Origin of the sequence: Micromonospora sp. KC213 (assembly GCF_004348325.1) — a bacterium.
Lineage (GTDB): Bacteria > Actinomycetota > Actinomycetes > Mycobacteriales > Micromonosporaceae > Micromonospora.
Window position 1 is genome coordinate 1 of record NZ_SMKF01000022.1, and the last position, 49,211, is coordinate 49,211.

The following is a 49,211-nucleotide window of genomic DNA, read 5'->3' on the forward strand; positions in this document are numbered from 1 at the left end:
GTGTGGGGGCGGCGGCGGCTGGCCCGGCGAGGAATGCGACCAAGCTTACGATGGTGGCGGTGCTGGTGATCAGGACGTGCAGGGCATGCGGACGCCCGTGTGCTGTCTTCAATGCGATCCCCGTTTGTCGATGAACAGAAAGGTGCCGTCTCGCGTGGTGGGCGGATGAATTAGCGACGTTGTGATGGCATGCCACGGATTGCCGAGTCCCGAATGGTGGCTAGGTTAGGCTAGCCCGCGAGTTGCATCGACGGCAAGCTACACCCACAGCCTGTCATATGCGCATTTCACCATGATTTAAGGTTTTGCGACACACGGTTGTGTCCGGTATGGATTCGTGGTACGAATCTCTCGCGTTCGGCGTTCATCGAACTACGGTGTCGCTTCTGCTGCCACGGGGGTTGGCCAAATGAATAGGCGTGTGCGGACGCGGTCCGCGGCGATGCTTGCTCTTTTGCTAGTGGCACCGGGCCTGCTCGGCGGCGTCGCTGTGCCAGCATGGGCGACTGCGCGGGACTCCACCGTGATGGCGAGTGCGGCTTTTGACCAAGCCGAGGAAGATCGCCTTTTCGTACGCTTCCTGGCTCTCTACGATCCGCGTGCGCTGGTGCGGACGGCCGCCTGGAACGCTTTGACCAGCAGTAATGTTCCCGCTGCCATCGACCGCTTCTTTACCTCGGGGTTCCCGTACGCGGTCAGCCGTTCACAGGAACTCGCCGCGCGCAACCTCGACTTCGCCAAGCGGATCATGGCCACCCACCCCGCGGAGTTCTCTCCGGAGGTGCACGCGGCCGCCCAATACGCGATCAACAGCGGCACTACCGCGCTGGACACCTTCGCCCGGACCGGCTACGCGGCCGCAAAGGATCGCGACCGGATCGCCCGAGAAGCCTCTGGCGATCATGCTGCCGGCCTACTGCAGGCCGATCGTGACTTCGTCGCTCAACTGCGCGAGCACGATCCCGGCGCGCAGGTTCGAGCCGCGGCCGGGCTCGCGCTACGCGCCGAGGCCACCGACGCCGATGTGGTGGAGTTCTACGCCTACGACTGGGCCGCCGCGGCCTCCGTGGACATGCAGACCCATCAGACGCAATGCGCCAACACCGACATGATCTGGCGCTCCAAGATCAAGATCTTGCTGGCCGACGCACATGCCGCGCACGCGGCGGCGCTCGCCGCCGAGGGCGAAGCACGCGAGCTGGCTCGAGAGGCCGCCGCCCGCGCCTGGCGCGCGCTCGGCGCGCAGGCCGAGCCGGCCAAGTCCACCTGGGACACCGCCGTCGAGGTTGCCGAGCGGCAGGCGGCGAACTGGCAACAGGTGGCGCTGGCCGCCGCGGCGGCTGCGGACAACCCGAACTGGAAGTCCATCACGGTCAGCGCGCAAGCTAACGGTCAGCAGTGGACCAACGAGCAGGCTAACGCCACGAGGCAGGCCACGTACTGGACTTCTCTCTACGAAATGGCACTGGCCGGCGAGCGAGACATGACTTCCTGACAATCTGACGTCAATTACCGGCACTGGCCGCACGGCTCGATTCGTCCCTTTCTCGCTTTCCGGCGCCGGCAAACGCGCCGACGCTGACGCATGGGCAGGTATCGCGTGAAGAAGAACTTGTCTGAAGTGCGCGCATTTTTGGCATTGATCGTCACCGCAGTGACGATCGCCACTAATTTGCACGCACCACCGGCTGCGGCCACCCCGGCTACCCCACGGCCGAGTGCGCAGGCCGAGAACCTGCCCCCAGTTCCGGTTCCGCCGTTGGTCACCGAGGAGTGGAACGGCACTGCGGGTGTGGTGACCAGCAATGAGCGCTGGGTGCAGGCGGTGACTGATCTTGCGGAGCTGACCGAGGAACCGGAGATCCGTGACGCCGCGTTGCAGGTGCTGGCGACCGGAAACGCGGCAGCGATCCGCCAGTTCGCGTTGATGGATATGCCGGTGATCGACCAGCGGGTGCGTGAGCGTAAGCGTCTGGAAGCTGCAGACCGGCTGACGAGGGTCAGGGCGATGGTGGGCACCGGTGTGCCTGGTGGCTATTTCAACGCCGAGGTGCAGCGGGTGCTGGCCGGCACCGATGAGGACCGGAAGGCGTTTCTGGCTTACGGTGCCGACATCGCCCGTGCCCGTGACGACAAGACGGCCGGTGACTCGCGTGAGCGGGCTGCGGCGTTGCGGGAGCGGTTGCGGGTGTTCGCGGCGGCAGCGCCGACGGGTACGCAGGTGAAGGCTGCCGCCCAGCAGGCGCTGGCCGGCGATGACGCGGCGGTGGCCGCGTTCTTCGCCACCGGTTATGCGGCGGCGGCGAGGGCCGACTCCGCCGCACGGGAGCAGTACCTGGCGGATCTCGAGGCGCGGAACAAGGCGGCGGAGGAGCTTTCTGATCTGGCGCAGCGCGCCAGGCGGGCGTCCGAGGCGCGGGCGCAGATGATGGTCGCGCACGGTAACGGGATCCGGGCGTTGCAGCGGGCCGCGAACGCGATGGCGAGTGCTGCCAATGCTTCCCGGCATAGTCAGCGGGTTCTCGCCGGGCCCGGCACGGTTGCGAGCAAGGCCGGCGATCTGGCTATCGACAAGGCGCTGATCGCCACCGAGTTGGACGGTGTCCGGCTGGCTGCCCAGCAGGCCCAGGCCGCGGCGGCCGCGTCACGCTCGGCGGCGCAGGTCCTGCAGGAAACGGGGCTCACGTACGGCGTGGAGTGGGCTGATATCGCGGAGGGGATGAGCCAAGCTTCCCAGGCGGCTGTCGGCGCTACGACGACCGCCGCTCATGCGGTCGACGCCACGATCGCCACCAACAACGCGCAAGGGGCACAGGCGCAGGCTGAGGCCCGCGAGCGGCAGGCGGCGCAGTGGCGCCAGCACGCGCAGGAGCACGCTGCGGCGGCCGCGAAGTTGGCTGCGGCAACAGCCGTCGAGGCTGCTGCGGCAAACACCGCCGCCGCACGCGCCAAGACCGCCAAGGAGCAGGCGCAAGCCGCCGAGGCCAAGGCTTGGGCGGAGGCGGCGAAGACTCGTCAGCAGCGGCAGACGGCCGAGGCGCAGGCGGGCGAGGCGAAGCGGCAGCGTCAGATCGCCGAGGCGGAGCGGGCCAACGCCGACCGGTACCGGATCGAGGCCGAGCAGCAGGCTGCCATCGCGCGTAATGCCCGCTCGGCCGCGGATGCGCAGGCGGCCATCGCGGACCAGGCCCGGTCGAAGGCTGAATCGGCGGAGGCGACCGCTCGCGCAGCCGAACAACGGGCGTGGAACCAGGAAGGCGTCGCGCGGCAGGCGCGCGACGACGCCATGGCCGCGGAGCGCGCGGAGCAGACCGCCAAGGCGAGGGCCCAGGCGATGCGGGCCGCCGCGGCGTCGGCCGAGACCGAAGCCGAACGCCAGGAAGCCCAGGCTCAGGCCGACGAGGCCGACCGGCAGGCCGGCATAGCGAGCTCGGCAGCGCGGGCAGCCCGCACTCAGGCGAACACCGCCACCGGTGCCGCTGCCAACGCCCGTGCTGCCAGCACGCAGGCGCAGAGTGCGGCCAACCTCGCCCGGGCCGCTAGCCAACAGTCGCGTGCGGCGGCGGTCGCCGCGGACTCGGCAGCGGACCAGGCTGAGTCGAGCGCGCAGGTCACGCATGCGGCGCGGGCACGGGCTGACGCGAAGGCGGCGCAGGCGACCGCCGAGGAGACCAAGGCCGCTGAAGCCGCGAACACTGCCCAGGCTTTGGCCGGGCAGGCCGCCGACGAGTCCGTGAAGTCGCTGTGGGCGGCGGACCGCACGCGTGATGAGGCGCAGGCTGCCTTGACGGAGGCTGTTGCCGCCGCTGCGCAAGCCGAGATCGCGATCAATGCGGCGGCGGCGGCCCGGCAGTCGGCGGCGGGCATCGCCGAGCCAGCCAACACCGCCATCGGCATGGTCATCCCGTTCACCGGCGCCGACATCGACGCCGACTTCACCCAACTGGTCGCCCAGCAGGCCCTGAGCATCGGTCAGGAGCAGGCCGACGCGGCGGCCGCTCGCGCCAGAGAGGCGATCACCGCTGCCGAAAACGCCGAAGCAGCGGCGGCTCGTGCCGCCGAAGAGGTCAGACCGGCCTACACCGCGGCGGCGCAGGCCGCTCGTTCGGCCGCTGCGGCCGCCACCTCCGCGGCCGAAGCCAAGCGGGCAGCAGCGCAGGCCGCCGCCGACGCCGCAGCGGCGCGTACCGCCGCAGCCAGCGCGGCCCGGGCCGACGCCCAGGCAAGCGTCGACGCTGCCGCCGCTCGCAAGGCGGCCAACGAGGCCGCCGAGGACGCCGCGATCGCCGGGCGCAACGCACAGCAGGCCGAGCAGGCCGCCAGCCAGGCCAATCAGGCCGCCAACAGCGCCGAGGCCGCCGCTGCCGCCGCTCAGGCCGCCGCCGACCGGGCCGAGGCCGACGCGGCCGCCGCCCAGCAGGCGGCCGTCAAGGCGCAACAGGCGGCGGACAGCGCCGCCACCGCGGCCGCCAACGCGCTCCAGCACGCCATCGACGCGCAGAAGGCCGCCGACCGGGCGGAGGAAACCGCACGGCAGCGCGCCGCGCAGGAGCTGGCCGACGCCGCGGCCAACATCCCCCCGGACGCGACCGAGGCCGACCTGCTGCAATACCTGACGCCGGACGAACTGGAGCAACTGCGCCAGGCCGAGCAGGAGGCCGGGATGAGCATCCTGGACTTCATCAAGGCCGAGGCGTGGGACCTGTTCCTGGACCTGTCCGGCATCGGGGACATCGTGTCCTGCATCCGCGACGGCAACGTCGTGGCCTGCCTGTGGAGCCTGGTCGGCCTGCTCGGCGGGATCAAGGCGATCCGCGCCGGCTACAAACTCGTCCAGCTCGTACCCAAGCTGATCGCGTTCCTCGACAAGGTCAAGGACGCGAAGAAGCGGCGGGACACGCTGCGCGACACCGCCCGGCGCAACAAGAAGAAGAAGGACCGCGACGACGAGTGCGATGTCCGCGCCCGAAGCAACAGCTTCCTGAGCGGCACCCCGGTGCTGCTCGCGGACGGTACCAGCCGGCCCATCGAGAAGGTGGCGGTCGGGGACCTGGTGCGGGCCACCGACCCGATCACCGGTGTCACCGTCGCCAAACCGGTAACCGCCACCATCGTCGGCGACGGCGACAAGAAGCTCGTCGACATCACCGTCGGCGCCTCCACGATCACCGCCACTCACAACCACCCGTTCTGGGTCCCGGAGCTGTCGCAGTGGGTCGACGCCGAACGGCTGACGCCTGCGCAGTGGCTACGCACCGGCGCCGGCACCCATGTCCAGATCACCGCGGTGCGGCACCACGACCTGCGGACCCGCGTCCACAATCTCACCGTCGCCGACCTGCACACGTTCTACGTGGTCGCCGGGACCGCCTCGATCCTGGTCCACAACAGCGACTGCGAAGAGATCATCTGGAAGAACGCCTACGACGCTCGATTCCCGCTCCGCGTTCCGGATACCGACGAGCAGGATGAGCTGCCTGATCCTTCAGTCGTCCGGCGGAGCAAAGACGGGCGAGGGCCACTCGCCGACGGCTGCCACCACTTTGTGATCATGCCGAATGACGAGGTCAGGGCAGTGGCTGACAACATTCTCGAGGACCTGTGGGAACAGGAAATCTACCCTGGGCACACGAGCATCGCGGGATGGGAGAGGCCGGAGGTCCCCAACGGTGTGCTCATGGCAGGGGGTCTCAAGGTCAAGGACGGGAAGGTCGTGGAGTTCAACCGGTGGTCCGGCCACTATCGGCCGCAGGACTACGGAGAGAACGACGAGATGCTTGAAGAGATCTCCAAGCGTGCGTTCGCGGCGGCCGGTTACGGCGGGTCCCCGACGTACAAGGGCGCGACGCTCTGCGAGGACGACGAGGACTGAGGTAATGGCGAGCCGATGGCGGACGGTTTGGACGATCGATGAAAGCAACTATCTGAACGCTTGTCTCGGCATGGCTGGCCCCGCCATGGTGGTTCCGGCCAACCACAGCGGCACCATCGATGCACGGCGAGCCGATGACGGTTCCCTGGTCGCAGTGCCGACGTCCTACGGCTTCCCGGCGTTGGCCACGTGGATCGACGGAACGGGCGTGCGCGCGGCTGGGGATGGGCTTCAGTCCGCCCGTTCCGGCCACCCAGATGACGGAGGTGAGTGTGGAACGTCTGAGTGCCGCCGTAATTAAGGCGCTTACCGATAGGTCGCGCGATGCTCCTGCCGACAAGCTGGCTGTCGACCGGTCGGTCCTGGCGACGTTCCTTGACACGCTGCTGGGCGAGCTGCCGTGGTGGAATCGCGCCTGGCGGGTCGCCGAGGTGACAGAAGTGCGTAAGAGTTCTTCAGCTCGGGCCCTTCCGCCCGGCGAGGTGCAGGTTGTCGAGGTGACCGTGCGGGGTTCCCTCGGCGGCGCCGCCGGCGAGGTTCAGTTGTTCTCTGCGCGGGTGAGGCTCCTGGAAGACCGGCTCATCCGTTGGCAGATGAAGGTCGGGGAAACGGTCATCGGACCGGCGGTCGCACCGGCGGGGGAACCGGAGCCGCACCCGTTCGGCGCCGTGTTTCAGATGCTGGTGGAGATGCGTGGCCTGTCGTTGCGAGAGGTGGCCTGGCGGGCCGGGCGAGCCGACTCGACGATCATGAAGCTCCGTCGCGGAGCCCTGGTTCCCGAACGGGCGCTGATCGACCAGCTGGCGCGGGCGTTGAACGTGCCGGCAGCGAATCTCGCCCTCATCGCCGGAGTGGACCCGGCCGACCCGGGCCGGGCATAGCATTTGAGGCCTCGATCAACGCTCGGCGAGCAGCGAATTGCGGCCGTTCCAGGATGTCATCTATGTGGGGGTGGGGCATCGCGGACGTCTCGGCTTAATACTCCAGCCGCACCTGGTGAAGTCGGTGTCTTCGCTGGTAGTGGGCTGTTCTGGCGCGGTGTTGGTGTCGGTGCCGCCATCGTGACCATCGATGGATGTGGGCGAAGGGGTGGTTGGTGGTGATCAGGTGTGCCAGCAGACGTCGGACCTCGCCGAGGGTGAGAGGAATGACGCCGTCGTCATCGGATTCGGTGCCCTGTACCGTGCCATAACTCGTCTCACATGCGGTGAGCTGGGAGTTCTCGGCTCGGTCTGATGATCTCTGGTATGATTGTGCGGTTGCTGTACCTGGGGATGATCCGCCTGTTCAGCGGACTGGGGTTGTTGATCCGCAGCGACAGAGCGTTGCTGGTCGAGCTTCTCGCGCTGCGGCATGAGGTGGCGGTGCTGCGCCGGCAGGTCCCCGGCCGGCCGCGCCTGTCCTGGCCGGACCGGGTGTCCGCCCTCACCCGCCGGCTGCCCCGCCGAATGCGGGACCATCGAACGCCACCCCGGCGACGTTGCTGGCATGGCACCGACGGCTGGCACCACACCTTGGACCTACCCGAACAAGCCCGGGCGCCCGCCGGTCAGCGGTGAGATCCGGGAGCTGGTGCTACAACTGGCCCGCGACAATCCGCGGTGGGGACATCGCAGATCCAAGGCGAACTACAGCAGCTGGGCCACCGGATCGGGGCGGACACGACCCGACGAATCCTGGCCCACCAACGTGCCGGCCCGCCGCCCCGCCAGCAGGACACCAACCGGCGAACGTTCCTACGCAACCAGGCCACTGGCCTGTTGGCCATCGACTTCTTCCACCTCGACACGATCCTGCTGCGACGCCTGTACGCGCTGGTGATCATGGAAGTGGCCACCCGACGGGTCCACCTCCTCGGCGTCACCGCCCACCCCACCGGCCAGTGGGTCCCGCAACCTCACCAGAATGGACCTCGGTTCTGATCCGCGACCGCGACCGCAAGTCACCGCCGCCTTCGACCACGTCTTCACCGCCGAAGGCATCACGGTGGTCAAGATCCCACCCCGCACGCCGCAGGCGAACTGCGTCATCGAACGCTGAGGACGCAGCCTCCGCCACGAATGCACCGACCACGTTTTGATCTACAACAAGCGGCACGCACTGACCGTGGTTGGTCAGCACGGCGACCACTTCAACAACCACCGGCCACACCAAGGACGACAGCAGCAGCCACCCAACCACGACCCCGCCGTCATCATCCCCATGGACAAGCCCGTACGGCACCGACGACGACTCAACGGAGTGATCAACGAGTACCACCGGGCAGCCTGACGCGGATGCGGAATCTGAATTCCCGGCACGCCGGCACCGGGACGCGGCTACGGACCCAACCTGTTCATCCGGCTAACCACAAGCCGGCCCAGCACTTGTCGACGAGCCCGGAGATCTCCGCCTGCGTCCGAACCGTGGCGGTGGCACTGAACCTATTCGGCCTTCAGCACCGGGGATGGGGCGTCGCGGGTTGAGGCGAGGCTGGTATCGAGCTGCCTAAATCTGGGGTGGGTCAGAAGGAAGAGGGTGACGGCCGCCATGATTGTGGTACCCGTGATGATCGGCAGGGGTGTCCAGAGTTCGTAGAGGGCGGTGCCGGCGGTGGGTGCCACGACGAAGGTAAGCCCGGTGGTGGCGCCGGTGAGCGAACAGATAGACCAGGCCGATCACCGGCACTGCGGGCCGACACTGTGCGCCCACACCGCGGTGGCGTCGGGAACGTATAGATCGAACAGGTCCTCAACGGCCTCCGCGTTCTCGGCGGTTTCTGCGAGCTCCTTCGCTCCCGCCCACGCCGGGTTCCCGAAGCTGTCTCGGCGGTCTCGATACTCCTCGTACTGTTTCTTCGCGCTTTTCGTCGCTTACGTTGCCGGTGGTTCCCGGTAGGACCGTCACCTTCGGCCGGAGAGCCGCAGCACTGCACCCTCGTCGAGGTGGCCACGGCTGCGCTCGCCGACGCTGATGGATTGCGGTAACAGCGCCGCGTACGCCTTCTCCAACTGGTCCTGGCAGGTGGCGTGGTCCTCGGCCACCACGATGGCATGCCCGAGTCGGCCGCCGAATCGGTCGGCCGAAGCGTCCGGTGCCGTCCACAGTGACTCGACGCCGTCGGGCAGCTGAGCGGGTGGGCTCGCGGGCAGGGTAGCCCCGACGGCGTCACCGTAGCGGAAGACGATTCCGGCGGTACGTTGCCGGGTGTGCCGCAGCCGCGGTTGTCTCCCGAGCGCGGTGTCGACCGCCGCCGCGACCAGGTCGACGCCGGTGGCCAAGAGCACCAGCCGGGAGATCAGGTCGCCACCGAGCCGGGCGTTGAGCCCGACCAGCCGGGGGCCGTCGGCGGTCAACCGCACCTCGGTGTGGGTGACGCCCTCGCACAGCCCGAGCGCGGCGTGGGCGGCATCGATGGCGCGGCGTACCGGTGCCAGGTGCTCGGCCTGCTGGGGAACCGAGACCAGCCGGCTGGCCGTGGCGAGCCCGGGCTCGGGGCCGGGGTACCGGTTCCCGGCCGCGACCACATGCAACCGGCCGCTGCGTACCAACACTGACTCGACGCTGATCTGCGGCCCGTCCAGGTACTGCTCCACCAGAGCGCCGTCGACGCCGGCCGCCCCGGCGTAGGCGCGGGCCAGATCCGCCGGGCTGCGGACCAGCCGCACCCCGGTGCCGCCGGTCTTCGAACGCGGCTTGACCACGACCGGGTACCCCAGCTCGACGGCGGCGCGGTGGGCTTGCGCCTCGTCGGTGACCAGGAGTGACTGAGCCGATGGCACACCAGCCGCGGCCCACACCTGGTGCAGCCGGTGCTTGTCCCGGCAGGCGCGGGCCGACGGTACGGGATGGCCGGGCAGCCGCAGCGCACTGGTGGTGGCCGCGGCGGTTTCGATCCAGGCCTCCGTCCAGGTCAGCACCGCCTCGACGGACTCTTTCCGGGCCATCTGCAGCACGGAAGTCAGGTCGTCGGCGGCGATCCGGTGTACGGCGCCGGCGTAGCGGCTTTCCCAGGTCACCGGAGACTCCTGGGCGAGCACTACGTCGTGCTCGGCGGCCACCGACGCAAGCATGTGCTCGCGGTCCAGGTCACGTCCGCTACCGAGGATCAGGATTTTGGGCATGATGGGTCCTTACATCGCGAGAGCGGTCGGGCGGTGCTGACGACCGACCGGACGGCGGTGTCGATCGGTGCCGGTATCCGAGGTGGTGCGGAGGCTCCTGCCGTCGCGAATCGGGCCGGAGGCTCCTGGTTCATCGACCCGCGGCGGGCCGGTGGGCCTCGCCGCGGGCGAGAAGGTTCATCCGTCGAGTTGCGAGGCGAGCAGGTCGACGTACGCTCCGCCGGCTGCCACCAGTTCCTCATGGGTTCCGGTCTCGATCACGCGTCCGCCGGACAACATGACGATCCGGTCGGCGGTCCTGATGGTGGAGAGCCGATGGGCGATGATCAGTGTGGTGCGGCCGTGCCGGGCTTCGTTCATCGCCTGATTGACCGCCTGTTCGCTCGCGGCGTCGAGGTTCGACACCGCCTCGTCCATGACCAGGATGGGTGCGTTCTTGAGCAGCGCCCGGGCGATGGCGATCCGTTGCCGCTGACCGCCGGACATGAGCGCGCCGAGCTCACCGGCGACGGTGTCGTAGCCGTCCGGCAGTGTCGTGATGAACTCGTGGGCTTGGGCGGCCCGGGCCGCGGCCTCGACCTCTTCGTCGGTGGCGTCGGCACGGCCGAGGCGGATGTTGTCGCGCAGGCTGGTGTTGAACAGAAAGGTGTTCTGCGGCACCAGCGTCATGAGGCGGCGAAGGTCTTCCTGTAGAAAGTCGCGAACGTCGTGTCCGCCCACGGAGACCGATCCGGCGGTGACGTCCCAGAACCTCAGCAGCAGGTTGGCGCAGGTGGACTTCCCCGCGCCGGAGTGCCCCACCAATGCGACGGTCTCGCCAGGACGGATCTCGAAACTGACATCTCGCGCCGCGGGGGCGAGGTCGCTACGGTAGGCGAAGGTGACGGCGTCGAAGCGGACATGCGGCACGATCGGGCCCTCGGGCGACTGGTGGACCAGATCCGAGACAGGTGCGGGCGCGTCGAGCAGCGTGTTGATGCGGTCCGCTGATGAGGCCACCACGGACAGCTCGCGCGCGACCTCGGTCACCTTCAGCACCGGCAGCATCGCCATCGCGGCGAGGACGACGGCGACCGGAAAGAGAGCGCGGTCGAGTTCGCCCGCGACGACGAGCCACGCGCCGAGGACCAGCACCACGAGAATTCCCAGGAGGGCGATGGTGTCTGTGGCGGCGTACTCGATGCCACTACGGCGTCCGTGCGCGGCCTTCGCTGCAGCCAGCCGGACGCTCTGTTTGCGGAGCAGCCCGAGCCGCTGCGAGTGTGCGCCGAAGTTCACCAGCTCGCGGAGTCCCTGGAAGGTATCGGTGTTGTCGGCGCTCATCTGGCTGAGAGAGTCGCGTAACTCGTGTCCGTGTCGTTCGGCCTGGCGCCGCAACCATGCCGGGACTGAGGCGAGCAGCACCAGTACCGGAACCAGGACGCAGGCCAGCGACCAATGGAACCAGCCGAGTGCGACAGTGGTGGCGACGGGAACTGTCGACGCGACAGCCAGTGGGCTGAGCGTGTGGGCGAAGAACACCTCGATCTGTTCGACGTCGGCGACAGCGGCGGAGCCGAGGTCGCCGGAACGTCGTTCGAGCATGTAGCCGGGCGAGAGCCGTTCGAAGGCGGTGTACACCTTCGCCCGCGTGTCGGCCAGTGCGCGAAAGGCGGCGATGTGGGCGTAGGTGCTGTCGGCGATGCTCAGGACGACCAGCGGCACGATGAGGACACCGAGCGCGATCAGCCAGCCGGTGAGCTGGTTCAGCGGGGCTCCCGTAGCGGCCCGTGCCACCACGTACGCGCCGATTCCGGCAGAGGCGAGCAGGAGCAGTTGGTGCAGCGCACCGGCTAGATAGGCGACCAGGATGAGCCGGCGGTGCTCACCCAGGAGGGGCACCAGGCTCCTCAGCCTGACGATCAGCGACCGGTCGTCCTCGTCTCCGACGCCGTGGTCGTGCTCGTGGTTGTGGTTGTGGAGGTGGGTGTGGACAATCGAGGTCATGCGAGCGCACCAGCCTGGGTAGCGACGAGTTCGGCGTAGACGCCCTTACGTGCCACCAGGTCGGGGTGGCTGCCGAGTTCAACCACCCGGCCGGATTCCATCACCACGATCCGGTCGGCGTCGCGCACCGTGGAGAGCCGGTGCGCGATGACGATCGTCGTCCGGCCGCGGGTCAGGTCACCGAGAGCATGGGTGATTTCCGCCTCGTTGGCGGCATCGATGCTCGATGTCGGCTCGTCGAGCACGAGCACGGGAGCGTCTTTGAGGAGCGCACGCGCGATCGCAATGCGCTGACGCTCGCCGCCGGACAGTTTCAGACCGCGTTCGCCGACGACCGTGTCGAACCCCTGGGGCAGGCTAGCGATGAAATCGGCCGCCTGCGCCGCGGTCACCGCACGACGGATCTCCTCGTTGGTGGCGTCCGGTTTGGCCAGTAGTAGGTTGTCGCGAACCGTGCCGTGGAACAGGTAGGTGTCCTGTGCCACCACGCCGATCAGTGATCGGAGGTTGCGCAAGGGGATTTCCCGAATGTCGCGGTCATCGATGTGGATGGACCCCGTCTCGGCATCGAAGTAGCGCATGAGCAGCGCGATGATGGTGCTCTTACCCGCACCCGAGCGGCCCACGACGGCCACCCGTTCGCCCGGCGCTATCACCAGGTTGAACCCGTCCAGCGCCGGCGCCCGCCGGGTCGGGTAGCAGAATCGCAGGTCGCGGAACTCCAGCCCGGGAGGGTCACTTCGCAATGCCGGTGCCGTTGTCACGGTGTCTTTCACCACCGGTTCCAGATTCAGCACGTCGGCAACCGCGCGTCCGGCTGGGATGGCGTAGTACGCCGAATGGTAGGCCGCTTCCAGTTCGTTCATGGGCCGGAATGTCTCGCGGGTGAGCATCAGGATCGTGAACAATCCCGCGACGCTCACCGCACCGGTGGCTGCGTGCCAGGCTCCCAGACCCACCGCGGCCGTGGTGCCGATCGGCACCATCAGCGCGCTGACACTCGAGGTACCGCACCAGGCCACCATCAGCCCGATGGAGTCACGGCAGAACGCCTCACCGCGCTCGATCAACTCCCGGCCGCGCCGGCCACTGGCGTTGAACGCCTTGAGCGTCGCCATCCCTTGTACGGCGTCCAGACTCTCGGAGTACATGCTCCGGTAGGACACCATCCAACGGCTGCCACGTTCCCTGATCGACTTCTCCCCGGCGAGCTTGGACAACGGCGCAAGCAGCGCACACGCAAGCACGACCGTACCGATCACCGGGTCGACCGCTATCACGTACATCGAAGCGAGGCAGGACCCCAGGACCGACGCCAGCACCGTGGGCACGAACCGGCCCAGCAGCGGATCAAGCAACTCCACCGAGTCCACGAGCGTCGACTGCAGATCACCGGTGCGCATCCGCTGTGCCTGCCCGGGCCCGATCTCCATCAGCTTCAGCGTCAGTCCTTCACGCACCGCCTCCTTCACCCGCGCCGACACTCGCGGGGCCCACGAGTCCCGTACCACGAGCAACGCGATCCGAAGCAATTGCAGTACGCCGATCACGGCCAGTGGCGCCAGCAGGCCGCCGATATCAGCCGACGAGAAGACCGTGGACAGTAGGTCCGCGATCATCAGGCCCTGACCGACATAGGTCGCCGTCACCAGCAACATCAGCCCGGCCAGGCCGGTGACCTCCACCCATGACCGCGGACGCAGGCCCAGGAACAACTTTACCGTCGACCACACGCCGACCCCTCCACACTGATGAACTCGCCGACAGCAGGAGACCGGACCGAGAGGCGTTGCCCGAGCGATGCCACTGCGCGCCGGCTCCTGCTGTCACTGACCATAACGGAAACGGTTATCTTTTCAGACGGAACGGTGGCGGAGGGTCGGCCACCCCCACGGTGAACGCCGGCGGTTCAGCGCACCCGCGCGGATGTCTTCCTGATTTGGCCGGCCGGGGCGCAGCGCAGCATCGAAGCGAGCCGGTCGACGACCTGCGCGTCGAACAAGCCGTTGGCCGCCATCCACTCGTCGTTGAACACGGTGTCGAGGTACTTCTCACCGCCGTCGCACACCAGCGCGACGATGGTGGTCTCCGGCCCTACGCTCTGCGCTCGCTCCAGCGCCTTGTAAACCACGCCGCCCGCCGAGCCGCCGACGAGGATGCCGAAATTCCGGGCAAGGTAACGGCAGGTTTCGAAGGCTTCCGAGTCGCTGACCTTGATCCCCTCGTCGATCAGGCGGTAATCAAGGGTGTCGCAGATCTCCGAGACCACCGGCGTCCCGGTGCCGGACTGGTGGTACGGCGCCTCCTCCCCGCCGAAGTTGACGGAGCCCACCGGCTCGACACCGATGATCTTCAGATCCGGGATGTGCTCCCGCAGGACACGGCCGGTGCCGCAGAGCGATCCGCCGGTACCGACTGCCCCGTACAGGTAGTGGATGTCTTCGCCCACATCGTCGTACAACTCGCGGGCAAGTGGCCGGTAACCGTTCGGGTTTCCCGGGTTGCTGTCCTGTGAGGTGCAGTACGCGCCATGTTCGGCCGCGAGTCGACGAGCCGTGGCGTAGCGCTTCGCGGTGGCCAGTCCGTCGTCGTCTCCACCGACATTGAGCAGCTCGGCACCGTAGGCGAGCATCGCGCGCAGCTTGTCGACACTGGAGTGGTTGTCCACCACGGCGGTGAACTTGTAGCCGCGTTCGGCGGCGATGAGCGCCAGGCCGATCCCGGTGTTGCCGGAGGTGGCCTCGACCAGCCACCCGCCAGGGGTGAGCAGTCCCTGTTCCTCGGCCTCGTCCACCATGTTCCTGGCCATCCGGATCTTGGCGGTACCGGTGGGGTTGTACTGCTCCATCTTGAGCAGGACGGTGCCCGCCCCGTCCGGTACCGACAATCTGAGCAGCGGCGTCCGCCCGATCAGATCGGATACCTTGTCGCTGATCATTGCTCACCCTTCGCACAGATTTGCATCAGACAGCGCAGGAAGACGTCGTTGTCCTCGGGAAGTGACAAGGAGGCTCGGATGAAGTTCTCGTATCCCGGCTCACGCCAGGCCTTGACGACGATTCCGACGCGGTGCAACTCCTGGGCCACCCAGTCGGAGCGGCGCCCCGTGTCGATGAACACGAAGTTGGCCGACGACGGTGCTACGCGGAAGTCCGCTTCGCGCAACTGGTCCGTGACCCGGGCGATCTCGAGGCTGGTCCGGCGGACGGTCTCCGCCAGGTGCGCATGGTCACCGAGCGCGGCGATGGCCGCGTCTTGGGCCAGCTGGTTGACGTTGTAGGGCGCGCGAACCCGGTCCAGTGCCTGGACCAGAGCGGCGTCGGAAGCGACGCCGTATCCCACCCGGATTCCCGCCAGGCCGTACGCCTTGGAGAAGGTGCGCAAGACGATCCACGGCCGGTCCTGTTCGCGCAGCACCGCCAGCCCGTCGGGGTAGCTTGGGTGGGGCCGGGCGAACTCGCAGTACGCCTCGTCGAGCACCAGCAGGGCCGACTCCGGGGTGTCGGCCACGATGTGCTCCAGCTCGCCGACGCTGAGCATCGCGCCGGTCGGATTGCAGGGATTGGCGAGGAAGACCATTTTCGGGCCCGCGGCCAGCGCGTCACGCCAGGCGGACGCGTCGAACCCGAACTCCGCGGTGACCGGGACCTTCTCGACCCGGCCGCCCACCATGCGGGGAAAGATCTCGTGCAGGCTGAACCCGGGTGCCTGGGTGGTCACCAGGTCGCCCGGATCGAGTACCGCCTGGCACAGCAGCTCCAGGATGTTCTCCGAACCGTTGCCGAGAATGACACGCTCGGCAGGCACCGCCAGGCTCTCCCCGATGGCCTCCGCCAGTCGTTTGCCAGTGGGGTCGGGATAGCGGGAGATTCCCGTGGCCAGGCGCAGGCGCACCGCCTCGGTCACCGCCGGAGAGACGCCGAACGGGCTCTCGTTGTTGGACAGCTTGATGACGTGGGCGGCGCCGCTGAGGGCGGCAACCGCATCCGGGTCGGCGCCGGGATCGTAGGCGGGCAGGCCCGCCACCACCCGGCGCACCACGGATGCCGAGGTTGCCGGCGCCATGGCACCGGCCTCGACCGCGCTCACCAGAAGTCGACCCGCTGTCCGCGCCCGGCCGCCAGGGCGAGGTCGGCGATGTACCGGCCCAGCGCGGCGTCGGTGACCGCCATGCCGCTGTTGTAGGCAAAGACCACATCGCCGGGATCGCGCCGGGCCGGTGTCCGGCCGAGCAGGATGTCGGGTAGTTCGCCGTCGATCGGGGGCAGGCTGCCGTCCGGGCCTCGCAGTTTGCCGCAGGTGACCTGCATCTGCGTGATGTCGGTGGCGATTCGGTAGTCGGCGCCGTGGAACACGTCGTGCACGCCGTAGCCGAGCAGGACGGAGATCGATCCTGGTTTCACCCAGTCCCGCTGGACCACCTTCGTCACGGACAGACCGGAGGCGCCGATCAGGATGTCCGCTTCGCCCGCGGCTTTCTGGAGGTCGTCCACGATCTCGACCTCGCGGCCCTCGACACTGTCCTGAACGGCCCGCAGACCGTCGGGATAGGTGCCGCACACCTGCAACCGCTCCAGCTCCGGAAGCGCCGCGACCAGCATCGGCAGGGCCATCTGCCCCTGGACGCCGGTGCCGATGACCAGTGCGCTGCGAGCGTCCGGGCAGGCCGCACGGGCGAACAACGCGCTGCTGGCCGACGACCGCAACGGCCCCAGTTTCACCACGTCCATCAGTGCGATGGGAGCCCCGGTGGTGTCGTCGGCGATGAAGATGAACGAGTGGAACCGGTAGTCATCGCGTCGGCGGCTCGGGTCGAACTCGTAGACGGCCTTGAAACACACGGTGTTGGTGCCGCCGTCCCGGGCCACCATCGAGTAGCTGAGCGAGTGATCGTCCGGGTCCTCGATGACCGTCTTCACCGGGTTGTTCGACCCGTTCTCCCGCAGAGCGCGGTAGGCGCCCTCGACGACATCGAGCACCTGCCGGTAGTCGAAGTTCAGCCCTTCCTGCTCCGACTGCGGCAACAACCACAGCTGTCCGGGGGCGGCGTAGCTCTGTGACATGCGAGGTTCTCCTTCGTTTCGAGGCGGCTCAGATTCCGTCCAGTCGCCAGCGCGGTGATCCGTCACCGAGCCGGAGGACCGCTTTCAATGGCAGCGCGGTGTCGTGGAACCGGGATTCGAGGAAGTCCGAGTGGTAGCCGGCGGTGTTGAGGTAGACCAGGTGGTCACCGGGGCGTACCGGCCGGGGGAACCCGATCTTCCGCCAGGTCACCATGTCGTTCTCCAGACAGGTCGAGCCGGCGACGCAGGCCGGGAACTCCTCGTCGGCAACGGACTGAGCGGAGAGCAGAACGGGGTCCGGGAGGTAGTCGGTGTTGAACCACTGTTCGCAGAGGCTCAGGCTGTTGCCCGCGACGGTGGCGATCGCGTACCCGTCGGTGTCCCGCCGGTCTTCGACCTGTTGCACGCGGAACACGGTGAAGCCGGCCTGGTCCAACAGCGAGCGGCCCGGCTCGACGACGAAGCGGATGCCGGTGCGTACTGCCTTCGCCGACAGGCTCTCGTTGCCGTCGACGGGATGGGTCATGATCGTGCGCGCGGCCTGGGTGGTGGGCAGTCCTCCGTACGGATAGAAGTACAGGCCCCTGGAGGTCTTGGTCCCGTGGTAGTGGGCCGGCTCGTTCTGCTGAAGGAACTCGTCCCAGAGCCGCGGATCGACGTAGCGCATGGGTAGACCGCCGCCGATGTTGACCAGATCGGCCGACTGCATACCGCGCCGTCTGGCGTCGAGGCAGTACTCGATCATCTCGTTCGCCGCCATCGCCCGTTCCTCGGGCGAGTAACCGTTCAGGTGGAACGAGAATCCGCGGAGGCTCACGTGTTCGATGAGCTCCAAACACTGATCGACTGCCGCGTCACGCTCGGCTGCGGCCATGCCGAAGCGACTTCCCGGCTGGCTCCCGGTCCGAGCACGCAGTAGCACCCTGACCTGTCGATGCGCGAGCCGCGCGGTGGCGGCCAGCCGGCGCAGTTCGCTGATCGAGTCGACGGCGACCAGGCAGTCGTGCTGGACGGCGAGAGTGTGCAGAGTGTCGTCCTTCTCCGGGCCGGAGATGCCGATCCGTTGTCCGGGCACGCCGCCGGCCAGGGCTTTGACCAGTTCGGCGGTACTGGCGGCATCGACCCCGACCCCGGCCGCGGCGGCCGACCGGACGAAGCAGTCGGCCTTGTTCGCCTTCTTGGCGAACAGGATGTCGACATCGGCGCCCGTCTCAGCGAACGCCTGCCGAAGGGCTGCGATGTTCTCCTCGAAGACCTCCGGCAGCACGACGTGCAGCGGTGATCCCAGGCCGTCCAGGAGCTCGGCAAGCAGGGCTCGGTAGCCGTCCAGAAGCGTGGAGACCGTGGGATGCCGAAGGGCGGTGAGTGTGAAGGGTTGCACTCCGGTCAGCAGCGTTTCAGTTACTGATTGCGACGTGGTCACGCCAACGTGTCTACTAGAGGTGATAACCATTTGCAATAGCTGATCGATGTTGATCACTGATCTGCCGCAACCCCCATGGAGGGAAACCTTGATCATCATGGATGGGATCACCCCGTCGTGGCTCTTCGCTGTGCCCGCGCGGGCTGCTAGCCTGCCACTGATGAAAACGAGAACGGGTATCAAAGTTGTGGTTACCGCGGCGATGCTGGTCCTCGCGGGGTGCTCGAACGGCGAGCCTCCCGGCGCGTCCGCTCCGGCGGCGTCAACGGGGCCTGGTGGGACGACCTACCCGCTCACCATGAAGAACTGCGGCACCGACGTGACCATCAAGGCGGCACCGCAGCGGGCCGTCACGCTGAACCAGACGGCAGCCGAGATCCTCATCAAAATCGGGGTGGGCGACCGGGTCGTCGGATCGGGTTACGAGATCTACAAGCCACCCGCCGAGATGGCCGAGCAGTATAGGAAGATCCCGCAACTGTCCCCGCACGGACAGCCGGTCAAGCACGAGAAGCTGCTGGAGGCACAGCCGGAGTTCGTCTACACCAACTTCGGAAGCTTCCTCACCCCGGCGCAGGCCGGCGACCGGAAGCAGCTGCACGACCTGGGCGTGCCGACCTACATCACCGAACTCGACTGCACCCTGCACGCCACCGTGGCGGGCGCGAACTTCGACATGCTGTTTGATGAGTACCGCGACCTGGCCAAGATCTTCAACGTTCCGAATGCGGGCGAGAAGCTGGCGACCGAACAGAAGGCCCTGGTGGAGAAGGCGCTGGGTGCCGTCGAAAATCGGGACACCCCGTTGAAGGTGTTGTGGTTCTACTCCACCTACGACGGCACTCCCTGGGCAGCGGGTCCCGGCGGTCTGCCGCAGCACATCTCCGAGCTCGTCGGGGTCAAAAACATCTTCGACGACGCGAAGACCAAATGGGCCGAGGTGAGCTGGGACGAGGTCGCCGCCCGCAATCCCGACGTCATCATCCTGGCCGATCTGACCAGGGGTGAGCCCAACGACACTGCGGCAGAAAAGATCGACCTCCTCAAGAAGGACCCGCTCACCAGCAAGCTCGGCGCGGTCACAGGCGACCGGTTCATCACCATCCCCGGCGCTCAGATGGATCCCTCCTACGGCAGCGCGTACATCGTTCCCGCCCTGGTCGAAGGCCTGAACAAGTTCCGATGAGCAGCCGACAGACATGAAAACGAATCTGCGCATGCCCGCCGGGCGCGCCGCGAACTCGAGCGCGGGCCACGAGACGGCTCCGCCGCGTCTGCGGCGCGCCCCGGCAGCTGTCACCTTCCTCATGGCCGCAGCCGGGCTGCTGGTGTCGATCGTCGCAGCGTCCCTGTTCGGGAGCGCGAACATCGATCACCTCGATGTCGTCTCCACGATCCTGCGGCATGTCGGCCTGGGCGAGCTCGCCCCGACCCCGCCGCTGCCAAGACTGCTGGACGCCCTGATCTGGGAGTCACGCTTCCCGCGCGTGCTGCTGTCCGCCGCCGTCGGCGCGGCACTGGCGGTGTCGGGTGCGGTGCTGCAAGCCATCACCAGGAACCCCCTGGCCGACCCCTACCTGCTGGGGGTCTCCTCCGGGGCCTCGACCGGCGCGGTAGCCGTTCTCCTGCTGGGTATCGGCGGAGGCATATCGCTGTCGACCGGAGCTTTCGTCGGTGGTCTGGTCGCTTTCGGCCTGCTGCTGCTACTGCTCGGCGGGGGGCGCGTCGCCAGCCCCACCCGGGTGGTGCTCACCGGCGTGCTCGTGTCCCAGTTCTTCGCCGCGGTCACCTCGCTCATCCTCATGATCAGCGGAGATGCGAACTCCACCCGGGGCTTCACCTACTGGCTGCTCGGCACATTCTCGGGCGCCAGATGGCAGGGGGTGACCTACACCATCGTCATCATTCTCATCGGTGTGCTCGCCATCCAGTTCTTCGCACCGGCCCTGGACGCCTTCACGTTCGGCTGGGACTCCGCCGCCGCCCTGGGAGTCAATGTCACAGCGGTCCGCATCTGGCTGATGGTACTGACCTCTCTCATCACGGCGGCCGCCGTGGCAGCCTCCGGCGCAATCGGATTTGTCGGGCTACTGGTCCCGCACGCCGTTCGCATCCTGGCCAGCCCGATGCACCGCTCGCTGCTTCCCCTGTCCGCGCTCGGCGGCGCCATCCTGCTCATCTGGGTCGACACGTTCGCCCGGACCGCGTTCACGCCCCACGAACTACCCGCCGGCGTCATCACCGCGCTTCTCGGTGCGCCGGCCTTCGCGCTGGTCCTCAAGCGTCTGGAGTCCTGATGGGCCGCATCAACGCCACCGAGCTCTCCTGGTCGGTCAAGGGCCACCGGCTGCTGGACACCATCGAGATGGCGGCCCACGACGGGAAAATCGTCGGTCTGCTCGGCCCCAACGGCTCGGGCAAGTCGACCCTGCTGCGCCTGCTCGCCGGATTGCGCCGCCCCGACACCGGCACCGTCCGATACGACGACACCAGCCTGCGCGACCTGAGCCGCCGTGTACTCGCCCGGCGGCTCGCCGTCGTCGAGCAGGACGTGACCGCCCACAACCATGTCAGCGTCCGGCAGGTCGTCGAGCTCGGCCGCACACCGTTCCGTGGTCGCTTTGACGCGCTGACCGAGCACGATCAGCGGATCATCGATGCGGCACTGGAACGGGTCGGGATCACCGACAGGCAGCGCCAGAGCTGGCACACCCTGTCGGGAGGGGAGAAACAACGCACTCAACTCGCCCGTGCCCTCGCTCAGGAGCCTCGGGAGATCCTGCTCGACGAACCCACCAATCATCTCGACATCCGCTACCAGCTCGAACTGCTCGACCTGCTGGGATCACTGAAGGTCACCTGCGTCGTCGCCCTGCACGACCTCAACCTCGCTGCGCGCTATTGCCACCACGTCGTCGTCCTGGACCACGGGCAGGTGGTCGCCGCCGGCACACCCGAGGCGGTGCTTACCACCGAACTGATCAAGTCGGTCTACGGCGTGGAGGTACTCGTCGACCGTGAGCCCACCGCGGGCACTCTCCGCATCACCTACCTGGCTGCTACCGCCCCGCGAACGGCTGACGCGACAGCCATCGCGGGTTGACGTCATCCGTGACTGGAGAACGATACACATGCTTGACAACGCCGTGGCGGTCCCTCCCGCGCCGACCCCTCTGCTGCGAAGCCCGTCCTTCGTCCGACTCTGGACCGGCACGATGGCCTCCGGCGTGGCGACGTGGGCACTTCCGTTCATCCTCGGTCTGGCAGTCCTCGACCGGTCGCTGAGCGGGGTCGGGCTCGGAGTCCTCCTGGCCACGCGCACAGTGGGTTTTCTCGCCGCCGTTCCGGTCGCCGGTGTGCTGGCCGACCGGTACTCCCGAAGGCAGACGGTGCTCTGGTCCGGGCTGATGGCCGCCCTCGCCGCACCCGTCATGGCGATGAGTCTGGATCGGTCACTGTTGGTGGCCGCAGCTGCGGCGTTCCTGACGGGCGCTGGGCAGGGCGCGTGCCGCCCGGCTTTCCAGGCACTGACCGCCGAGGTGGTCGCCGAGCCACAGAGGCAGAAGGCCAACGCCGCGATCACCCTCGCGGTCCGGGTCACCACCCTGGTGGCGCCGACGCTCACCGCGCTGCTCGCCGTGGTTGTCTCCACTCCGGTGCTGCTGTGGGGCGTCGGCGCCCTGTGGTTGGCGGCCGCGCTGATCCCACCCGCCGGAAACGGCTCGCCCGAACCCTCCACCACCAGGCCGAGCATCCTGGCCGACTTTGCCGATGGAGTCCGTGAGGCCCGTAGGCATCGCTGGTTCGTCGCTGGCCTCGCCGCGTTGACTGCGGTGATCGCCACCGGGTACTCGGCCACCTTTGTGGTCCTGCCTCTAGTCAGCCGAGACCGCTATGGCAGCGAGGCCGTGCTGGCCGCCGCGATGACCACCTACACAATCGGTGCCCTCGTCGGTGCCATGATCATCGCCAGATGGCGACCCCGGGCCCAGGGTTGGTCCGCGCTGGCCGGGCTTGCGCTCTACGGACTCGTGCCGCTGAGCCTGCTGCTGCCGGTGCACCCCGCAGTGATCTTCGCCGCGTATGTGCTCGCCGGCATTGGCATCGAGCTGTTCAACGTTCCCTGGTTCACCGCCACCCAGCGCGAGGTCGAGCCCACCAAACTTGCCCGGGTGTCCTCACTTGACTTCCTGCTCTCCTACGGACTCGCGCCGGTCGGTCTTGCGCTCATCGCACCCGCGATCGATCAGTTCGGCGCAACCGCGGTTCTGGCCGTCTGCGCGGTGGTGTGCTTCGCCGCCCCAGCGGCTGCGGCGATGGTCCCCTCGTCCCGAGGCTTCACAGTGCGTCAAGAAGAACCGAACGCATGATGCTTGTTACGCATGCACAGCGGCTCGGCGGGATGTTCAGCGCGATCACCGGCCGAGGTCTGAGCTAACGAGTCATGGCCCGGGCTGCGCCTCGCGCGTTGACGGAGCCCGGGCCGAACTCGGTCCGCAGAGATGGTTGTCGGAAGCGTTACCGCGTAACGCTCCCGACAACAGGCGAATCAACGTGTGCGTCTACGCCAACGGGTGCGGCTCGCTTGTAAGGGGGCTCTACGAAGTTAGCGGGGGTCGAGGTGTCCGCGGGCTTTGCGGGTGGTGGCGGTTCGGGTTCGTAGCCGCTGGTTGACCGGGTTCCGAAAGCCGTAGGCGTCGCGGGGCGACTGTTTTGATCACGCGGTTGACGCCTTCGGACCGGCGTTGGTGATCCCGGTGCGCAGGACTGCCTGGGGTTCGTATGTTGGCGGGCTCGGTGCACCGATCAACATCGAGCGGAAACGGGAGTGGCAGGAGACCGTCGCTGATCAGGGCTCGCGGGCGCCGTACACGCGCAGGATGCTGTGGCGCAGCGCTGCCGCCGTCTGCGCGGTGGTCATGCGGCCGGCGGCGACCTCGCCGCCGGCTGCATGTCCGAGCGCGATGGTCGCGGAGACCAACCAGGCCGGGCTGAGGGTGTCGTCGAACTCGCCGGTGGCCTGGCCACGCCTGATCAGCCGCTCCAGGCGCTCGATGACTGCGGCATGCTGGAGGTCGGAGTCTGCCTGCTCAATCGTGGTCACCGAGGGGTGCCGGAGCAGCGGGTACCGGTCGAACAGCCGCCAGGTGACGTCCAGCCAGCGCAGCAGCGCCTCGGTGACGGTGCCGCTGTCAACGTCAGCGGCGTCGAGGGCGGCGACGGCTTCGGTGGTGATGCGGTCGATGACCGCGGCCACCAGCAGCGGCCGGGACGGGTAGTGGGCGTACACGGTTTGGCGGGTGACGCCAGCTGCGGCGGCGACCTGTTCCACCTTCGCGTCCGGATGCCGACCGAGGACCTGGACGGCGGCGTCGAGTACAGCGGCGGCGCTGCGTGCGGCGTCCGAACGCCGCCGTCGGCGCCGACCACCTGTTATCTCTGACATGTTGTCTAACCTACCGCGCTAGATTATCGTAGACACCCTGTCAAAGATAAGTCGTTTCAGGGAGATCAAATGACGCCCCGTACCGATCTGACCAGCTATCTAATGCGCTATCCGCAGGAGGCAGGGCTGGGCGACTAGGATCCGGCGACCGTGCTTGACCGTTACCACACGCCGGACTATGAGCTGGTCAACGACGGTGTGCTGCTGGACCGGAAGCGGCTGCTGGATCACATCCGTCCGGCCCGCAAACGGGCAGATGGTCTCCGTGTCGAGGTGGAGCAGGCGCTGGTGGACGGCGACCAGGTCGCCGCCCGGTACCGGCTCATCGCGGAGCTGCGTAAGGGCGGCACCATCACCACGGAGATCTACATGTTCGGGGAGTTGGCTGCCGACGGTCGGCTGCGCCGCGCCATCCAAGCCACCCGGACGATCCCAGCCGAATAGTTCCACAGGTACGTCAAGCGGCGCCTCGACGGTGATGACCTCAGTGAGGTTCGCGCCCGCCCGATTGGGGCTCTGGCTTGAACGTAGCGGGCGTTGAGGTGTCGGCGTGCTTTGCGACTGGTGGCGCGGCGGGTGCGTAAGCGCTGGTTGTTGGGGTTGCGGAAGCCGTAGGCGTCGCGGGCGACGGTTTGATCACTCGGTTGGTGCCTTCGGAGCCGGCGTTGGTGATGCCGACGTGCAGGAACGCGAGAATCTGCGGGCCACCACACTTCGACAGTGGTGGCGAGGCGCTCGAACTCGGGCACGTCGGCTTCGGCGCAACGGCGGTAGAACCGATACAACAGTCGGCAGATCTGTTCGCGGTCGGGGTGGGTGCGAGCGGTGGCGAGCAGGTCGAGGAGGTCTTCCTTGGCGTTCCACGCGGCCAGGATCGGGGCGCTGATCGGCGTCGGTAAGGCGGACAGGTCATCGACCAGGGCGTCGACGTGCTCGCCACGCACCCGTACGGCGGAGCGGGTGAGCCGGTTGCGCACTTCCCATTCCCGGTTGCCTTTGCGGCCGCGTCGGCCACGTTGCTGCACGGTGACGCGACGGCGGACCTCGGTGACGGTCTGGTTGGCCAGTTGAACGAGGTGGAAGTGGTCGACGACCAGGATGGCGTCCGGCAACGCCCGCCTCACCGCGGACTTGAAAATCGTGGACATGTCGATCGCGACGTAGCGGATCTGCGCTCGCCAAGCCGGATCACGGTCGGCCAGCCAGTCGATGACCACCTGGGCGGTGCGGCCTTCGACCTGCCCGAGTAGACCCTGGCCGCCCGTGAGGTCCACGAACCCGACGTGCCACCGGTCGACCGCAGTGCGCCACCTGTTGGTGGTCTCGTCCCACTCGAACTGGGGACGGCCTCGGCGGATCTCGTCGATACCCAACGCACACACCGGCCCAGGCTCGGACGGCAGCACCGCCTTGGCGTGAGTGGTGAACGCTGACGCGGCCACCGGCCACCGGCCACGACACATCGTGATCGCGCGCTGATTGCATGATCGTTCCTGGCGCAATCACGGGATCAAGACATGCCTGGACCCGTGTCGCGCGGCTGGCGCACCTCAAGATCAATTCGGTGGCCTCCGGCTTCACCGCCGAACATGAATCAGCACCGAGGCATCCGGCGCGTCCACGACGGTGCACGCTCAATCGTCGTACTCGCCACGCTGCCGGCGACGGACCGACGGCTTTCGACCCCGAAGGGCCGGTGCCGGGGCAGGGCCGCGACCGGTCGCGTGGGAGGGAGGCCGGCATGCTTGACCCGTCGACCCCCCGGCAGCAGGACCGGTGGGCATCCCGCGACGTCTCGACCGGCCTACCGCGGTACGGCACGGAACCACGCCTCCCGGTCGCCCGGGTCAGGTCCGCGCCGAGGCAAGGTCGGCGGGTCCTCACCGGTGACCGGCGCGTAGTGGTCGAAGATGGTGGTCAGGACCGCCTCGCCGCCGGTGAGGTCGGGAAGACCGGCGACGACCTGCGGCACCCGGGATGACGGCAGGGTGCCGCTCACCTCGAGGTACCCGCCGGCGACAGCGGTGTCGTCAACCACCGCTCCCAGCCGGCCGAGCAACGCCAGCACCGTCTCCACCGTGTGCTGGGGAAGGTTCACGTCGAACCGCTCGATCGGTTGGCACACCCGGGTACCGGCCCGTTTCAGCGCTGCGGTGACCACGACCGGGGCGAGATTGCGAAAGTCCGCCGCGACGGTCGAAACCGACTTGTCGAACTTCTGGTGCGGCTTGCTCTGCCGAGGCCAGTACCGCGAAGCCATCATGGTGACCACACAGTCGGTGACCGGCCAGCCGTGGCGGCCCTGTCGGAGTGCGGCCCGCACGCCCTCTTCCGCGGCGGCCACGAACGCCGGCGGCAGCCGGCCGGGTTCGATACCGGGACGAAACTCGATGCCGTGCCCGATCGGGGCGGCCTCGATCCGCAACCCGAGCCCGGCCAGATACGGGTTGCCGCGCTCGTGCACCCGCTCCTCGGCTGCTCCGGTGCCGGCGACCCGTTCGATGCAGGCCGTCAGCGTGCCGGAGAAACGCACCCGGACGCCGTACCGGTGCTCCAGAAGGGCGGCGAGCACCTCCTGCTGGACCTCCCCGTGCAGGCGGATCACCGCCTCCGCCTGCTGCTCGTCGAGCCGCAGGTCCACCAGCGGGTCCTCGTCGGCCAGCTCGGCCAGGCCGGCGAACATCGCCAACCGCTGCGCCGGCTCGACCGGCTCGACAACCGCCTGCCGGGTCGGCGGCGGGAATCGGTAGCCGTGCCGCCGCGGCGGGTCCCCGATGTGCTGGCCGATCCGGGCCGACACGCCGCGCACCGCGGCGATCTGGCCGGCGGAGACCGAGGGGCGCACCAGAATGCCTTCGGGCTCGATGACGGCGATCTGGGTCACCGTCTGGGTGCGGGCTCCGCCGAGCTGCACCCGATCCCGTACGCGTAGACGCCCAGACCACAATCGCAGCCAGGCCCGCCGGCCGTGGCCGTCCCGGTCGACGGCGAAGACCGTGCCCGCCAGCGGACCGTCCTGTTCCTCGCCGCGCGGCAACAGGTCGGCGAGGAAGTGGCACAGCTGCCGCACGCCTGCTCCGGTGATCGCCGAGCCGCACGCCACCGGGGTGAGGTCGGTGCGGCGCACTGCGTTCCGTAGCGCACGCCGGACGTCGCGGACGCGTACCGGCTGGTCCGTCAGCCACCGCGCCGCCACCGCGTCGTCGACCTCCGCGACTGCCTCCAGCACCGGTTCGGCGTCGAGGCCGACGGCCCGCACCCGGGCGTCGCGCCCGCCCTGGCCGGTGACCGTGGTGAGCAGGACCGGACGCGCGCCGAGACGCTGGCGTACCTGGGCCATTACCCGGTCGATGTCGGCGCCGCGGCGGTCCACCTTGTTCAGGAAGAACACCGTCGGTACGCCGATGCGGCGCAGCGCCCGCCAGAGGGCGACGGTCTGCGGCTGGACCCCCTCGACGCTCGACACCACCAGCACGGCGGCATCGAGCACGGCCAGCGACCGCTCGACCTCCGCGATGAAATCGGGATGGCCGGGCGTGTCCAGCAGGTTGATGCTCAGATCACCGATGGCGATCGACGCGACGGCCGCCCGGATGGTGATGCCGCGCCGGCGCTCCAACTCCATCGAGTCGGTCCGCGTCGTGCCGGCGTCGACGCTCCCGAGCTGGGACACGGCGCCTGCCTCGTAGAGCAGGCGTTCGGTCAGGCTGGTCTTTCCAGCGTCAACATGGGCGACGATTCCTAGGTTCAACAAGGCCAAGGCAGGACTCCACGGTAGGACGGGCAAGGGTCCGGAGCGTGGAAGCTGCTCGCATTGTCACTCCTCGTCACGGTTTGATGGTTGGGCACCCTGCCCATTCGGTTGCAGGGCGAACAGGTCCAGCTTGCACGGCCGCTGGGACCGCCGCCACCGAATTCGGTCCCGTACGGAGGAACTGTTCGACACCGTCCGGGCCCCCCGGAGGTCACTCGGCATCTGACCCGGCGCCGACCATCTCGGGCCCTGCCGGGACTCGCACCCCGGATCTCATCTCGTCGCTCCGAGCGCACTGGCTGGCCAGTGCACCACGCATTCGCCGCGCGTTTCCCGGTGCGCGGCGTGGTCAATATCGACCAGAGCCTCGACGTGACTCTCCTGCCAGCTCAGATGGCCGAGGCCGCACGCCAGATCCGTGCGAACGCGGTGCCATCGACGTCGTTCGCGGCGAGCCGTTCCAGCAGATCGGGTGTGCCTGTACTGGCTCTGTCGCTGATCTTGTGGGCGCCGTGCAGCTGAGGCCAGGATCGTCGCGGTGCTGTCCACTTTGATCAATCTGATTCCGCAATGTCCCATGTCGTGATCGAAGCGATCGAGCGATCGGCCGCGATGATCGTGTTGCGCGTGCGGTCGCGGACACGGGGGGAGTCGGCACCCGCAGTGCAGCAGCATCTCGGCGCGTGACCGGCGGGGCCGTTCTGCGTCCAGCGGAGCAATGCCACCACCTCGATCGACGGCTGGGCCACGGGCCGCAGGCGGGAGGTTCCGCCTTGTCCTCTGTGCGTATTACCGCCGGCACAAGCGGACGTTCGATCTTTCTCATAGAACGCTCGGTGGTACTGGCGTCACTCTGGCGGCCAGACATTGACCTGAGCGTAGGACGGTAGATTCGGGCGTACGGCGAGGCCGTCACGGACGGCTACCGCGGTGTCCACGCACGCGGCCAAGGCGGCGCGAAAGAGCAGGGAGCCCGTGCTGACCCGCCGGACGCCCAGGTTTGCCAGCGCGGCGATGTTGTATCGGCCGGGCTGGAACAGGACATTGACCGGCACGTCGACCGCTGCCACGACGGCGGCGATGTCGGCGGGCTCCGCTAGGCCGGGAATGAAGACTCCATCGGCGCCGGCGTCGGCGTAGAGCCGAATCCGGCGTAGGGTTTCGGCCAAATCACCGGGACGCTGCCAATAGGTGTCGGTCCGGGCGTTGACAAACAGTTGCGGAACCTCCTTCTTCACTGATCGGATCAACGCCGCGTGCGCCGCGGCTGGCCGCATGGCGTCTTCCATGTTGACGCCGACCGCGCCGGTCGCCGCCACGGCGACCGCGGTGCCGACCGAACCGGTCTCGATGTCGACGGTAAGGTGAACCGGGAGCTTCACCAGGCTGCGGGTGAGGCGCAGCGCCTCGGTGTCGGCCGCGCTGACACCGTCGGGCAGACCGGCCGCGGCCGCGACGCCGAGGCTGGTGGTGCCGAGCGCGGGAAAGCCGGCCTTAACCAGACACCGGGCTGACGCGACGTCCCACACGTTCGGCAGGATAAGCGGGTCGCCGCGACGGTGAAGGGCGGCGAAGTCTCTCATGCGAGGGCTCCTTCGACGAGGGCTAGCGCATGCTCGCGGCCGGGGCAGCGGCGTGGCCCGGACCCGAATGCCAGATCGCCCTTCAGGTGCACCTGCACCACCTCGCCGGCTTCGACCGTGACGTCGCCGACGGTGGTCCTGACGAGCGCCTGCCGCTTGGTCACCGGGACCGGCGGGTCATCGCGCAACACCTCGTCGACGGGTCGGTGCCGGGCCCGTTTGATCAGGGCCATGGTGGGCTCGCAAGCCTGCACGAGCACCCCGATGCGGGCAGCGGTCGGCTCGTCGAAGACGCCACCGAACAGCGCGACCAGCCGGGCGACCGCCACGTCTGCCCTGGAATCGTCGCCGGTACCGGGTTGGTACGCCTGCGCGACATCGCGCACTAGGTCCACGACCGGCTCGTCGACACCCATTTCGCGGGCGAGGAGCGCCACCGGGTCCATCGGGCCGAAGCTCCGAAGCGACCCCAGGTCGATTGCGTCCAGGATTGCGATTGACAAAGCCCGCCGGCGCTCGTGGGCCTCTCCGATGCTGAACCGGCCGACCGTGGCGCGTAGCCAGGCGACTCCAGCGCAACCGGATGGGACCGGCGGCACCACGAAGGCCGAGTCGTTCAGGACGGCGAAGGCGGCGTCGCGGCCGCTGATCTGCTGCATGAGCGGACGGTACGGCCGCAATCGTTCGGCAGCCGCCGAAAGGAAACGACCTAGGCTGGGCAGGTGACTTCAGCCTCGGACCTGGCGTCGCTCGCGGCTCTGCTGGCCGACGAGACGCGGGCAGCGATGTGCCTCGCGCTGCTCGATGGCCGCGCATGGACCGCGGGCGAGTTGGCGGCCCACACCCGCGTCGCGCCCTCCACCGCGACCGAGCACCTGCACCGCCTCATCGACGGCGGGCTGCTCGTCGAGCGGCGCCAGGGTCGTCACCGATACGTACAGCTTTCCGGCGCCTCCGTCGCGCAGCTTATCGAGGACCTGGCAGCCCGTGTCGAGCGCCGTCCGACATCGCCGCGGGGGCTGCGGGCAGTGACCGCCAACTCGGCCCTTCGACGCGGCCGCACCTGCTACGACCACCTCGCCGGACGGCTCGGCGTTGCGGTGACGGACGCGATGACCCGGGCGGGGCTGCTGGATCAGACAGGCGGTTTCGCCCTCACCACGGCCGGCCTGGCCTGGCTGACCGACACGCTCGGGCTGAGCCCAGAGGATGTGCGGACCAGCAAGCGACCCCTCGCACGCGGATGTCTCGACTGGACGGAGAGGCAGCAGCACCTCGCCGGGTTAGCCGGGGCAAAGCTATGTGAGACGTTCCTCGGCAACGGTTGGGTGGTGCGGATCGGAACGAGCCGAGCGGTGAAGCTTACCCCGAACGGCAAGGCGGCGCTGCGCGACCTTCTGGGACTTTCCGACGTCAAATGACGAGTGCGCGCAGACAGCGGACGAACACGCGCCGCAGATGACCGCCCTGCGAGGCGCCATCAGAACCACACTGGCCCTGAAACACCCCGATCATCGGCTACTTGTTCCATTGACCTACGACCGTGGCCCGGCCAGGCTCGGTCGAGACCGCGAACCGCGGCCACGCCGCCGCGCGACCTACACCCGCCCGCACGGGGTCCGGCACCTGTTCGCCGCCTACGACCTGGGCAAGGACCAGCTCTACGGCCACATCAAGCATTCCAAGAACCGCTCCAAGTTCCTGGACCAACAGCTCCTGGCTCAACCGGATCGAGGCGCAGTTCACCGCCCTGCGCTACTTCGCCCTCGACGGCACCGACCACCCCATCCACAAAGCGCAGGGCAGCATGATCCGCCGCTACATCATCTGGCGGAACAACAACGCGACCGACAAGCGTCTGGCTACCCTCGTGACCAGGGTCAACGCTGCCTGACCCGCACCCGTGGACGGCCTCACCACAGGTGCAGGAAGCTCCGGACGTCGTCATATCCGTCGAGAGCCCGACCGTCGACGTCCGACGGGTCTGCTTCGGCACGCGCCGCCAGCGACTCCACCAGCGCAAGAGCCTCGTCGCTGAGATGGCCGAAGCGTCGAGCAGCGTGTCCCAGGCACAGGCCGGCCAGCCCGAGCAGAGGGCTTCCCGGAACAGCCCGCGTCCCGACCTCCCTGCACCAGTGCTCGACGAAATCCGCGTCGTTGTCGTTCAACGCCGTCCCGACCAGAACACTCGTCGCCTCGCCCTCCGCCGAGCGGTCATGCAGGGCCCGCTCCAACACCTCAGCCACCGCCTCGTGAGGCAACGCCGGAGGGTTCTCGAAGCTCAGATGCGAGTGCACCCAGCGAGACTACGTGCTCCGCGATCTGCACTCGACCGGCAAGACCGAGGCGAACGTTGCCTGACGTGGCACTAGGGCCAAAGCGGAGCTGCTCCCCGCGCACGCGGGGGTGATCCGTCGGTCACTTGCGCGCCCGAAGGGACTCGGACCCCTAACCTTCTGATCCGTAGTCAGATGATCTTGCCGAGAGTGACCAGAGTGCGATGACGTCTCAGCATGTCCGAGTCAATCCGCCAGCATCCCGGCAGGTCCGGCTAAATATCGGCCGAATGGAATTTCTTGACACCGCGCCGTGAGGAGGGGAGATCCGGACCGGTCCCGATACGTCCGCGCCAGTTCCTCGGCGTCCGAGCAGCCACGGAGCAGCCACGGAGCAACATCCCGTGGCGAATCTGCCTCCGGCAGAAATCGCACCCGCCCTGTGGGAGATCCACCCTGCCGTCGCCGTCGCCGTCGCCGAGGCCCGTTTCGAGGCATTCGCCGCCGAGTCCGGCGACCAGCACCCCCGGCCTTCAACCGGTCCGGCGGACCTCCTGGCTGCAGCTCGCGCCTTTCCTGAACTACGACCATGAGGTCGGCAATGCCCTCTGCACCACCGCCGTCGTCATTTCGATGCGCTTTCCCCTACAGCGTCGACGACGACTCGGCAGGAATGATCAATGAGTACCACTCGCTGTTCGGCCTCGCGCCGGCTTGTGGCGATTTGCACGCGTCAAGTCCTGGTACCGAAACCGACGAGGGCCGTCCCGGTGCATACCTCGACGACGGGACTGTCAACGAGTACGTGTACCGGTCCTGGCGCGTCGTGGACGACCGTCTGGGTTCCGTACGACGTGACGGTCACCGTTCCTCGCTCGTATCGGACTTCGATGGGTGAAGGATTGTGGTCGGTAGGTGTCAGGTGGATGGCGTTACCGTCGGCGAGGACTAGGTGCCGCACACCGGTCCTGCGACTGTCCGCGCCGGGTGCGAGCACGGCCGGGTGCGGTGTGAGTCGAACCTGGTCAGTGATGGCGTTGTCGAGGCTCAGTCGATAGGGAACGCTGAGTACGCCGGTCCAGGCTCCGTCGACGTCTGCGACCTCTCGAATCCAGAAGAGTAGGCACGGTTCGCCCTCGGCGTCCACGAACTCCGTCGCTGCGTAGTGTCCAGCCCCGTGTGTCAGCCGCTGCCATCGTTCGACGCGCATCCGGCCGTCTTCGAAGCTGCCAACTCCGGCGAGGACTTCGTGTGTCGTGCCGTCTCGCCACGTCGAGACAACGAGGACGTGCCGGCTGCCGATCTGCAGAAGTTGCGGGCACTCCCATGCCTCGCCTGATGGCAGCGAACCGGTCGGGGAGGTTCGCGTACTCGCCAGCACGCCGTCGTACGTCCAGTCCTCCAGGTCGGTGGACACGAACGTCAGTACTGCGGGGGTGCCGTCCCGATAGCCTGCGCCGACGAGCATGCGCCATCGATCGCCGTCGCGGAGCACGACCGGGTCCCGGAACACGCGCAGGTCCTCGCCTGGCGGCGGTGTGACGACGATGTGGCCCTTGTTCCATCGCTGCCAGCCGTCGTCCGCGGGGCGGGCGAGCCGGACGGTGCCGAGATTCATGTCGGGTTCGTCGACGGAGGTGTAGTAGACCCTTGCCGACAGAGCCGACGCGAGGTCCGGGAGGACGAGTCCACCGGACCAGCAGCCGAGCTCGTCGTCGCCCGGTTCGAGCGCGATCGGGTGGTGGGTCCAGGTGAGCAGGTCCGGGCTGGTCGCGTGGCCCCAGCGGCAACGCGGGTTCCAGGCGTTGGCACCGGGCAGAGCTTGGTAGAAGAGCTCGTACCGGCCGTTTCGCCAGGTGACTCCGAGCGGGTCGTTGAGCCATCCGTCGGGTGCGGTGAAGTGCACGGCGGGCCTGGTCGAGCTGCCGAGCGGCTTGGCGGTGTTCACCCCTTCACCCCGCTGGAGGCGATGCTTCCGATGAACGCGCGCTGGAAGGAGAGGAAGAGGGCGAGGACCGGAATTGTGATCAGGCTCGCGTAGGCCATCATTGGACCCCAGGCGACGTCGAGTTGGAAGAAGTACTGGACTCCGACCATGACCGGGCGCAGGTTCTCGGACTGTACGGCCATGAGTGGCCAGAGAAACTGGTTCCAGGCGGGCAGGAAGGTGAGGATGGCGACCGTCGCGGTGGCCGGCCCGGCCAGCGGCATGATGATGCTGCGGTAGATGCGGAACCAACTCGCCCCGTCGATGCGGGCGGCCTCGTCGAGTTCCTTGGGGATGGTCGAGAAGTAGGAGTAGTACAGATAGATCGAAAACGCGTTCGCGATGAACGGAATGATCTGTACCTGGTAGCTGTCCAGCCAGCCAAGGGTCCACATGGGCTGGCCGTTCTGCATCACCAGCCACGGAAGCTTGTTGACCCACCACAGCAGTGGCAGCGCGAAGGTCTCGAACGGGACCACGAGCGTGGCGATGATGGCGGCGAGGACGAAGCCTCTGCCCCGCCACCGCATGCGGGACAGGGCGAAGGCAGCCAGGCTGTTGACCAGGACGCCCAGAACGACGGTGAGCAAGGAGACGCCGATGGAGTTCGCCAGGAACCGCCAGGCGGGAACCGTGTCGAAAACGGCCTTGTAATTGTCCATCGAGATGTCGCCGACCGGAAGGAAGGCCCGGAGCGAGCTGAGGTCGGCGAAGATCTGGTTGTCGGGCTTGAGCGATGAGGCGAACATGAAGATGATCGGGAAGGCGAAGAACAGGGCGAGCACCGTGCGGCCGATGTAGCCGCCGATGGTGCCGAATCCTCGGTCAGGTCGTCCGCGGGTTGGCTGGCTGGCCGCCCGGGGCACGCCGTCCCGAGTGGTGGTGATGGTGGCCATGGATCAGTCCTTGTCGCGAGTGAGGAAGCGCTGCACGAGGGAGACGGTGAGCACGAGGACGAAGAAGACGAGCGAGATCGCCGACGCGTAGGCGGTCTGCTGCTGCTCGTAGCCGGCGCGGACGGACTGGAACACGACGGTCGACGTCGAGTCGAGCGGCCCACCGTTGGTCATGATCTTGATTTGGGCGAAGAGGCTCAGAGCAGCGATGGTGATGGTCACGAGGATGAAGCTGCGGGTGGCTCGCAGCCCGGGCCACGTGACATATTTGAACCTCTGCCACGTGCTGGCGCCGTCGAGCTCGGCGGCTTCATACAGGTCGCCGGGGATGGTCTGCAGCCCGGCCAGCCAGATGACCATGTGGAAGCCGACGGCCTGCCAGATCGACATGAAGATGATGGCGGGCATCGCTGTCGAGGGGTTGTTGAGCCAGTCCGTGCCCTGGATGAGGTTGAACGAAACGGCTTGAAGCATGTGGTTGACCAGGCCGTCTCGCTGGTACATGAAGGTCCACAGGATCGAGACCACGACGATCGACGTCACCACCGGCAGGAAGTACACCGTTCGGTAGACGTTGATTCCACGGATACGCGCGTTGATGAGGAGCGCGAGACCCAGGGCGAATCCTGACTGGAGCGGGACGACAACAGCTCCGAAGTAAACGGTGTTCCGCAGTGACTTCCAGAACAGCGGGTCGGAGAAGAGCCTGGTGAAGTTGTCCAGTCCGACGAACTGTGGGCCCTGCGGCGAGGTCAGCCGTGCGTTCGTCAACGACAGTACGAATCCCAGCAGGACCGGGACGAAGAAGAAGACGACGATGAGTACGAGCGCCGGCATGACGAAGGTACGCGCTGCGCGCGCCTCGGCCCGATGTGTGCGGCGCAGGCTGCCGCGAGGGCTGGGTTCGATGTTTGCTGACGATGTGTTCGCGATCGGTTGGGACACGCGGCTCATCCCTTCGCTGCCCACCAGGGGCGAAGCCGAAACCTGAGGTGGACGGGGGCGCGGACCCTTGTTGGTGGACCCCAGCGCCCCGCGGTGCCAGATTGGTTGCTGCTGCGCGGTCTGCTCAGAAGCCGTAGTGGTTGTTGGCCTTGAGGTCGGCGTCGATGTCCGAGACAGCCTGGTCGAGGATCGTCTTCGGGTCACCGCCCGCGATGATGTCCTGAGCGGCCTTGGCGAACGTTGTCGTGAGGAACGGGTAGCCGGGTGTCGGCGGCCGGATCATGGCGTACTTGGCGGACTCGTCGAGGAAGAACCGCTTGGCACCGCCGGGCTGCCAGCCATCGACCATCGCGGCGGCTTCCTCGGTGGCAGGGATGACGTTCTGCTTCTCCGCCATCTCGGCGAGGTACTTCTTGTTGAGGGAGAACGTGATGTAGTCCATGGCCGCCGCCTTCTCGCCACACGTCGAGCTCACTGCCCACTGCCACGAACCGCCGCCGATCTTGGGGCCGTTGCCGAAGTCCGGCGGGGGCATGACGATGCCGTCGGCTCCGAGCTTGGACAGGTTGCCGGAGTGCCAGATGCCCGACCACACCATGGCTGACTTGCCGTTGACGAAGTCGGCGAAGGCGTCGGTGCTGGACTTCGCGGGCGTGTACCCGTTCTTGACGAGGCCCTGGAACCAACTCGCCCACTTCAGCGCTGCGTCCCCGTTGAGCACGCCGCCAGCGGTCTTGTAGCCGTTGCGGTCGATGAGGTCGCCGCCGAAGCTCTGGAGGAAGGGCGAGTAGCCGTAGGTCCACCACTCGGTGCCGCTGTCACCGGTGCCCAGGTCGAAGGCGTACTGGTACTTTCCGTCGGCCTTGATCTTCGCCAGTGCGTCGGCGAACTCCTGCGCGGTCCACGGGTTGTCGACCGTGGCGATCCGGACGCCGGCCGCTTCGAGGGCGGATTTGCGCGCGAAGAGGCCGAGCGCGGCGTCGTACATGCCGATCGAGTACAGCTTGCCCTGGTAGTTCCCCAGCGTGCTCTTGAGCTGCTTCGAGACGAGGTCCTGCGGCAGGTCGAGCGGCGTGAGGTAGCCCGCGTAGGCCCAGTTCGGCACCGTCGGCGCGTCCGCGTCGAGGACGCACGGGAGCTTCTTCGCGGTCGCCGCGGCGACGACCGCGTCGTTGTACGACTCCTGCGGAAATGCCTGGAGCTTGACCGTGTACTTGCTCTGGCTCGCGTTGTAGTCCGCGACGATCTGGTTGATAACGCCAAGCTCCGCCGGGTTTCCGGCGTTGTGCGTCCAGAGCGTCAGTTCCCCCGCGCTTCCACCACTGCTGGTCGATGCCACGCCGCAAGCGGACAGCGCGAGGGCTGCCGTCGCGACACCCGCGAGCACCGCTGTCCCGCGTCGCTCGATCATGAACCGACTCATCTCTACTCCTCCTGGCCGACCGGCCTCCCGCCCGGAGACTCACCGCAGGTGGCGCGCCGTCAAGGTCATTGAAGAAACGTTTCGCCAAACTATGGAGTAACGTTCCTTCAGCGTCAAGGGTGTGTTTCGGATCCGTGTCCCTGCCGAGCGCCTCGACAGGAGTCCTGCGACGATGTCGTGTGGGCCTCGAGAAGGGCACGCCTTGTCCCAGGAGGTGAAGTGGTTGTCGACGATTCGTCGGCCGACGCTCAAGGACGTCGCACAGGCTGCGGGGGTCTCGACCACCACCGCGTCCGTCGTCTTGAACGATCGCCGGGACGGTGTCCGCGTCCCAGATGCGACCCGCCACCGCGTCCAGCGGGCGGCCGAGGACCTGGGCTACCGTCCGAACATCCTTGCCCGTAGCCTTCGGACCCAGAAGACCCGCACGATCGGGTTTGTCTCTGACGAGGTGACCACGACTCCGTTCGCCGTCGGCATGCTCGCCGCGGCGCAGGACGAGGCATCCCGCCACGGCTACCTGCTGTTCGTCGTCAACCTCGGCCCGAACGCCCCGCTAGCCCTCCAAGAACAAGCGATCGACCAGCTGACTCAGCACCAGGTCGGGCATTTCATCTACGGCTGCATGTACCACCGCCTTGTCGACCCACCCCTCGGCCTACCTGCCGACACGGTCTTCCTCAACTGCGAAGCGAACGGCGGCCGTCACCGTTCCATCGTTCCGGATGACCGACAAGGGGCGTACGAGGTCGCAGCGGAACTGATCAAGGCCGGCCACCGTCGGATCGCCTTTCTCGACGATCATCGGCATCCGCCGGCCTCCCGCCTGCGGTTCGACGGCTTCCGGGCGGCGCTCGCTGAGCACGGACTGGACTACGAACCCGCGTTGCACCTGAAGACGACGCCGTTCGTTCGCGGCGGGCTGGTCCTGTCCGACTTGATCGACCTGCCCGCCGAGCAGCGACCGACGGCGGTCTTCTGCTACAACGACCGCATCGCCATGGGCGCCTACCGCGCCGCGCGCACGCGCGGTCTGCGCGTGCCTGACGACCTGTCGATCGTCGGCTTCGACGACCAGGAGTTCATCGCCTCCGAACTCGATCCGCCGTTGACCACGGTCCGCCTTCCGCATCGGGAGATGGGCCAGCTCGCCATCCAGCTCGTGCTCGACGAGCCGGGCGCGCTCGACGACGTGCCCGCACCCAAAGGCAACGTCATCCGCATCGCCGGCGAACTCGTGCGACGAGACTCCGTCGCCAAACCTCACAGCGACCTGGGACAGTCCGACGCTTCATCCTCCTGATGGGCCGGGTGCCAGCACCCGGCCCGGTCATCAGTTGAGCGGCTGGGCCAGGCGTGCGAGGCAGCCGGTTCACCCGGTGGTCTGGCTCGTACGCTTGGGCCGTGTCAACCCACGGAGGCCACCGACCGGCGGCAAGCAGATCCCGCCGGGTAGATGTCGCACGCCTGGCCGGTGTCTCCCCCGCGACGGTCTCCTTCGTGCTCAACCAGACGGCTGGGCAGACGATCAGCGACGAGACCCGACGACGCGTCCTGCAAGCGGTCGCCGAGCTCGACTATCGCCCCAACCTCGCCGCGCAAGGGCTGCGGCAGGGGCGCAGCGCGACCATCGGCTTCGTCAGTCACGACGCCGACTTCGGCGAGTTCGCCGCCTCCGCCATCAAGGGAGCGCACGAGGCGTGCATTCGCCAGGGAAATCTGCTGCTCCTGGTCAACACCGGCGGCTCGAACCGCCAGGCGGCACAGCTGATAGTCGAGCTGCTCGACCGGCAGGCCGACGCCCTGATCTTCGCTGCCGTCGGCACCAGGTCGGTGGTGCTCCCGGACGCCGCCCGTCGAGTTCCCACCATCCTGCTGAACTGCTTCGCCCCGCACAATGCCGCCCCCGCCATCCTGCCCGACGAGGTACGCGGCGGCCGGGAGGCCACCCAGGCGCTGCTCGACCTCGGGCACCGCGACATCGCCTACCTCACCGGTAAGCCCAGCCAGTGGGCCACCAAAGCCCGGCTGCGTGGCTTTCGGGACGCACTGCGCGACGCGGGACTCAACCCGCGCGAGCACACGGTGCTGCCCGGCAACTACCACGCGGACTCCGGCTACGAGCTGACGCGCACGCTGCTGCGGCACAGCCGCCCGCCGACCGCGATCATGTGCGGCAACGACCGGATGGCGGTAGGCGCGCTCCTGGCCCTGCTGGAGGCCGGCATTCGGGTGCCCGAGGACGTGTCGGTGATGGGGTACGACGACCAGTTCCAGCTCGCTGCGGAGATCCGCCCGGCCCTGAGCACCGTGCTGCTCCCGTACACCGCGATGGGACGGCTCGCGGCCGAGCAACTGGCCGCTGGTGGACCCGCCGCTCAGCGCAGCCGCACCCTGGTGCACTGCCCGCTCGTGATGCGCGACTCCACGGCCCCGCCGGCCCGCGGGCGCGCAGCCTGAGCTGCAACCTATTCCCGAATTGTCTGTGAATTCGCCGGAAACTCGGCCGTAACACGGTCTTGACGTGCGCAGAGACGGCGGCCTAGCGTTTCTGCACTAACCCGGGTTAGTGACGGTCCCGCAGCGTGTCACCACGCGCGATCTGCCACCGGCGCGCGACGTGCACCTCACCGGAGGGTGGCCGGTTGCCTCCGGATCAGCGGCCTGTAGCTCTTCGGCGACCGCTCGAAACACGACAACCACTCCGACAGCACGTCCCTGACGAACGAGTTCCTTCGAAGGAATGAGCATGACCAAGTCAACAGGCATGTCACTGCTGGCATCTGCCCTGGCGCCCAGAGAGGACTTCCCGCAATGATGAGCACGAGTCCCAACCGCGCCACCGCGGCCCCGTCGTCGGACCTGCGGACGGTAGGCCGAAGAATCACCCTCGGCCTGGCCTCGGCGGTCGCCGTCGCCATCGTCGGCACCGCCGGGGCGGCCACCGCGGCCGCCCCGCCGCTGCGTGGCGCGCCCGACCTCGGGGTGAACGTCACCGTCTTCGACCCGAGCATGCCGGTCAGCCAAATCCAGGCCACCCTGGACGCCACGCACGCCGCTCAGGTCGACAACGAAATGGGCACCAAACGGTATTCGTTCCTGTTCAAGCCCGGCAGCTACGGCACAGCCGAGCAGCCCCTGCGGATCAAGGTCGGCTACTACACCGAGATCGCCGGCCTCGGCGCGTCGCCGACCGACGTGGTCATCAACGGCAAGGTCGAGGTCTACAACCGGTGCCTGGCCGACGACGGCACTGCCGACTGCCTGGCCCTGATCAACTTCTGGCGCACCCTGTCGAACCTGTCCATCAACGTCAACTCGGCCGGCCAGGACGGCTGCCGCGCGTCGGCCAACTTCTGGGCCGTGTCGCAGGCGGTCTCGATGCGCCGACTCAACATCACCGGCGCCAACCTGTCGCTGATGGACTACTGCACCGCCGGCCCGCAGAACGCCAGCGGCGGCTTCATCGCCGACTCCAAGCTGCCGTTCGTCATCAACGGCTCACAACAGCAATGGCTGATCCGCAACAGCCAGATCGACGGCTGGTCCAACGGCGTGTGGAACCAGGTCTTCAGCGGCGTGGTGGGCGCCCCCGACGACGCCACGTTCCCCAATCCGACCTACACCACCCTGGACACCACCCCGGTCAGCCGAGAGAAGCCGTTCCTGTTCCTGGACGCCAACGGCAAGTACAACGTCCGGGTGCCGTCAGCGCGCTTCGACAGCGCCGGCATCTCCTGGGCCAACGGCCTGACCCCGGGCCGCACCATCCCGATCCGCGACTTCTTCGTGGCCCGCCCCACCGACTCAGTCAAGACGATCAACAACCAGCTCGCCCGCGGCAAACACCTGCTGCTCACCCCCGGCGTGTACAGCATCGCCCAGAGCATCAAGGTCAACCGCGCCAACACGGTCGTGCTCGGTCTGGGCCAGGCCACGCTCACCGCCGTCAACGGCGCCACCCCGCTCGACGTCGCCGACGCGCCCGGCATCATCATCGCGGGCGTCACCGTGGACGCGGGCCTGACCGAGTCGCCGGTCCTACTGCGCGTCGGCAAGAAGCACGAACACCACTCCGGTTCGGCGGCCAACCCGACCACGCTGTCGGACGTGTACTTCCGTGTCGGCGGCCCGCACATCGGCAAGGCCGACACCGCGCTCGAGGTCAACAGCGACCACGTGCTCATCGACCACACCTGGGTGTGGCGCGGCGACCACGGCGTGGAGGGATTCACCGAAACCGAGCGATGGAACACCAACACGGGCCGGTACGGCGCGGTCATCAACGGCGACCACGTCACCGCCACCGGCCTGTTCGTCGAGCACTTCCAGCGCTACAACACTGTCTGGAACGGCAACGGCGGCACCACGATCCTGTACCAGAACGAACTGCCCTACGACCCGCCGACGCAGGCCGACTGGATGAACGGCGACGTCGAGGGCTTCGCCGGGTACAAGGTGGGCGACCACGTGCGCACACACAACCTCTACGGCGGCGGCGTGTACGTATTCAACCGGAACAACCCGTCGATCCGCACCGAGAACGGCTTCGAAGTGCCGAACATGCCGGGTGTGAAGCTGTTCCACGTCATGACCGTCAACCTCAGCGCCGGAACCATCGACCACGTGGTCAACGGAATCGGCGACCCAGCCGACACCACCCGCGCCGGCCGCCCGGTTTTCATCACCGAGTATCCGGCCCCGTAGCACCAGCAGCGCATCTGCGGCCGGTCGAAGCGACAGCCTCGGCCGGCCGCGTGGTGTTCGGGTCAGCACAGCACCGGCGAACCGGCGCGATCCGATTCCCGGACAACGAACCGAACCGCAGCCTCTCACCCAACCAAACAACTCGAACGTGAAGCACCCGCATCCGCCTGGTCCGCGAGAACGGACGCCCGGTCCGCCCCGCCGACCTCGGCGCCCCGACAGTCCTTCGACAGCCTCCTCGCCGTTGCCGTCGACGACGTCGCGCACGCCGGCCGGAACCAACCAAGAATCGTCAACCTCCTGCACCGGGTGCTCACCGACCTCACCACGGTGGCGGCAGAGCAGCACCGGCCAACAATCGAACGACGCCGCAGCCTACCCAGCACACCCGAACCAGGTCGTCACGCCCCTACCCGCATGCGGCGACCATCGACATGACCCCGGAACCACCAGCCACCGCCCACAGTCGACGAAGCAGCCACTCCCGATCGGATTCCTCGTGCTGCCGGTCCAGATGATGGTCCCGGCCTTCACGCCATTGGTTCCTGCACCGGGCCGCGTGCCCATCTGCAAGGTGCGTCAGCCGTTCAACGATCCGTGGTAAGTTGCTCAGGCGACATTGATGCGAGATCGGATCGGATGAGGGAAAGGGAGGTGAGGTTGATGACTGCGAAGGTGGCTGCTGCCGCGTGCAGTGCCCGGACCAACCTTGCGTCCCGGGCCTCGGCCTGACCCAGCTGATTCCTCCGCTCGACGGGACGTTCCATCCCGCCCGGGTTACACCTGCGTCTGTCGAGGCCCCCTTCCGAAGGGTCTCCTCCGTTGTCATCACTGTCTTCCGCGCCGATCCCGTCTGCGAACGTGCTGCGTTCGTACGGCTGGGACGAGGCATACGAGAAAGCGTTCACCGACCACCGGGCAGCCGGCTTGCTGCCCGCCCGCGTCGCACTGGTCGACCGTGGCCAGGCCACGGTGGTCACCGCCATCGGCCCGGTACGCGCCACCTGGTCCGCGCACGCCGGCCCGTCGCCGTCCCCGCTCCCCTGCACCGGGGACTGGGCCGCCATCACCCCCGCCGCGCAGCCGGAGTTGGCTGCGTTGCTACCCCGCAGGACCGCCATCGTGCGGTCCACGGCGTCACGCACCTCCCGTCCGCAGGTCTTGGCCGCGAACGTCGACACAGTCGTCATCGTGGAATCCGTCGCCACCCCCATCCCCGCCGGCCGGATCGAGCGCATGCTCGCGCTCGCCTGGGACAGCGGGGCGCTCCCGGTCGTCGTCCTGACCAAAGCCGACCTCGCCGAGCGGAACCTCACTGAGGTACGCGACGAAGTCGCCGCACTGGCCATCGGCGTCGACGTCCTGGTCACAAGCGTGGCCACAGGCGAGGGCTTGGACATCCTCGCCGCGGTGCTCACCGGGACGATCGTCCTACTCGGGCCCTCCGGCGCGGGCAAGTCCTCACTCGGCAACGCCCTGCTCGGCGCCGAACTACTGGCCACCGGAGCGGTCCGCGCCGGTGACGGCAAGGGCCGGCACACCACCGTCCACCGCGAGCTGCTCCCGCTGCCGAACGGCGGCGTGCTCATCGACACCCCCGGCCTACGCGCGGTCGGCCTGCACGACACCGAACACGGCATCCAGCACGTCTTCGCCGAAATCGAGGAACTCGCCCGCGACTGTCGGTTCACCGACTGCCGACACACGAACGAACCCGGCTGCGCGGTACGTGCTGCGATCGACGCAGGCACTCTGTCACCGCGCCGGCTGGACAGCTACCGCAAACTCCAGCGCGAATCCGCCTGGGCTGCCTCTCGCGACGACGCACGCCTGCGGGCGGAACGGGAGAACCACCGCAAGGCAATCACTCGTCACCTCCGCGCGACCTACAGCTTCCGGGAGCAGCGGTCGTGACCGCGACGCTCGAAGAGATCACCCTGCGTCGCGACCACGGTCGCGACTACCGCTACACGTACGTCCTGTGTCCAGTCACCGACTCGCCGAAGCCACACACCCACGAGGAGCCGCACCCCGCCATGGCCGCCCGCATCTGGCACACCCGTCCGGAAGCCGGACCAGACGACCGTGCCGCGATCCGCCGGATCAACCTGTCCGCGTTCCCCGGCCCCGTCGAGGCCGACCTGGTCGACGCGCTGCGCGAGGACCGGCAGGCGTGGTTGCCGTGGTCCTCGTGGCTCGCCGAGGATCCCAACGGCACCCCCGCCGGCTTCGCCCTGCTGACCCGATGCCACGTGGACGACGTACCGGCCCTGGCCCTCGGCCCCTGCGCGGTGCTGGCCGAACAGCAGCGCACGGGCGCCGGATCAACGGCAATTCGCGCCGCTCTCGACGCCGCCCGAGCCGCGGGCGAGAACCTCGTCCTCGTCCTCGGTCACGCACCCTACTACCCCCGGTTCGGCTTCATGCCCGCCTCCGGGTACGGGATCCGGCCGCCGTTCGACGTGCCGGACGAAAACATGATGGCGCTGGTACTCGACTCCAATCGCCCTGTCCCGCGCGGCACCATCCGCTACGCGGCGGCCTTCGGCGTCTGATCTGACCACCTCCGTCAGGTGCGGGGCGGGCCGACCGCCCCGCACCTGACCCGGCCCGATCGGCAGAGGCTGCGTGCAAAGGCCTCCGAGCGCACCGGCGGATCTGCGGCGTGTGCACGCCGAGTCGAGGAACCTACCCCGTGCTCCCGGCTCCGGTAGAGCAACACGTTCCTTCAGCGAGACCCGCGAGGAGGCGCCTCATTCACGCCGGGGCGGGGTCGGCACGGTCGCGGCTCAGGTGGCGCGGGCCGTCGGTGCCGGGCTGGTCGACGCCCGGCCCGGGCGGACCCATACGTCCGCCTCGCCGTTCGGCCGTCAGTGTTGCTGTTGCTCGTCGGTCAGGTGGGCGAGGACGACCTCGCTGATGTCGCCGAGTTGTCGGATCTGTTCCGCGGTCAGCAGGTCGATGAGGTGGGCGCGCACGCTCTGGAGGTGACGGGGTGCCGCCTTCTCCAGTGCCGCCAGGCCCTCGTCGGTCAGGGTGGCGAGCCAGCCGCGACGGTCGCCCTCGTAGTGCTTCCGGCGTACCCAGCCGCTCTGTTCGAGCTTGTTGACGGCGTGGGAGATGCGGCTGGGCTTGGAGTTTGTCCAGTGCGCCAGCTCACTCATGCGCATGGTCCGTTCCGGGGCTTCGGACAGCAGAACCAGCAGCTCGTAGTAGGTGGGCGGCATGCCGGCCGCTGTCTGCAGGTCGCGCTCGAGCCGGTCGGTCAGCAGCCGCATGGTCAGGCCGAAGGCGCGCCAGGTCCGCTGCTCGTCGTCAGTGAGCCATCTCGTCACGGAACCATCGTACTCAAAGGTTGCGCACTGAAATAACGCGACGTACTGTCCTGCTGAACCTTTCAGCACTGAACTAATTTCAAGGAGCAGGATGTACCCCAGCGAACTCACCGGCACCTACACCATCGACCCGGCGCACAGTCGGTTCGGCTTCGTGGCCCGGCACGCCATGGTGACCAAGGTGCGCGGCAGCATCCCGCTCGTGGAGGCCACCGCCTTCCTGAACGCCGGCAACCCTTCCGCCTCCCACGTCCGGGTGGTCCTGGACGTGGCCGGTATCGACACCGGCAACCCCCAGCGGGACGGACACCTGCGCACCGGCGACTTCCTCGACGCCACCAACCACCCGCACATCACCTTCACCAGTACCGCCGTCGAGCACACCGGCGGCGACAGCTTCGAGGTCACCGGCCGCCTGACCATCCGCGGCGTCACCCGCGATATCACCATCCCGCTCGACCACACCGGCGTCGCCGTCGACGCTCAAGGTCTTCAGCGGGTCGGGTTCGAGGGCAGCACCGTGATCAACCGCAGGGACTACGGCGTCAGCTTCAACGCCGCCCTGGAAACCGGCGGCGTGATGATCTCCGACAAGATCACGCTCGAGTTCGACCTGTCCGCCTTCAAGACCGCCTGAAAGGTCGTGCCCGCCATGCGTACTGCCAAAGCGCTCATCTCGGCCGCGCTCCTGGCCTTGACGGCGGCGGCCGCCGCGGTTCCCACGGCGGCCACGACCGCCGCTCCCCGAAGGACGGCTACGGCGGAGGTGGCGACCGCCGCTCCGCGATGGACGGCCACCTGGGGAACGGCAACACAATGGCCGACCCCCAGCACGCCCTGGTACGGCACCAACTGGTCCCGGGAGGGCTTCGCCGACCACACCCTGCGCCAGGTCATCCGGATCAGCGTCGGCGGCACCGCCGTCCGCATCCGGCTGTCCAACATCCACGGCACGACGCCACTGCGGATCGAAGGAGCCGCCGTCGCCAACGCCCTGCAGGGCGCTGCCACCGGCCCCGGGCTACCGCTGACCTTCAACGGCGACTCGGATGTGGTGATCCCGCCCGGTCGGGAGCGCTACAGCGACGCCCTACGGCTGCGCACGCACGCTCTGCAGCGGCTCGCGATCACTGTGCGGTTCAGGGCGCCCACCGGCCCGGCCACCTTCCACCATTTCGCCCAGGCCACGTCCTACCGCGCCGTCGGTGACCACCTCACCGACCGCGAACCCGCGGCTTTCACCGACCGCAGCAACTCCTGGTACTACCTCACCGGCGTGGAGGTCAGCGGCGGCCCCAACGCGAGCATCGCCCTGTTCGGCGACTCGCTCACCGACGGGGTCGGCTCCACTGTCGACGCCGACAACCGCTACCCCGACCAACTCGCCGAACGGCTGGCCGCCCGGCGGCGACCCCTCGGCGTCGTCAACGCGGGCATCGGGGGCAACCGCCTGCTGAGCGACTCACCCGAGTACGGGCAGAACGGCCTGGCCCGCTTCGAGCGCGATGTCCTGGAGCGGCCCGGCATCCGCTCGGTGATCATCATGCAGGGCGTCAACGACCTCGCCGAATGGAACAAGCCCCGGCAGGCCACCGCCATCGAGATCATCGCCGGACACCGGCGACTCATCCGCGCCGCCCGTGCCCGCGGCCTGACCGTCGTCGGTGCCACCATCATGCCGATCAAGGGCTCCGCGCTGGCCTACAGCGAGCAGGCGGAAAAGGTACGCGACCAGGTCAACCACTGGATCCGGACGAGCGGCGCCTACCACCAGGTCGTGGACTTCGATCGCGTCGTCCGCCAACCGTCCGACCCCAACCTGCTCCGACCCGAGTACGACTCCGGCGACGGCATCCACCTCAACGACGGCGGCTACGACGCCCTCGCCCAAGCCGTCGACCTCGGCATCCCTCTCACGGCGGCCTGACTGTGGCATGGATCACTGCTGAACCGCCAACCTTTCGGCGCCACGGACGTCTGTCGAGGCAACCGATCCACTCACGAGGAGACAACTGGATGCGTATCTCCAGCCGTGCCGCCGCCATCACCGTCGGAGCCGTCGCCGCCCTGGCGATGGGCGGAGTGTCCGCCGCGAACGCCCTGACGACCCCGCCGTCGCCGCCCGTCACGCCGACGCCCGGTCCGACGAACTCGCCGGCACCGACGCCCGGACCCACGAGTACCTCCGCGCCGACACCCCGGCCCACCAGCTCCTCGGCGCCGAGGCCGACGGCTACCACCTCCTCCGTCCCGACGCCGGGACCCAGCACCGCACGGCCGACCCCCTCCTCCTGGACACCGGGACCGACCTCCCCTTCGGTGCCGACGCCGGAACCGACCAAACCACTGCCGACCCCTTCCGCCTCCTCGCCCACGCCGGTCCCCACCGCCTCTCCAACGCCGACGCGCCCACGCACCGCTCGCTGACCGGTACCCGAACCCACCATTTCGTCCAGCAAAGGGCACGCCCGTGATCGTTGTGCTGCCACTGCCATCGGCGCTGCTCCGATGGACGCGGCGGGCTCAGCCACGCTCCCGGCCTCCCCGGCCCTCCGGGGAGGCCGGGCCACCGATCAACCAGCTCTACCACGCCCGGCGACTGAACCTGGTGCGCCTGGCCATCCTCCTGGTCGACGACCTGCCCACGGCCGAGGACGTCGTGCAGGACGTGTTCGCCGCGCTGTACCGGCGACACGGCGCCGACCTGCGGGCGCTGACCGACCCCGACGCGTACCTGACCACCGGGGTGATGAACGCGGCCCGCTCCGTCCTGCGCCGGCGGCGCAGCGCCCGCGCATACCTGCCACCGCCGCCGAGCGCCGTGCCGGCGGCGGAGGACGAGGCGTTGCTGGGACACGGTGACGCGCAGGTGCTGGCCGCGATGCGGCGGCTGACCACCCGGCAACGTCAGGTCTTGGTGCTGCGCTACTGGTCCGAGCTGAGCGAACAGGAGATCGCCGACGCGCTGCGGGTATCCCGCGGCACCGTCAAGTCCACCGTGAACCGGGCACTGGCCATCCTGCGCGGCCTACTCGAGGACAGCCGATGAGCAGCGAACTCGAAGACCGGCTCCGCCGGGCGCTGGCGAACCGCGCCACCGCGATCACCACCGACCGGCTGCGGCCAGCCATCCCGCCCACGGCCACCGCGCCACTACCGCGAATACGACGCTGGCTGCCGATGGTGGCCGTGGCGACCGGGACGGCCATCGTCATCGCGGTTGCCGTCGTGCCGCGCCTACCCGGACCGGACCGGCAACCTTCGGTCCCGCGCCCGACGATCACCAACCCCGCACCCTCGCCCTCACCCTCGGCCCGGCCCACCGGCGAAACACCCACACCCGGCCTCGACCGCTCCACGCCGCCATCGCCTACCTCGAGCCCCAAAGCCACCCCGGCCCGGACGCCGTAGACCTCGGCTCGGATCCGCATCACTTCCTAGAAAGGCGACCATGTTCAAGCGATTGAGCCTGATGTTGCTTGCCTCGCTGACCACCTTTATCGTCCTGCCCACGCCCGCCGCCCAGGCCGGCACGTGGGGCGCCTACCCCACGAGCACCGGCAAGCGGACCTGCTCCAGCACCCGCGTCTGGAACGGCGCCGCGCACCAGGTGTGCCTCGAGTTCAACTCGGCCCGTACCCAGGTACGGGCCATCGCCTTCATCAACCCGTCGGCCTACACCAACTTTCAGGTGAATATGCGCCTGTGGTTCGGCAACGACGGCGTCAGCATCCCCCAGTCCTGCCCGACGATGACCGGTAACAGTCCCCGCGCCTGCTGGACCGGATGGACCACGCTGCGGCTGCCGTACGTCGTCGCCGACGCCACCTTCGGCATCGCCGGCCAGTGGATGCTCCCGGTGCGCGCGCTGGACATGAAGCTCTCGGCGAAGATCCAGGAGACCAGCACCTACTGCGGACCGGCCGCTGTGCAGACCGTCCTGGCCACGATGGGCGCTTCCGCGCCCTCCCAATCCGTGCTCGCCGACCGGATGGCCACCGACACCTTCGGGCTCACCCTCCCCGGTGCCCTCTCTCCCGCCATCAACGCCTATGCGGGCGCACCCGACTACCGCGGCTACTACCAGAGCAGCACCCCAGAGGGCCTGGACGCGGGGATGCGGGAGATCGTCGAGTCGCTGTCCCGCGGCCGACCGGCGATCGTGCTGGTCCGGGCCGGCTCGCTGCCTTGGAGCAACGCCTCACCGTGGTACCGGCACTACCTTGTCATCCACGGCTACGGCGGCTGGCAGCACCCGGACGTCGGCTACGTGCCGACGAGCTTCAACGTCCTCGACCCGTGGGACGGCGTGGAGCACCAGATCAGCATCGACGACCTCATGACGGCCACCCACCTGGCGGTCAGCGACGGCGAGTACTTCGTGGCCAGAACCTGACAGTCCGGCCTCCAGC

The 49,211-nt window shown here is 68.1% G+C and carries 43 protein-coding genes; 24 read left to right on the plus strand and 19 right to left on the minus strand.

Annotated features, from left to right (window positions below):
• Positions 1-523: 523 nt before the first annotated feature.
• The 7 genes from E1166_RS07860 to E1166_RS31460 all read left to right on the plus strand — a co-directional run bounded on the left by E1166_RS07860 (position 524) and on the right by E1166_RS31460 (position 8,143).
• Positions 524-1,495: a hypothetical protein gene (locus E1166_RS07860; protein WP_132337082.1), complete on the plus strand. Its 972-nt coding sequence runs from the start codon at positions 524-526 to the stop codon at positions 1,493-1,495.
• 105 nt (positions 1,496-1,600) lie between these two features.
• The gene (locus tag E1166_RS07865) at positions 1,601-5,872 is read left to right on the plus strand and encodes a polymorphic toxin-type HINT domain-containing protein (RefSeq protein WP_132337084.1); all 4,272 of its coding nucleotides are present in this window, start codon (positions 1,601-1,603) and stop codon (positions 5,870-5,872) included.
• 272 nt (positions 5,873-6,144) lie between these two features.
• Positions 6,145-6,753, plus strand: a complete 609-nt coding sequence (locus E1166_RS07870) for a helix-turn-helix domain-containing protein (RefSeq protein ID WP_165944276.1) — start codon at positions 6,145-6,147, stop codon at positions 6,751-6,753.
• A 366-nt stretch (positions 6,754-7,119) separates the two neighbouring features.
• Positions 7,120-7,431, plus strand: coding sequence for a hypothetical protein (locus E1166_RS31450; RefSeq protein ID WP_207914074.1), 312 nt, complete (start codon positions 7,120-7,122; stop codon positions 7,429-7,431).
• Positions 7,432-7,473: 42 nt separating this feature from the next.
• Entirely contained in the window at positions 7,474-7,794 is a 321-nt protein-coding gene (locus E1166_RS31455; RefSeq protein WP_207914075.1) for a hypothetical protein, read from the plus strand.
• On the plus strand, positions 7,778-7,912 hold the full coding sequence (locus E1166_RS32470; RefSeq protein ID WP_279433217.1) for a hypothetical protein: 135 nt from the start codon (positions 7,778-7,780) through the stop codon (positions 7,910-7,912). Before E1166_RS31455 ends, E1166_RS32470 begins: the two co-directional genes overlap by 17 nt.
• 36 nt (positions 7,913-7,948) lie before the next feature.
• Entirely contained in the window at positions 7,949-8,143 is a 195-nt protein-coding gene (locus tag E1166_RS31460; RefSeq protein WP_207914077.1) for a transposase, read from the plus strand.
• 611 nt (positions 8,144-8,754) lie between these two features.
• On the opposite strand, the gene E1166_RS07885 is transcribed toward E1166_RS31460, so the two are convergent.
• The 7 genes from E1166_RS07885 to E1166_RS07915 form a co-directional block, all read right to left on the minus strand.
• On the minus strand, positions 8,755-9,975 hold the full coding sequence (locus tag E1166_RS07885) for an ATP-grasp domain-containing protein (RefSeq protein WP_132337088.1): 1,221 nt from the start codon (positions 9,973-9,975) through the stop codon (positions 8,755-8,757).
• A gap of 177 nt (positions 9,976-10,152) precedes the next feature.
• Entirely contained in the window at positions 10,153-11,961 is a 1,809-nt protein-coding gene (locus E1166_RS07890) for an ABC transporter ATP-binding protein (protein WP_132337090.1), read from the minus strand.
• Complete coding sequence (locus E1166_RS07895; protein WP_132337092.1) at positions 11,958-13,646, minus strand: ABC transporter ATP-binding protein; 1,689 nt, start codon at positions 13,644-13,646, stop codon at positions 11,958-11,960. The genes E1166_RS07890 and E1166_RS07895 overlap by 4 nt, the downstream gene beginning before the upstream one ends.
• A gap of 224 nt (positions 13,647-13,870) precedes the next feature.
• Positions 13,871-14,899 carry a cysteine synthase family protein gene (locus E1166_RS07900; RefSeq protein ID WP_132337094.1) on the minus strand — a complete coding sequence of 343 codons (1,029 nt, stop codon included), beginning with the start codon at positions 14,897-14,899 and terminating at the stop codon, positions 13,871-13,873.
• A complete protein-coding gene (gene hisC / locus E1166_RS07905; RefSeq protein WP_207914079.1) occupies positions 14,896-16,002 on the minus strand; it encodes a histidinol-phosphate transaminase in 1,107 nt (368 codons plus the stop codon). Before hisC ends, E1166_RS07900 begins: the two co-directional genes overlap by 4 nt.
• A 44-nt stretch (positions 16,003-16,046) precedes the next feature.
• Complete coding sequence (locus E1166_RS07910) at positions 16,047-17,024, minus strand: ornithine cyclodeaminase (RefSeq protein ID WP_132337096.1); 978 nt, start codon at positions 17,022-17,024, stop codon at positions 16,047-16,049.
• 28 nt (positions 17,025-17,052) lie between these two features.
• Positions 17,053-18,630, minus strand: a complete 1,578-nt coding sequence (locus tag E1166_RS07915; RefSeq protein ID WP_207914080.1) for an alanine racemase — start codon at positions 18,628-18,630, stop codon at positions 17,053-17,055.
• A 19-nt stretch (positions 18,631-18,649) separates the two neighbouring features.
• On the opposite strand from E1166_RS07915, the gene E1166_RS07920 reads away from it, so the two are divergent.
• From E1166_RS07920 to E1166_RS07935, 4 genes are read left to right on the plus strand one after another with little or no spacing between them, the layout of a single operon-like run.
• Positions 18,650-19,633 (plus strand): ABC transporter substrate-binding protein, encoded by a 984-nt coding sequence (locus E1166_RS07920; RefSeq protein WP_132337142.1) that lies wholly within the window; start codon positions 18,650-18,652, stop codon positions 19,631-19,633.
• A gap of 31 nt (positions 19,634-19,664) precedes the next feature.
• Entirely contained in the window at positions 19,665-20,744 is a 1,080-nt protein-coding gene (locus tag E1166_RS07925) for an iron chelate uptake ABC transporter family permease subunit (protein WP_243710239.1), read from the plus strand.
• Positions 20,744-21,550: an ABC transporter ATP-binding protein gene (locus E1166_RS07930; RefSeq protein ID WP_132337098.1), complete on the plus strand. Its 807-nt coding sequence runs from the start codon at positions 20,744-20,746 to the stop codon at positions 21,548-21,550. The genes E1166_RS07925 and E1166_RS07930 overlap by 1 nt, the downstream gene beginning before the upstream one ends.
• Before the next feature lie 28 nt (positions 21,551-21,578).
• Positions 21,579-22,817, plus strand: coding sequence for an MFS transporter (locus tag E1166_RS07935; protein WP_132337100.1), 1,239 nt, complete (start codon positions 21,579-21,581; stop codon positions 22,815-22,817).
• A 479-nt stretch (positions 22,818-23,296) separates the two neighbouring features.
• Here the strand turns inward: E1166_RS07935 and E1166_RS07940 are convergent, their stop codons facing one another.
• The gene (locus tag E1166_RS07940; RefSeq protein ID WP_132337102.1) at positions 23,297-23,893 is read right to left on the minus strand and encodes a TetR/AcrR family transcriptional regulator; all 597 of its coding nucleotides are present in this window, start codon (positions 23,891-23,893) and stop codon (positions 23,297-23,299) included.
• A gap of 150 nt (positions 23,894-24,043) precedes the next feature.
• On the opposite strand from E1166_RS07940, the gene E1166_RS07945 reads away from it, so the two are divergent.
• Entirely contained in the window at positions 24,044-24,337 is a 294-nt protein-coding gene (locus tag E1166_RS07945; RefSeq protein ID WP_132337104.1) for a nuclear transport factor 2 family protein, read from the plus strand.
• Here E1166_RS07945 and E1166_RS31465 read toward each other — a convergent pair.
• On the minus strand, positions 24,259-25,266 hold the full coding sequence (locus E1166_RS31465) for a transposase (RefSeq protein WP_207914084.1): 1,008 nt from the start codon (positions 25,264-25,266) through the stop codon (positions 24,259-24,261). The genes E1166_RS07945 and E1166_RS31465 overlap by 79 nt on opposite strands.
• A 431-nt stretch (positions 25,267-25,697) precedes the next feature.
• Positions 25,698-27,680 carry a translation factor GTPase family protein gene (locus tag E1166_RS07955; protein WP_347813014.1) on the minus strand — a complete coding sequence of 661 codons (1,983 nt, stop codon included), beginning with the start codon at positions 27,678-27,680 and terminating at the stop codon, positions 25,698-25,700.
• A 312-nt stretch (positions 27,681-27,992) separates the two neighbouring features.
• Here E1166_RS07955 and E1166_RS30795 point away from each other — a divergent pair, with 312 nt between their 5' ends.
• Positions 27,993-28,169, plus strand: a complete 177-nt coding sequence (locus tag E1166_RS30795) for a hypothetical protein (RefSeq protein ID WP_165944277.1) — start codon at positions 27,993-27,995, stop codon at positions 28,167-28,169.
• Between the two features lie 326 nt (positions 28,170-28,495).
• Here the strand turns inward: E1166_RS30795 and E1166_RS07960 are convergent, their stop codons facing one another.
• Positions 28,496-29,230: an isocitrate lyase/phosphoenolpyruvate mutase family protein gene (locus E1166_RS07960; RefSeq protein ID WP_132337108.1), complete on the minus strand. Its 735-nt coding sequence runs from the start codon at positions 29,228-29,230 to the stop codon at positions 28,496-28,498.
• Positions 29,227-29,889: a hypothetical protein gene (locus tag E1166_RS07965; RefSeq protein ID WP_207914086.1), complete on the minus strand. Its 663-nt coding sequence runs from the start codon at positions 29,887-29,889 to the stop codon at positions 29,227-29,229. The genes E1166_RS07960 and E1166_RS07965 overlap by 4 nt, the downstream gene beginning before the upstream one ends.
• A 63-nt stretch (positions 29,890-29,952) precedes the next feature.
• Here E1166_RS07965 and E1166_RS07970 point away from each other — a divergent pair, with 63 nt between their 5' ends.
• Together E1166_RS07970 and E1166_RS07975 are read left to right on the plus strand one after the other, a co-directional pair.
• Positions 29,953-30,651, plus strand: coding sequence for a winged helix-turn-helix domain-containing protein (locus tag E1166_RS07970; RefSeq protein WP_132337110.1), 699 nt, complete (start codon positions 29,953-29,955; stop codon positions 30,649-30,651).
• A gap of 122 nt (positions 30,652-30,773) precedes the next feature.
• The gene (locus tag E1166_RS07975) at positions 30,774-31,124 is read left to right on the plus strand and encodes a hypothetical protein (protein WP_243710241.1); all 351 of its coding nucleotides are present in this window, start codon (positions 30,774-30,776) and stop codon (positions 31,122-31,124) included.
• Positions 31,125-31,143: 19 nt separating this feature from the next.
• Here the strand turns inward: E1166_RS07975 and E1166_RS07980 are convergent, their stop codons facing one another.
• From E1166_RS07980 to E1166_RS08005, 5 genes are all read right to left on the minus strand, one after another.
• Complete coding sequence (locus E1166_RS07980) at positions 31,144-31,527, minus strand: hypothetical protein (protein ID WP_207914087.1); 384 nt, start codon at positions 31,525-31,527, stop codon at positions 31,144-31,146.
• 712 nt (positions 31,528-32,239) lie between these two features.
• On the minus strand, positions 32,240-33,412 hold the full coding sequence (locus E1166_RS07990) for a glycoside hydrolase family 32 protein (protein WP_165944278.1): 1,173 nt from the start codon (positions 33,410-33,412) through the stop codon (positions 32,240-32,242).
• A gap of 38 nt (positions 33,413-33,450) precedes the next feature.
• Entirely contained in the window at positions 33,451-34,389 is a 939-nt protein-coding gene (locus E1166_RS07995) for a carbohydrate ABC transporter permease (protein WP_132337114.1), read from the minus strand.
• Positions 34,390-34,392: 3 nt separating this feature from the next.
• A complete protein-coding gene (locus tag E1166_RS08000; protein ID WP_207914089.1) occupies positions 34,393-35,334 on the minus strand; it encodes a sugar ABC transporter permease in 942 nt (313 codons plus the stop codon).
• 124 nt (positions 35,335-35,458) lie between these two features.
• On the minus strand, positions 35,459-36,757 hold the full coding sequence (locus E1166_RS08005; RefSeq protein ID WP_132337116.1) for a sugar ABC transporter substrate-binding protein: 1,299 nt from the start codon (positions 36,755-36,757) through the stop codon (positions 35,459-35,461).
• Between the two features lie 202 nt (positions 36,758-36,959).
• Here E1166_RS08005 and E1166_RS08010 point away from each other — a divergent pair, with 202 nt between their 5' ends.
• From E1166_RS08010 to E1166_RS08030, 5 genes are all read left to right on the plus strand, one after another.
• Positions 36,960-38,060 carry a LacI family DNA-binding transcriptional regulator gene (locus E1166_RS08010; protein WP_165944279.1) on the plus strand — a complete coding sequence of 367 codons (1,101 nt, stop codon included), beginning with the start codon at positions 36,960-36,962 and terminating at the stop codon, positions 38,058-38,060.
• Between the two features lie 101 nt (positions 38,061-38,161).
• Entirely contained in the window at positions 38,162-39,217 is a 1,056-nt protein-coding gene (locus tag E1166_RS08015) for a LacI family DNA-binding transcriptional regulator (RefSeq protein WP_165944280.1), read from the plus strand.
• A gap of 357 nt (positions 39,218-39,574) precedes the next feature.
• The gene (locus E1166_RS08020; protein WP_243710243.1) at positions 39,575-41,464 is read left to right on the plus strand and encodes an adenylyl cyclase; all 1,890 of its coding nucleotides are present in this window, start codon (positions 39,575-39,577) and stop codon (positions 41,462-41,464) included.
• Positions 41,465-42,325: 861 nt separating this feature from the next.
• Positions 42,326-43,378, plus strand: coding sequence for a ribosome small subunit-dependent GTPase A (rsgA, locus tag E1166_RS08025; protein WP_207914091.1), 1,053 nt, complete (start codon positions 42,326-42,328; stop codon positions 43,376-43,378).
• Positions 43,375-44,019, plus strand: a complete 645-nt coding sequence (locus E1166_RS08030) for an N-acetyltransferase (RefSeq protein WP_243710244.1) — start codon at positions 43,375-43,377, stop codon at positions 44,017-44,019. The genes rsgA and E1166_RS08030 overlap by 4 nt, the downstream gene beginning before the upstream one ends.
• 315 nt (positions 44,020-44,334) lie before the next feature.
• On the opposite strand, the gene E1166_RS08035 is transcribed toward E1166_RS08030, so the two are convergent.
• Complete coding sequence (locus E1166_RS08035; RefSeq protein WP_243710245.1) at positions 44,335-44,799, minus strand: MarR family transcriptional regulator; 465 nt, start codon at positions 44,797-44,799, stop codon at positions 44,335-44,337.
• Positions 44,800-44,890: 91 nt separating this feature from the next.
• Between E1166_RS08035 and E1166_RS08040 the strand changes: the two genes are divergently transcribed.
• Both E1166_RS08040 and E1166_RS08045 read left to right on the plus strand, forming a co-directional pair.
• Positions 44,891-45,436, plus strand: coding sequence for a YceI family protein (locus E1166_RS08040; protein ID WP_132337125.1), 546 nt, complete (start codon positions 44,891-44,893; stop codon positions 45,434-45,436).
• Between the two features lie 15 nt (positions 45,437-45,451).
• Entirely contained in the window at positions 45,452-46,726 is a 1,275-nt protein-coding gene (locus tag E1166_RS08045; protein WP_132337128.1) for an SGNH/GDSL hydrolase family protein, read from the plus strand.
• Here E1166_RS08045 and E1166_RS08050 read toward each other — a convergent pair.
• Positions 46,713-47,186 carry a hypothetical protein gene (locus tag E1166_RS08050; protein WP_165944281.1) on the minus strand — a complete coding sequence of 158 codons (474 nt, stop codon included), beginning with the start codon at positions 47,184-47,186 and terminating at the stop codon, positions 46,713-46,715. The two genes, E1166_RS08045 and E1166_RS08050, sit on opposite strands and share 14 nt — an antisense overlap.
• 83 nt (positions 47,187-47,269) lie before the next feature.
• Here E1166_RS08050 and E1166_RS08055 point away from each other — a divergent pair, with 83 nt between their 5' ends.
• Both E1166_RS08055 and E1166_RS08060 read left to right on the plus strand, forming a co-directional pair.
• Positions 47,270-47,848, plus strand: coding sequence for a sigma-70 family RNA polymerase sigma factor (locus E1166_RS08055; RefSeq protein ID WP_132337132.1), 579 nt, complete (start codon positions 47,270-47,272; stop codon positions 47,846-47,848).
• 402 nt (positions 47,849-48,250) lie between these two features.
• Entirely contained in the window at positions 48,251-49,195 is a 945-nt protein-coding gene (locus E1166_RS08060; RefSeq protein ID WP_132337135.1) for a C39 family peptidase, read from the plus strand.
• Positions 49,196-49,211 lie beyond the last annotated feature (16 nt).

Bases quoted from the DNA above. Each gene is read 5' to 3' on its own strand.
- E1166_RS31450 (WP_207914074.1), top strand. From the start codon at position 7,120: ATGATTGTGCGGTTGCTGTACCTGGGGATGATCCGCCTGTTCAGCGGA.
- E1166_RS32470 (WP_279433217.1), top strand. From the start codon at position 7,778: ATGGACCTCGGTTCTGATCCGCGACCGCGACCGCAAGTCACCGCCGCC.
- E1166_RS07885 (WP_132337088.1), bottom strand. From the start codon at position 9,975: ATGCCCAAAATCCTGATCCTCGGTAGCGGACGTGACCTGGACCGCGAG.
- E1166_RS07890 (WP_132337090.1), bottom strand. From the start codon at position 11,961: ATGACCTCGATTGTCCACACCCACCTCCACAACCACAACCACGAGCAC.
- E1166_RS07900 (WP_132337094.1), bottom strand. From the start codon at position 14,899: ATGATCAGCGACAAGGTATCCGATCTGATCGGGCGGACGCCGCTGCTC.
- E1166_RS07910 (WP_132337096.1), bottom strand. From the start codon at position 17,024: ATGTCACAGAGCTACGCCGCCCCCGGACAGCTGTGGTTGTTGCCGCAG.
- E1166_RS07920 (WP_132337142.1), top strand. From the start codon at position 18,650: ATGCTGGTCCTCGCGGGGTGCTCGAACGGCGAGCCTCCCGGCGCGTCC.
- E1166_RS07925 (WP_243710239.1), top strand. From the start codon at position 19,665: ATGCCCGCCGGGCGCGCCGCGAACTCGAGCGCGGGCCACGAGACGGCT.
- E1166_RS07930 (WP_132337098.1), top strand. From the start codon at position 20,744: ATGGGCCGCATCAACGCCACCGAGCTCTCCTGGTCGGTCAAGGGCCAC.
- E1166_RS07935 (WP_132337100.1), top strand. From the start codon at position 21,579: ATGCTTGACAACGCCGTGGCGGTCCCTCCCGCGCCGACCCCTCTGCTG.
- E1166_RS07940 (WP_132337102.1), bottom strand. From the start codon at position 23,893: ATGTCAGAGATAACAGGTGGTCGGCGCCGACGGCGGCGTTCGGACGCC.
- E1166_RS07960 (WP_132337108.1), bottom strand. From the start codon at position 29,230: ATGAGAGACTTCGCCGCCCTTCACCGTCGCGGCGACCCGCTTATCCTG.
- E1166_RS07965 (WP_207914086.1), bottom strand. From the start codon at position 29,889: ATGCAGCAGATCAGCGGCCGCGACGCCGCCTTCGCCGTCCTGAACGAC.
- E1166_RS07995 (WP_132337114.1), bottom strand. From the start codon at position 34,389: ATGGCCACCATCACCACCACTCGGGACGGCGTGCCCCGGGCGGCCAGC.
- E1166_RS08005 (WP_132337116.1), bottom strand. From the start codon at position 36,757: ATGAGTCGGTTCATGATCGAGCGACGCGGGACAGCGGTGCTCGCGGGT.
- E1166_RS08020 (WP_243710243.1), top strand. From the start codon at position 39,575: ATGAGCACGAGTCCCAACCGCGCCACCGCGGCCCCGTCGTCGGACCTG.
- E1166_RS08040 (WP_132337125.1), top strand. From the start codon at position 44,891: ATGTACCCCAGCGAACTCACCGGCACCTACACCATCGACCCGGCGCAC.
- E1166_RS08045 (WP_132337128.1), top strand. From the start codon at position 45,452: ATGCGTACTGCCAAAGCGCTCATCTCGGCCGCGCTCCTGGCCTTGACG.
- E1166_RS08060 (WP_132337135.1), top strand. From the start codon at position 48,251: ATGTTCAAGCGATTGAGCCTGATGTTGCTTGCCTCGCTGACCACCTTT.